Source organism: Hydrocarboniphaga sp., from assembly GCF_028291725.1.
In the GTDB taxonomy this organism is placed as follows: Bacteria; Pseudomonadota; Gammaproteobacteria; order Nevskiales; family Nevskiaceae; genus Hydrocarboniphaga.
The window spans coordinates 57672-115342 of sequence record NZ_JAQGNT010000043.1 but is presented as its reverse complement, the minus strand read 5'-3'; the positions used below and the strand labels follow the sequence as shown (position 1 = coordinate 115342).

The following is a 57671-nucleotide window of genomic DNA, read 5'->3' as shown; positions in this document are numbered from 1 at the left end:
CGCGCTGCGCACGCCGCGCGGCAAGGGCAAGAAGGACGGCGCCCTGCACGAGGTCAAGCCCGTGCATCTCGCCGCCGGTCTGCTGACCGAGTTGCAGCGTCGCCACGGCTTCGACACCGCGCGTGTCGACGATCTGATTCTCGGCTGCGTCTCGCCGGTGGGCGAGCAGGGCGGCGATATCGCCAAGACGGTGGTGCAGTACGCCGGCTGGGACGAGTCCGTGGCCGGCGTGCAGCTCGACCGCTTCTGTGCATCGGGTCTGGAAGCGGTGAACACCGCGGCCAGTCGCATCGCCTCGGGCTGGGAAGACCTGCTGGTCGCGGGCGGCGTGGAGTCGATGTCGCGCGTGCAGATGGGCGCCGCGGGCGGTGCCTGGCTGCAGGACCCCGAAATCGCGTTCAAGGTCCGGGCCGTGCCGCAAGGCGTGGGCGCCGACCTGATCGCCACGCTCGACGGCTACACGCGCGAAGACGTCGATGCCTTCGCGCTCGAGTCGCAGCGCCGCGCCACGCGTGCGCGCGACAGCGGCTGGTTCGACCGCTCGGTGGTACCGGTGCGCGATCTCAATGGCCTGGTGATTCTCGAAAAGGATGAGTTCATCAAGCCCGGCACCACGATGGACGGGCTGGCCAAGCTCAAGCCCTCGTTCGACGGCCTGGGCAAGATCGGCTTTGACGACATCGCACTGCGCAAGTATCCGCAGGTGGAGCGCATCCATCACGTGCACACGCCCGGCAACTCCTCGGGCATCGTCGACGGTGCCAGCGCGGTTTTGATCGGCAGTGAAAAGATCGGCAAGGAACTGGGCCTGCGTCCGCGCGCGCGCATCGTCGCCACGGCGGTACTGGCGACCGATCCGGTGATCATGCTCACCGGGCCGGGGCCAGCCGCGAAGAAATGCCTGGCCAGGGCCGGCATGACGACGAAGGACATCGACCTCTTCGAGATCAACGAGGCCTTCGCATCGGTGGTGCTGCGCTTCATGCGCGATCTCGATATTTCGCCGGAGATCACCAACGTCAACGGCGGCGCCATCGCCATGGGCCATCCGCTGGGCGCCACCGGCGGAATGCTCGTCGGCACGATGCTCGACGAATTGGAGCGCCGCAACCTCAGGCGCGCACTGCTCGCGCTGTGCGTGGGCGGCGGCATGGGCATTGCCACCATCATCGAGCGGGTGTGAGAACGAGCATGAGTGCTGACATGAGTGTGTTCAAGTACGAGAAGGACGCGGACGGCATCGTCACCGTGACCATGGACATGACGGGTCCGGTCAACGCGATGAACGGGGAATATCGCCAGGCCATGGGCACCACGGTCGAACGCTTGGAGAACGAGAAGGGTCTCGCCGGCGTGGTGTTCGCATCCGCCAAGCCGACGTTCTTCGCGGGCGGCGATCTCAGGGAGCTGCTGGCCGCCAAGCCGGGCACCGAAGCGGAGTTCATGGTCAACCTGCTCGAAACCAAGACTCAGCTGCGGCGGCTCGAAAAGCTGCCCGTGCCGGTCGTGGCGGCGATCAACGGCGCGGCACTGGGCGGCGGTTTCGAAATCGCGCTGGCCTGCAATCGCCGGGTGGTGCTCGATTCGCCGGGCGCCATCGTGGGCCTGCCGGAGGTGACGCTGGGCCTGTTGCCCGGCGGCGGCGGTATCGTGCGCACCGTCAGCCTGCTGGGCTTGGAGAAGGCGCTGCCGTACCTGCTGGAAGGAACACGGGTCAAACCCGCCGCCGCGCTGAAGGCAGGCCTGGTCGATGAACTGGTCTCGGAGACGGCGCAGCTGGTGCCTTCCGCAAAAGCCTGGATCAAGGCCAACCCGAACAGCTGGCTGCAGCCCTGGGATCACGCCAGTTTCCGGATTCCCGGCGGCACGATGCATCAGCCGCATCTGATCCAGCTGGTCACTACGGCGACTGCGATGCTGGCGAAAAAGACGCGTGGCCTGCTGCCGGCGCCGGAACGCATCCTGGCCGTTGCCGCAGAAGCGACGCTGGTCGATTTCGATACGGCGCTGCGCATCGAAAGCCGCGGCCTCACGTTCCTGGCGATGACGCCGCAGGCCAAGAACATCATCAGCACGATGTTCTTCCAGATGAACGAGGTCAACGGCGGCGCGGGCCGGCCCAAGGGCATCGCCAAATCCAAGGTCAAAAAGCTCGGCATCCTCGGCGCCGGCATGATGGGGCAGGGCATCGCCTACGCGTCGGCCATGGTCGGGATCGAAGTGGTGCTGCGCGACGTCACGCTCGAAGCCGCACAGAAGGGCAAGGCCTATTCCGAGAAGCTGCTGTCGGCCGCGGTGGGCAAGGGCCGCATGAGCGAACAGAAGGCTGCGGGTGTGCTCGCCCTGATCACGCCCACCGCCGATGCCGCCGACCTCCAGGGCTGCGAGCTGATCGTGGAAGCCGTCTTCGAAAATCTCGAACTCAAGGCCAAGGTCACGCAGGAGACCGAGGGCTACCTGGCGGACGGCGGCGTGTTCTCCACCAACACGTCGACGTTGCCGATCTCGAGGTTGGCGAAGGCGGCCAAGCGTCCGGTCGACTTCATCGGCATCCACTTCTTCTCGCCGGTCGACAAGATGCCGCTGGTCGAGATCATCTGTAGTGAACAGACCAGCGATGCGGCGCTGGCCAAGGCCTTCGACTACGCGCGCCAGATCGGCAAGACGCCGATCGTGGTCAACGATTCGCTGGGCTTCTTCACCTCGCGCACTTTCGGCACCTACCTGGACGAGGGCGCGCGGCTGCTGGACGACGGCGTGGCGCCGGCTTCAATCGAAAACCTCGGGCGCCAGATCGGTATGCCGGTGGGCCCGCTCGCGGTGCAGGACGAGGTCAGCCAGGAGCTGACGCGCAAGGCGGTCGAAACGCATCGGGCCATGGACGTGCTCTACAGCAAGGCCGATACGCAGGTGAGCAGCGAAATCTGCGAGCGGCTGATCAAGGAGCAGGGCCGCGGCGGCCGCTACCACGGCGGCGGCTACTACGACTATTCCGCTAGTGGCGAAAAGACCTTGTGGCCGGGCCTGCAGGCTTTCGTCGGCAAGCCCGCGGTGCTGCTGCCCGAGCAGGACATCAAGGACAGACTGCTGTTCCGCCAAGTCATCGAATCGATCAAGTGCCTGCAGGAAGGCGTGCTGCGCTCGGTGGCCGACGGCAACGTAGGCTCGATTCTCGGCATCGGCGCGCCGGTATGGACGGGCGGCTTCCTGCAGTTCGTGAATACCTACGGCTTGCAGCGGTTCATCGATCGCGCGTCGGAACTCGCAAGCCGCTACGGCGACCGCTTCCAGCCGCCGGAACTGTTGCTGCAGAAAGCACAATCCAAGCTAGCGTTCTGAGGGCCGGCCATGCAGCGCGATTGCTTTACCCAAGAGCAGGAATTGTTCCGCGACTCCTATCGCCAGTTCCTGCAGAAAGAGGTGTTGCCGCATCGCGACGAATGGCGCAAGGCCGGCATCGTGCCGCGCGAGATGTTTCGCAAGATGGGCGATCAGGGCTATTTGATGATCTGGGCCGACGAGCAGTACGGCGGCCTGGGCATCGACGACTTCCGCTATCAGCAGGTGATGATGGAAGAGGATTCGCAGTACGGCGATATCGGCTTCTATCACACGCTGCACAGCCGCCTGGTCGGCCCTTACCTGAAGCATTTCGGCAGTGATGAGCAGCGCGCGCGCTTTCTGCCGCGCTGCATCTCCGGCGACTGCATTCTCGCGGTGGCGATGACCGAGCCGGATGCGGGCTCCGATCTCGCGGGCATCAAGAGCCGCGCGGTCGATCATGGCGATCACTGGATTCTCAACGGCGCCAAGACCTACATCTCCAACGGCATCAATGCCGATCTTGTGGTGGTCGCGGCCAAGACCAGCCCCGACAATCCGCGGCAGATCGGCCTGTTCCTGGTTGAACGCGGCATGGAAGGTTTCGAGCGCGGGCGCAATCTCGCCAAGATGGGCATGAAATCGCAGGACACCGCGGAGCTGTTCTTCCGCGACGTCAAGATTCCCAAAGAGAACGTGCTCGGCGATGCATCCAAGGGCTTTCATTACCTGATGCGCGGCCTGGCCGAAGAGCGCCTGATCGGCGCGGCCGGCTACCTCGGCAACGCCTGGCGTAGCTATGAAGTCACGCGCGACTTCGTCATGCAGCGCAAGGTGTTCGGCAAGCCGCTGTCCGATCAGCAGAACACGCGCTTCAAGATGGCCAGCCTGCGCGTCGAGCTGGAAGTCGCGCAGACCTATGTCGACCACTGCGTGACCCAGCAGAACGCCGGCAAGCTCACACCGGAGTCGGCGGCGATCGCCAAGCTCTACGTCAGCGAAGTCGAAGGACGCGTGGTGGACGAATGCGTGCAGCTGCACGGCGGCGCCGGTTACATGGAAGAGTACGAGGTGTGCTGGCGCTATACCGATGCGCGCATTTCGCGCATCTATGCGGGCAGCTCGGAAATCATGCGCGAGATCATCGCGCGTTCGATTTTCGGCCGCTGAAGGACGGCCCGCATGTTCACGGGCTCCAGCAATTTCAGAGAACTGGGCGGATTGCCTGCGGCCGATGGCCGGCGCGTGCGTCATGGGCTCATCTATCGCGCCGGCCATCTCGCCCACCTGAGCAGTGACGATCTCGCAGGGCTGCACGCGCTGCAGGTGAAACTGGTCTGCGACCTGCGCAGCCACAAGGAGCGCGAGCGCCTGCCGAGCCGGCTGCCCGACGGGCAAACGCCGGAGATCCTGACGCTGTCCGTCAACGAGGACGCCGCGGCGCTGAGCCGCAGCTTCGTGGACCGATTGAGAGCCGATCCGACGTCCGCCGGCGTTCGGGCCGCGATCCTGGCGGTGTATCGAGGCCAGCCGCGCGCGTTCCACGGCAAGCTGAGCGTGCTGGTCGATCGGATACTCGCGGGCCCGGGCGTGCCGCTGATCATCCATTGCCACGCCGGCAAGGACCGCACAGGCTTCGTCTGCGCCATGCTGCTGCATGCCCTGGGCGCGCCGCGGCAGTCGATTTTCGAGAACTACCTGGCCAGCCTGTTCGACGTGCAACAGGGCGCCATCGACATGGCGAAGCTGCTCAAGCTGGATACCGGCGTCGACATCGACCCCGATGCGCTGCGCCCACTTTGTGGCGTCGACGAGGCCTATCTGGCCGCGGCTTTCGACGCGGCGGTCGAGCAATACGGCTCGCTGGATGGATACCTGCAACAGGCCGCGGCGATGACACCGGAGCGCACCGCACAGTTGCGCGAGCTGCTGCTGGAGTGAGCGCGCGGCGGTGTGATCTGCCGTCAACCGATGCGTCGCTTTCGATCATTGTTCGCCGCACGGGTGGACTCGACACTGTCGCCACGGACCCTGCGGGGTCCGATCCGTTCATCAGCCAGAGCAGTCTCATGAAACTTGAAAATTCGGTCGCCATCATCACCGGTGGCGCCTCGGGTCTTGGCCGCGCCACCGTCGAGAAGTTCGTCTCCCTGAGCGGCAAGGTCGCGATCTTCGATATGAACGCAGAGGCCGGCGACGCACTGGCCGCGAGCCTCGGCGAAGCCGTGCTGTTCTGCAAGGTCAACGTGGCCGACGAGGCCTCGGTGCAGGCCGGCATCGCGCGCACCATCGAGCACTTCGGCGCTTTGCACATCTGCATCAACTACGCCGGCATCGGCAATGCCCACAAGACCTTCGGCAAGAACGGGCCGTTCCCGCTCGCGGAGTTCAACAAGATTTTGCAGGTGAACCTCGTCGGCACGTTCAACGTGCTGCGCCTGGCGGCCGAGCAGATGGTGAAGAACCTGCCGGTGGACGGCGAGCGCGGCGTGATCATCAACACCGCCTCGGTCGCGGCCTACGAAGGGCAGATAGGCCAGGCGGCGTATTCGGCGTCCAAGGGCGGCGTCACCAGCATGACCTTGCCGATCGCGCGCGATCTCGCGTCGTACGGCATCCGCGTCAACACCATCGTCCCCGGCCTGATTCACACGCCGCTGTTCAATGCGGCGCCGCAGAACGTGGTCGATGCGCTGTCGGCGCAGGTACTCAATCCGCAGCGTCTCGGCCGCCCCGAGGAGATCGCGCATCTGGCGACCTGTCTGGTCGAGAACGGCTACATCAACGGCGAGTGCATCCGCATCGATGGCGGCATCCGCATGCAGGCCAAGTAAGAAGGTAGCGGACCACCATGGGACCTTTGCAGGGCTACACCGTCATCGAGATGGCCGGGCTGGGCCCGGCGCCCATGGCGGGCATGCTGCTGGCCGACATGGGCGCGCGCGTGATCCGCGTGGAGCGCAGCACGCGTCTGCCCGAGGATCAGCTCAAGGATGTGAGCTTCCGCGGCAAGCAGTCGATCGCGCTCGACCTCAAGAAACCGGCCGGCGTCGAGGCGCTGCTCAAGTTGCTGGAGAGCGCCGACGCGCTGATCGAAGGCTATCGTCCCGGTGTCGCCGAGCGGTTGGGCATCGGTCCCGATGTCGTGCTCAAGCGTAATCCCAAGCTGGTGTATGGCCGCATGACCGGCTGGGGACAGGACGGTCCACTGTCGCAGACCGCCGGCCACGACATCAACTACATCGCGATCTCCGGCGTGCTGCACGCCATCGGCCGGCGCGGCGAACGGCCGGTGGCGCCGATCAATCTGGTCGGCGACATGGGCGGTGGCGGCATGCTGCTGGGATTCGGCGTGGTTTGCGCTTTGCTCGAGGCTCAGCGATCCGGCAAGGGCCAGGTGGTGGATGCCGCGATGGTCGACGGTGCCGCGCAGCTGATGTGGATGATGCACGGCTTCTATGCCGGCGGCTTCTGGAACGCCAAGGAACGCGGCGCCAACCTGCTCGACGGCGGCGCGCATTTCTACGATACCTACGAGACCGCCGACGGCCGCTATGTTGCCGTAGGCGCCATCGAGCCGCAGTTCTACGCGCGCCTGCTCGAACTGACAGGTGCCGATCCGGCCGAGTTCGCCGACCAGCGCAACGAGTCCGCGTGGCCGCGCATGAAAGACAGCCTGGCCGCGATCTTCAAGACGCGAACTCGCGACGAGTGGGCGCGCATCACCGAGGGCAGCGATGCCTGCGTGGCGCCGGTGCTCGACATGCTCGAAGCGCCGTCCCACCCCCACAACGCCGCGCGCAAGACCTTCATCGACATCGATGGCGTGATGCAGGCGGCGCCGGCGCCGCGCTATTCGCGCACGGTGCCCGAGGTGCGTCATGGCAACCGTCCGGCCGGTGCCGATGGAGCCGCGGTGTTCGCGGCCGCGGGCTTCACTGCCGACCAGATTGCGCAGCTTCGCCGCGACGCGGTCCTGCTGCAAAACGACCAGGAATCTCAATGAAGAACCGCGTAACCGAACTGCTGGGCACCCGCTATCCGATCATGCAGGGCGGCATGATGTGGGTAGGCCGCGCCGAGCTGGCGTCGGCCGTCTCCAATGCCGGCGCCCTGGGTATCCTCACCGCCCTTACGCAGCCGACGCCAGAAGCCCTGGCTGCCGAGATCCGGCGCTGCCGCGAAATGACCGACAGGCCCTTCGGCGTGAATCTCACGATACTGCCGACGATCAAGCCGGTGCCGTATGCGGAGTTCCTGCAGGCGGCCCTGGACAGTGGCGTCAAGCTGATCGAGACCGCGGGCCGCAATCCCGAGGCCTACATTCCCGCGATCAGGGCAGCGGGTGCCAGGCTGATCCACAAGTGCACCTCGGTACGCCACGCCCTGAAGGCCGAAGCGATCGGCTGCGATGCGGTGAGCGTCGACGGCTTCGAATGCGCCGGGCACCCGGGCGAGGACGACGTCACCAACCTGGTGCTGCTGCCCATCGCCGCTTCGCGCCTGAGGATTCCGATGATCGCCTCGGGCGGCATCGGCAACGGCCGCCAGATGGCCGCCGCATTCGCGCTCGGGGCCGAAGGCATCAACATGGGCACCCGCTTCGTCGCCACGCGTGAAGCGCCGGTTCACCAGAACGTGAAGCAGGCCATGGTCGACGCCGACGAGCGCCAGACCTCGCTGCTGTTCCGCACGCTCAACAATACCGGCCGCGTGTTCCGCAACAGGCTCGCCGAAGAGGTCGTCGCCATCGAGGCACGCCCGGGCGCCACCGACTTCGCCGACATCCAGGCGCTGGTAGCCGGTGTGCGCGGTCGTGAGCGCGTGCTCGAGGCCGGCGACATCGAGGACGGCATCTGGACCGCGGGCATGGTGATCGGCCTCATCGACGACATTCCGAGCTGCGCGGAGTTGATCGAGAGAATGATGGACGAGTTCCGCACCGCCGCGTGTCAATTGTCCCAGTCGGCTGCGTGACGACCGGAGGTCCAATGCTCCAGCGAGCGCTTCGAGTACCGCAGGAAAAAGGCAGAAAAGAATGAAGAGCAAGGTCATCGTGATGGGTGGCGGCGTGGCAGGCTTGACCTCAGCGCTCGCGCTCCATGCCAAGGGCTTCGAGGTGACGGTTCTCGATCGAGACGAGGGGCTGCCGGACGATCTGAGTCCCGTCGATTCCTGGAACTGGCGACGTCGTGGCGCGCCGCAGGCGCGGCATCCGCACTTTCTGATGGGACGCCTTCGCAACCTTCTGCACAGCAACTACCCGCGTCTGATGGAAGACCTGTTTGCCGCGGGTATCTGGGAGCTTCCTTTCGCCGATACCGTGCATCCTGCCGCTCGATCCGGCTATCGGCAGCAGCCTGGCGATGCCGACATGACGCCGTTGTGCGCAAGGCGCACGACCTTCGAGATGGTCGTGCGTCGCCACGTTGAGGCCCACGGCATCGCGCAGATCCGTTCGGGCGTTCGTATCGAGGGCCTGATCCTCGAACGACACGATGGCGTGACAACGGTGAAGGGCTGCCGCGTAGGCACAGCCGACGGCGCCCAGGAGATGTTCGCGGATTTTGTTGTCGATGCCTCAGGACGCGCTTCGAGTTTCGTGCGTGAGTTGCTGGACGCGGGCGTTGTGATCGGCGAGGAGCATCACCTGTCGGAGATCGCCTACTACACACGTCACTACCGGCTTCGGCCCGGCGAAGATTATCCGCCGCTGACCGGTCTTCCAGCAGTGGACTTCGCCGACTTCACGCTCGGCGCGCTGCCGGCGGACAACGGGACTTTCACCGTTACGCTGGTGGTATGGAAGGACGATCCGCTGCTGTTCGAGGCCGGCAAGGATGTCAAGGTGTTCGAGCGTATCTGCGAGAGCGTGCCCAAGCTGCGGCCATGGGTGGACCCGCAGCGGGTCGAAGCCCTGGGCGGAACCATCGGTTTCGCAAACATGGATTACCTCTGGCGCAAGACTGTGCGCGATGGCAAGGCCGGCGTGCTCAATTATTTTCTGGTCGGCGACTGCGGTATTCGCACCAATCCCAAGTTCGGGCGCGGTTGCACCTGGGGCGGCATCTCGGCGCATCGGCTGGCAGAAGTGGTCGCGACGGTCGCCGACCCCGCCGAACGGGCGCAGAGCTACGAAGCGGCTTTGTGGAGCGAATTCCGTGGGGACTGGGAAACGCTGTGGACCATCGAGCAGAAATCGCGGGCCAAGTTCGAGGCCTTGATCGGCAAGCGCAAGAAGACGCTGTCGCTTTATCTCACCACCAAGCTCGAAAACCACATCATGAACGCCGCCATGGCGGCGGACTCCAACGTGCAGCGCGCCATCATGCGCGGCTACCACGGGCTCGACGGCATGGGCGACTGGCTGCGCAATCCACGGGTTTGGCTCGGTATCGTTTCTTCGGCGATCCCGTCCAGGAGAATCCGCGAAGCGCGGAGAGTGAGCGCCGGTCGGCCCAGCCGCAGCGAGATCGCCAAGTTTGTGGCGTCGGGCGCGCCTTGAGTTCAGCGTCGCTGGGTAAGCGTTGTCATGGATGATCAATCGCGTTCATGAGTGGAGTCATTGTCGGCCCCGCAATCGACGCCGTATCCTGAAACGAATCGCTGGGTTGGAACCGATGACACTTCCTCGGTCATCACCGTCCTGGCTTCCGACGGATCTAACCATGGCCCGCGCCGAGCCGACAACCGGTGGCGGCAACACGGTCCTTTGAGCCAATCGACATGCATCCCTCCGAACTCGCGCTGACCCAACCCGACAAGCCCGCGGTCATTCTCGGTGGCAGCGGCAAGGTCATTACCTATGCCGACCTCGATCGCATTTCCAATCAGGGTGCTCACCTGTTTCGTTCATTGGGTCTGAAAGCCGGTGACCACATCGCGATGCAGTTGGAGAACGGCGAACACTTCGTGCCCCTGCTCTGGGCTGCGCGTCGATCGGGACTGATCTATACCGCGATGAGCACGCATCTCAAGCGGGACGAGGTGACCTACATCGTGCGCAACTGCGAGGCCAAGGTGGTGATCATCTCGGCATCGCTAGGCGAGGTCGGACAGGCCGCGCGCGAGATCGTCAGCGAAGTTGCGCACTGGTACATGGTGGATGAGGTTGCGCCGGGTTTCGAATCCTGGGAGTCGGCTCTGGCCAGGCAACCGGGCACACCGATCGCGGACGAACAGAGCGGCATTCCGATGCTGTATTCGTCAGGCACGACCGGCCAGCCGAAAGGCATCATGCCGCCCTGGCAGCCGGGGCAGCCGGTGGGGCCGGTGCCGCAAGACATCGCGGGCCTGGCGCGTCTTTTCGGCTTCGACGGCAACACGGTGTACCTGTCGCCGGCACCGCTGTATCACGCGGCGCCGCTGATGTACGTCACGATGGTGACCTTGCTCGGGGGCACCTGCGTGATCATGGAAAAGTTCGATGCAGAGCGTTGCCTGGCTCTGGTCGAGCAGCACAAGATCACGCATGCGCAGTTCGTGCCTATCATGTTCGTGCGCATGCTGCAGCTGTCGGATGCGACGCGGCTGCGCTATGACGTCTCGTCGTTCAAGTACGCGATTCATGCGGCGGCGCCGTGCCCGCAGGACATCAAGCAACGCATGATCGACTGGTGGGGGCCGGTGGTCTACGAGTACTACAGCTCCACCGAGGGCGGCGGCTTCGTCTCGCTCAACAGCCAGGAATGGCTGCAGCACCGCGGCTCCGTGGGCCGGGCCATCGTCGGCGTTCTGCACATCGTCGGCGAAGACGGCCAGGAGCTGCCGGCGGGCGAGATCGGTACCGTGTACTTCTCCGACATCCGCACGCGCTTCGAGTACTACAAGGAACCCGGGAAAACATCCAAGGCCTACAACGAGCAGGGCTGGATGACCGTGGGCGACGTGGGCTACCTCGATGCCGACGGCTATCTGTACCTGTCGGACCGCAAGGATTTCATGATCATCAGCGGCGGCGTCAACGTGTATCCGCAGGAGATCGAGAACCTGCTGCAGATCCACGACGCGGTCGCCGACGTCGCGGTGTTCGGCGTGCCGGATGCGGAGTTCGGCGAAACCGTGAAGGCCGTCGTGCAGCCCCGCGACTGGTTGCGTGCCGGCCCGGAGCTGGAGAAGCAACTCATCGCCTATTGCCGCGAACGCCTCTCGCACGTGAAGTGCCCGCGCTCGATCGATTTCGACGCGCATCTGCCGCGTCTCGACAACGGCAAGCTGTACAAGAAGCAGATTCGCGCGCGTTACCTGAAGAGCTAGGCGGCATGCGGGCCATCGTCTGCTCGCAATACGGATCGCCGCAGGACTTGCGGCTGGTCGAGCTGCCGGACCCGGTGCCGGGACCCGGGCAGGTATTGGTCTCGGTGGCGGCCGTGGGACTGGGCTTCGTCGATGCGCTCCACGTCGCCGGACGCTACCAGCTGAAATGGCCGTTGCCGTTCACGCCGGGCTCCGAGCTTTCCGGCATCGTCGCGGGCATCGGCAGTGATATGCGGGGTCTCAGCATCGGGCAGCGCGTGCTGGGTTTCTGCGAGCGCGGCGCGCTGGCCGAGCAGGTGGTGCTCGCGGCATCCGTGTGCATTGCAGTGCCGGATCGGCTCGACGACGTGCAGGCCGCAAGCTTTCCCACCAGCTATGCCACCGCCCTGTTCGGCCTGCGCGAATGCGGCCGTCTGCAGGCGAATGAAACCGTCCTGGTGTTGGGTGCTGCGGGCGGTGTGAGCATGGCGGCCATCGACGTGGCCAAGGCCATGGGTGCGCGCGTGATCGCGGCTGCCAGCTCGCAGGCGAAGCGCGCGCTGGCTCTCGCACGCGGCGCCGACGAGGCCATCGACTACACGCAGGCCGACTGGCGCAACGATCTCAAGCAGCGTGATGGACTGGCTCGCGGCGTGGACCTGGTATTCGATCCCGTGGGCGGAAGCTATTCGGAGGCAGCGTTCCGTTCGCTGGCGCCGGGCGGGCGCCATCTCGTCGTCGGCTTTGCCGCGGGCGATATTCCGCGCCTGCCGCTGAACCTGCCGCTGCTCAAGCGAGCCTCGCTGGTCGGTGTCGACTGGGGCGGCGCCATGCGTTCCGATCCGGCCGCGGCAAAGCCGGTGTTCGATACCTTGTTCGAATGGATCGGCGAAGGGCGCATCAGCCCGCGCGCTGGCCAGGTGTACCGCTTCGAGCAGGCCGGCGATGCCTTGTCGGCCATGCTCGGCCGACAGGCCCAGGGCAAAGTCGTGATCGCGATCCGCTGACGCGGACGATCAGCCCTTGGTGGGCACCCAAAATGGGCCACTTCTGGCCGGGTCAAAATGCTCCACCGGCGGCTTTGTGCCAGAAGCTGCCGGTTCAGACTGACGCTTTTGGGGAATCATTCGCGTGCCTCGCGACTGAAAAAGTGGAAATCGCTCAGGGCTGGCGGGAGGTAATCAGGTATTGGAGCCAAACCACCGCCCAAGCGCCTGCTCCACCTCCTTATGATCGGGGTTTGCCTCGCTTGCCCAGGCAACGACACCATCAGGACGCACGAGCAACGCGCTGAGTCCCAGGCGATCCTTGGCATCCGTGGCGATGTAAGTGACGCGGTCGGTCCAGCGGCCGGCTAGTGATTGCAGCAAGGCGCACCCGTTGAAATCCAGCAACAGCCCGGTTCCCTTTGAGAGCAACTCGCCGAGCCGTGTACCGCCAATCAGATCGAAGTCGGGAGCGCTCCGGCCTATCAGTGCGTGATTGCCACTGAGGTCGTAGCGTAGGTTTACGCCCCACACCCGCCCGGCGAAATAGGTAGCGCCGTCGCGGGTTTCGATAAGGTCACGAATGATGGCTTCCAGCGCGCGCGTGCTGCGTGTAGGGCGCATGAGAGCGACCTGCGCGCGCGACCAGTCGAGGACTTTTTCGGCGATTGGATGTCGCTCGCTCCTGTAGGTGTCGAGCAAATCGGTGGGCGCGTGGCCGTGAACGGTGGCGGCAAGTTTCCAGCCGAGGTTCATGGCGTCGCCGAGGCCGAGATTGAGACCCTGGCCGCCGAGCGGCGAGTGCGTGTGAGCGGCATCGCCGGCGAGGAGGACCCGGCCCTTGCGGTAGTCGGTGGCAAGGTGGGCGCGGTCGGTCCAGGTGGTGGCGAGCTGGAGGGCGGTGACGGTCAGGTTCGTACCCGATATGCGACGCAGCACCGCTTGCACATGCTCGCGAGTGATGGGCTGCGTGCGGTGATAGGCGCCACCGTCGAAGTCGACCATGGCGATGGTGCCCGGCTGCTGGAAGGTATACATCCCGGTGCGCGTGTAATGGCGGCCGGGTTTGAGCGCGTCTGTATCGGCGAGTTCGACGAGGACGGAATAGCCGGTGAATTCCGGATCAGTGCCGCCGAACTCGATTCCTGCCGCCTTGCGTACGGGGCTGCGCCCGCCGTCACAGCCGACGAGCCAGCTTGCAAGGAAGGTTTCGCCACCGGCATATACGGTGACATTTCCATCTGATTGCTCGAAGCCGACGACGCCAACGCCGTGGCGGATTTCCACGCCCAATGCGCGGGCGCGGGCGGTAAGTACGGCTTCTATCTGCTGCATATCCACCGGCAGGCTGGTGCTGGCGGGGCTAGGCAGGCGGTGCAGCCATCGGGAGGTATCGACATTGTCGAGAAAGAACTGGATGCCGGCGAAGTGGCCGCCCGCGCGGCGCGCTTGCTGCATCCAGTGCGCGCCGCTGGGCGCGCTCGCGCCGGAGCCTTCCTTCGGGGCTTGCAGTGGTGCGAGCTGGTCGAGCAGCCCGCGGTGGTAGAAGGCTTCGATAGTGGGCGCGGAGAGACCGCGCAGGCCGAATGGAAGTTGCTTGAGCGGCGAGATCGAGTCTGGTGCCTGCTCCAGTACGAGGACGGAAAGCTTGGCCAGCCGAAGTTCGCAGGCGAGAAACAGGCCGACGGGGCCGGCACCGGCAATGATGGCATCGTAGATCATGAAACTGCTCCGAATAGAGGTTCACCGGAGCACCGTCGAACGACGACTTCACCCAGACGAACCCGAGGCGCAAATGCACCGGGGACGTCGTGGGATCTCATTGCGGGGCACGCAAAGGATAGAGCTTCCATCGCTGGAAGGGCTTGGGCCGACCACACCAAACCTGCCTTTTTCGACGGGACCAATTTACCACGATCCAGCTTCGGGCTTGAAGAAATGCATAGCCAAGGCGGCGCATTCAGTCTTGCACTTTGCGGCTCCAGGTTTTGCGCAGCCTGATGGTCCGCTATGGCTGAAAGCCGTCATCGCCAGAGCATTTTGACCCGGCTACGAGTGCAGCATCTTCAGGTGGCCGCCAGGGTCAGCCGGCTGCAGCCTTGAGCAGCGCGCGCCCCATGATGTTCTTCTGGATCTCGGTCGCTCCTCCGTAGATGGTCTGCGCGCGTTCGAAGAAATAATCCGTGGTTGCCACCGGTGCAAATGCGGGCAGGTCGGGAATGGCGTCGATCCAGTCAGCAGAGTTGCGATCCAACCACGGCAAGGCATTGGGGCCAGCAAGCTCGAGCTGCAGCTCGGTGACCTTCTGCGCAAGTTCGGTGGCCAGGATCTTGATGGCGGGCGCGAGCGTGATCGGCGCACTGGCTCCGGCGCAGAGCGCGCGCAGCACGGTCACTTCGAACACCGCCACCTGCGTTTCGCAGTCCGCGATCTTGTACATGAAGACCGGGTTGTCGGCGACGCTGCCGTCGCGCCACGGCGTCTGCGCGGCCAGCACGCGCAACTGGGCGAGATGCTGTTTCTTGCGCGAGACGTGGGCATACGACAGGCGCTCGTTGGTCAGCAGAAATTGCGCGTAGTGCCAGCCGCGGCCTTCGTCGCCGATGCGGTTGGCGACCGGTACGCGCACGTTGTCGAAATCGATCTTGTTGAGATGGTGGGAGCCGTCGATCGACCGGATCGGCGTCAGCGTCACGCCAGGCGTATCCATGCGAAAGCACAGGAACGAAATGCCGTCCTGGCGACGTTCTTCCTGGCTGGTCCGTACCAGGCAGAAAATCCAGTCGGCCCACTGTGCGAGCGTGGTCCAGATCTTGGTGCCGTTGACGACGTAATGATCGCCATCGCGCTCGGCCCGTGTGCGCAGACCCGCCAGATCGGACCCGGCCTCGGGCTCGGAGTAACCCTGCGCCCAGAAGCTGCGCGACTCCAGGATGTCGGGAAGCCAGTCGCGCTTCTGCCAGTCGTTGCCGAAGGTGTAGATCACCGGCCCCACGTAGATCACGCCCATCGGAATCACGTTGAGAGCGCCGGCGCGATCGAGTTCCTCCTCGAACAGATAGCGTTGCGTGGGCGACCATCCCGGACCGCCGAACTCCGCCGGCCAGTTCGCCGCGAACCAGCCGCGTGACTGCAATGCCTTCTGCGAGTCCGCATGGTCTTCGCGCGTCAGCGTCTGCCCGCTGCGCGCCTTGTGCAGCAGCGCCTGCGGATAGTCGTTCTCGAAGAAATGCCGTACCTCGGCACGGAAGTTCCGATCTTCGGCAGTCAGTGTCAGGTCCATGCGCGCAGTTGCAGTCCTATGGATTATGCGTACAACATATTACTTCATAAAACGCATAGTGAAGGTAGAAAACGCCCATGGATTTCGATGCGAGCCACGAGCAGCGCAGCCTGGCGGAGAACCTCGAACGCTTCCTGCGTGATCGATATTCCTTCCAGCTGCGGCAAGCTGCCGCTGCCTCGGCCGCGGGCTGGCGTCGCGATCTCTGGCAGTCGTTTGCGCAGGAACTGGATCTGCTGGGCGCCGGCTTTGCAGAATCGGTCGGCGGCCATGGTGGCGGCGCGATCGAAAACATGATCGTGATGGAAGCCTTCGGCCGCGCGCTGGTGATCGAGCCTTACTGGTCGACCGTCGTCGTCGCTGGCGGCCTGCTCAAGCACGCGGGCGGCGCCGTGGCGCGGCAGCGCATCGCCGACATCGTTGCGGGCCGGCATGTTTATGCGTTCGCTTACGCAGAACCGCAGGGACGTTTCGACGCATTCGACCTGGCCACGCGTGCGGAGCGCCGCGAGGGCGGCTGGGTCGTTCGAGGGCGCAAGAGCCTGGTGATCGACGCGCCGTATGCGACGCATCTGATGCTGGTAGCCCGCACGGCCGGCGCTGCGCGGGACCGCAGCGGCGTGTCCCTGTTCGAAGTGCCGATCGCCACGGACGGCTTGCGTCGCAGCGACTACGCGACGGCGGACGGCCGGCGTGCGTCGGAGCTGTGGCTGGACGACTGTGTGCTACCGGAAGACGCGCTCGTGGGGCCGCAGCACGAAGCGCTTCCGCTGATCGAACGCGTGCTCGATGAAGCCATAGCAGCCTTGTGCGCAGAGGCCGTCGGCTGCATGCGGGCGATGATCGATCAGACCATCCAGTACGGCCTGCAGCGCAGACAGTTCGGTCAGCCCATCGCGCAGTTCCAGGCCGTGCAGCATCGCTATGCCGATATGCACGTCGCCTTGGAGCAATCCGTCTCCGCGATGTATCTCGCGACGCTGAACCTGGAATCGCTCGAGGGAAAGCGGGCTGCGGCGGTCTCGGCGGCGAAAGCCATCGTCGGCAAGGCGGCACGTTTCATCGGTCAGAATGCGATCCAGCTGCATGGCGGCATGGGCATGACCGACGAGTTGGCGGTGGGCCATTATTTCCGTCGCGTCACGATGATCGACAGCCAGCTCGGCTCGGTCGATCAACACCTCGAGCGTTGGAATTCGAACGTGGCAGCGGCTGGCCGATAGCGATTCTTCGCGTCTCGAAAAATGCGGGTCGCCCGGTGGTTCATTCGGTCAATCCGGCTGTCGCCAAGAGCCATTGCGAGGGGTGGCGGGTATCGCGGACTCTGGCCTCTTCGCCCTGGAGGAGTCCGGCATGACTGACTACACGCGGTTTTATATCGATGGCGCCTGGGTAATACCCTTCGGCGACCAGCAGCTCGGCGTCGTCAACCCGGCGACGGAAGAGACGATCGCACAAATTTCGCTTGGCAACGTCGCCGACGTGGATCGCGCCGTCGCCGCAGCGCGCGCCGCGTTTCCCGCATGGTCGGAGACGAGCATCGACGAGCGGCGTCAGCTGCTCGAGAAGATCACAGCGCTGTTCGGCAGCCGCATGCAGGAGCTGGCCTTGCTGGTTTCCGACGAGATGGGAGCGCCGATCACGCTGGCCTCGTCGCACCATGCGCCGGGCGCCTGGGCACATTTCAAATATGCCGCAGAAGCCATGAAGACTTTTGTGTTCGAAGAGCAGCACGGCGCGACGCTGGTGCGCAAGGAGGCGGTCGGCGTCTGCGCGATGATCACGCCCTGGAACTGGCCGGCGACGCAGATCACCTGCAAGATCGCCGCGGCCCTCGCCGCGGGCTGCACCATGGTGCTCAAGCCCAGCGAGATCGCGCCGCTTTCGGCGCATTGGATCGCCGACATCCTGCACGAGGCCGGTGTGCCTGCGGGCGTGTTCAACCTGGTGGATGGCCTGGGTCCCGAGGTAGGCGAGGCGCTGGCGCGCCACGCCGATGTCGACATGATTTCGATCACCGGTTCCACGCGCGCGGGTGCCGCGGTGGCCAAGGCGGCGGCCGACACGATCAAGCGCGTTACCCAGGAACTCGGCGGCAAATCCGCGAGCATCGTGCTGCCCGAAGCCGACTTTGAGACAGCAGTGACGCAGACCGCGCGCAACTGTTTCGCCAACAGCGGCCAGACCTGCCTGGCGCCGACCCGGCTGCTGGTGCCGCACGACCGCCATGAGGAAGCCGTGGCCTTCGCCAAGGCGCTCGCGGAAAGCATCACCGTGGGCGACACCAAGGACCCCGGAACCTTCATGGGCCCGCTGGCCAGCGAGATGCATTTCGACAAGGTGCAGGGTCTAATCACCAAGGCGCTTGGCGAGGGCACTCGCCTGGTCACCGGCGGCGCCGGTAAACCGGCCGGCCTGGGGCAGGGGTATTACGTCAAGCCCACGGTGTTCGCAGGCGTCTCTAACGACATGACGATTGCGCGCGAGGAGGTCTTCGGGCCCGTGCTGTCGATCATCCCGTATTCCGACGAGGAAGACGCCATCCGCATCGCCAACGACTCGCCGTACGGCCTGGCGGGTTACGTCAGCGGCGAGCCGGCGCATGCGCGGCGCGTGGCGGCCCGGCTGCGCACGGGATACATCGTGGTGAACTTCAACGCCTTCGACATGGCCGCGCCGTTCGGCGGCTACAAGCAGTCGGGCAATGGTCGTGAATGGGGGGCGCACGGCTTCAACGAATATCTCGAGATCAAGTCCGTGATCGGCTGACATGCCGCGCACGGCTCCTGCCATCGTCAGAGGACCCTTCTCCAGGACCAGCACGGCAGAGGAAGCCGTCGCGGGTATCGACCTGAGCGGCAAGCTGGCGGTGGTCACCGGCGGCTCCGGCGGCATCGGCAGGGAGACTGCGCGCGTGCTCTCACAGGCCGGGGCGCACGTGGTGATCGGCGGGCGCGACGAGCAGGCGCTGCTCACGGCCAAGCGGGACATCGCGGCCATCTCCATGCATGCCCACGTCAGCGAGCATCCACTGGATCTGGTGTCGGTTCCGAGCATTCGCGCGTTCGCCAGCGCAGTGGCCTCGCTGGGACGAGCGGTGGATATCCTGGTCTGCAACGCGGGCGTCATGGCGGTGCCGCTGGAGCATGCGCCCTGCGGCATCGAATCGCAGCTGATGATCAACTGCGTCGGGCATGCGCTGCTGACCAGCCTGCTCAGTCCGATGCTGCGCCGCACCGCACACGCGCGGCTGGTGTATCTGACCTCGTCGGGACACCAGCTGTCGCCCTTGGTGCTCGACGATCTCAATTTCCGCAATCGTCCCTACGACAAGTGGAAAGCCTACGGGCAGTCGAAGACCGCCTGTTCGCTGTTGGCCGTCTACGTTGCCGGGCAGATGATGCGGAAGGGTGTCACGGCGATGGCGGTGCATCCCGGCGTCATCATGACCGCGCTGGGCCGCTCCCTTAGCGACGGCGAGCGCGAGGAACTGGCGAAGCGCCTGCATGGCGACGAGAAGACCATACAGGCCGGTGCCGCGACCAGCGTATGGGCCGCGACCGCGCCGGAGCTGGAAGGCCAACCGCCGGCTTACCTCGAAGACTGCGCCGTGGCCGAGGTGATCGATACGCCGAACTATCACTCCGGCGTGATGCCGTATGCACTCGACGCCGATCAGGCGACGCGCCTGTGGCGCGAGATGGAGCGGATGCTGGGCGAGCCGCTGCCGCTATGAGCACCGCGGCACCGGTTTTCGACAGCCTGCAATTGCATATCGATCGGGGCGTGGTGTTCGTCACCATCGCACATCCGCCGATCAACCTAGTGGATGCGGCGCTGCTGCGTCAGCTGCGCCACTTCGCCCGCTGGCTGGAGGGCGAAGCGTCGCTGCGCGTAGTGGTTTTCCAAAGCGCCGACCCCGAGTTCTTTCTCGCTCATGCCGACCTGGTGATGATTCGCGAATACGGCGAGTCGCCGATGGCATCGGCACCGCGCACCGGACTGGCGCCGTTCAACGAACTGGGCGAACGATTCCGCTGCATGGACAAGCTCAGCATCGCGCAGATCGAGGGACGCACGCGCGGCGGTGGCAGCGAGTTTGTTCTGGGCCTTGATATGCGCTTCGCCGCGCTGGGCAAGACTGTGCTGTCGCAACCCGAAGCTGCGCTGGGGTTGATGCCGGGCGGTGGCGCCACGCAGCGGCTGCCGCCGCTGATCGGCCGCGCGAGGGCGCTGGAAGTCATGCTCGGCTGCGACGATCTCAGCGCCGAGGACGCCGAGCGCTGGGGTTACATCAATCGCGCGCTGCCAGCGGACCAGCTGCAGGATTTCGTGCGCACGCTCGCCTATCGCGTCGCCTCGTATCCGGCCGGCGTGATCGCTGCCATCAAGCAGGCCGTCGATCTCGACAATCGTGTCGCGGATGGTCTTCTTGCAGAAGAGCGGCTGTTCGCATCGCTGGTGCGCGCGCCGCAGACACTTTCCAACCTGACCCGGGCGCTGGGCCGCGGCGTGCAGCAGCGCGAAGCCGAACTCGGCGACTTTCTCAAACTCTGTGAGCCGCAACCATGAATGCTGCAACGGTCAATCACCAGTGGCGAATCGCCGCGTTTCCGCAGGGCGAGGTGCGCGACGGCGATCTTCGCTGGTCCGAAAGCCCGGTGCCCGAGATTTCGGAAAACCAGATCCTGGTGCGCAACATCTACCTGTCTCTCGATCCCACCAATCGCCTATGGGCCAGCGGCGAGGAAACCTACCTGCCGCCGCTCAAGCTGGGCGACGTGATGCGCGGCAGCACGCTGGGCGTCGTCGAGAAGACACGCCATCCGCGGTTCCGTGAAGGCGACGTGGTGATGGGCGCTCAGGGCTGGCAGGTCTATGCGGTCAGCGACGGTTCGGACGTGTCGCGCCTGCCCCGGGACAATCGTCTGCCGCTGAAAGCCTACATGGGCGTCATCGGCAGCATCGGCCTGACCGCCTATTTCGGGCTGCTCGACGTCGGCCGGCCGAAGGCTGGCGAAACCGTGCTGATCTCGGCCGCCGCCGGCGCCGTGGGTTCGCTGGTGGGGCAGATCGCGAAGATCCAGGGTTGCCGCGTCGTCGGCATCGCGGGGTCCGAAGAGAAATGCCGCTGGATCGTCGACACGCTGGGCTTCGATGCCGCGATCAATTATCGAAGCGGCGATCTTGCGCAGGCCATCAGTCGAAGCTGCCCATCCGGCGTCGATGTGTATTTCGACAACGTCGGCGGCGACATCCTGGATGCCGCGATGGGCGCGCTCAACCTGTACGGCCGTATCGTGGTTTGTGGACTGATTTCGCAATACAACGCCGCTTCGCCGCAGCACACGTTCTCGAACCTGACTCACTTCCTGATCAAGCGCGTGCGAATGGAGGCATTCATCGTGCTGGATTACCTGGCGCGTGCGCACGAAGCCTACGCCCCACTGACGCAGTGGCTGCAAGAGGGGCGCATCCAGTATCGCGTGGACATCATGAAGGGACTGGAGAACGCGCCGGCGGCGCTGGCGAAGCTGTTCGATGGATCCAACCAGGGCAAGCAACTGCTGTTGATTTCTGATGAACCCTGAAGTCGCAGCAGCCGCACCGGCGTCGCCAGCCGTCGCCGGTCGCCTCTGAAACCCGATATTTCTGAAGGAGACGGACTGACATGAGCACGCAAGAAGACAGCTTGCAGGGAACCTTTGGCGAGGCCATCAAAAACGCGAAGGCGGCGATGGCCAGGGTCGACGAGGCTCGCCTGCGGCGCTTCATCCAAAGCCAGCCGGACGTGCGCGAACTGGGCTCCATGAGCCCGCTGTCGTATCCCACAGGCGGCGCCGGTGCGAGTAACGGCATTGCGTTCTTCACGGCCGAGATCGATTGCGGCAATGGCCTGCAGGCTATGGATCTGGTGCTGCGTTATTCGCCCGGTGTGACTCTGCTCAAGCAGAAGAGCTTCGCGGACGAGTTTCTGACCGTGCGCGCCGTGCATGCGCTCGGCCACTTGCCGGTTCCGAACGTGCTGTGGCTGGACGCGGACGGTTCGCGGGTCGGCTTCGCCAGCTACGTGATGGAGCGGGTCGTCGGCGATGCGCCTTCGGGTCCTATGTATTCGGCCGGCCCGCTGGCCGACGTGACGCCGGAGAAGCGCAAGGAAATGATGCTGGAAGCGGCCGGTTTCCACGGCCGGCTGCGCAAGGCCGCGATCGGCCCGGTGCAGGTACCGCACCTGGCCCGCCGCGGCACGGGCGCCAATGCGATCGAGCAGGAACTTTCGTGGTGGGCGAAGGAACTGCAGCTGGTCATTCCAGCGGACGATCCCAAGGCGGTTCAGGTTGCCGGCTTGTATCGCTGGCTGATCGAACATCAGCCCGAAGCTTATTCACCCAACCTCGTCCATGGCGACGCGCAAATCGCCAACATGATGTTTCACGACGGCCACATTGCCGCCGTTCTGGATTGGGAGCTGTCCTATCTGGGGCACAATGAAAGCGATCTTGCGCTGGTGGTCTTTCTGACCGAGACACACAAGGTCATCGACAAGCATGTCGACGGCACGCCGACCGAAGAGGAATACATCGAGCGCTACGAACTGGAAAGCGGGACAAAGGTGCAGCACTGGGAATATTTCAAGCTGCTGAACATGTACCGCATCCTGTCCGTCGTGCTGCTGTCGCGGCCCTTCATGCCGAACTTCGAGCCGTACTGGGCCTACAACGTGGGCTATCTGGACCAGGCCTGGAGTCAGGCTCGCCTGATCGCCTGATCGCCTGATCGCGAGCCATCCTCTTGCTGCGGGGCGATCGCGCAAGACGGAGCTGGCTGGGCTTGAGACTCGCTTTTGCAGCCCTGACAAGGGACAAGACGCCCGCAATACGGCTTGGTTTCCGCCGGCTTGACCGGTCGACCGATGGACATCGGCCGACCGGAGCCTTCCATCGATTACGCGGCGAATCGCGCCGGCACGTAGAGTCTGGAGTCCATGTCCGCACCGGCGTTGCCGACGATGCGGCCAGGGAGCGCGCCCGTGGCCACGTTGTTGTGGAAGATGGGATGCCCGTTCACCAGAATCCACTCGATGCCCGTAGGCTTGCAGACGCGGCGCCAGTCGCCGTCGGGAAGATCGTTGGCGATTTCGTACTTGCCGTGCCGGTAGCTCAACTTGTCGAAGTCGTAGATGACAAGATCGGCCGCGTAGCCTTCCATCAGCGCGCCGCGGCGATGCAGGCCGAGAACGCGCGCCGGCAGATAGCTGAGCTTGTAGTGAATCTCTTCCAGGGTCATCTGCTTGGATTCACGCACCATCCACATGATCAGGTCGGTCGCGTATTGGCCTCCCGCCCAGAACTTGACGTGCGCGCCGCCGTCGGAGGTTCCCGGCAAGGTGCGACGATGCTTGAGTACACGTGCGCTCTTGGTGGTGTCGGTGCTGATGGCGTCCGGCAGAACGAAGTCGGCTTCCATCTTCGTCGCGACCAGAATGTCCATGAACAGATTGGTGATGTCGGTGCGCCCCAGTGCCTTGGCGACATCGCCGATGGTCTTGCCCTGATGCTGTGCAAAGGGTTCGGCACCGTAAACGTCGTTGAGGATATAGGTTTCCAGCGGGCCGCCGGCTGCAGCAAGTTCGACCGGATCGTATTTTGCCGCCAGCTTGGCGCGATACTCGGGATCGGCTGCCATCTGCAGCTTCTTCTCGCGGCTGCCACAGGTGCTGAATTCGCGCCACACTGCCGAGATGTCCCACATGTTCCAGTCGGGCGCCTTGAACTCGTTCCAGCCGCGCATCGTCAGCGTCTGCGAGAACACGGAAAGCCCTTCGGACTCGGCCTTGTCCATCAGCGACAGAACTTCCTCGTGATACGTCGGCAGGTAGTCGTTGACGATGGTGACGTTGTGAATCACCGGCCGCTTCGATACGCGGGCGACTTCCAGTGCAACCTCGCCGAAGCGGGCGCCGGGCGTGTCGACCAGCGCCTGTACCGAGCCTTCGCTGCGGTCGCGCAGCACTTCGGCGAGTGAGTAGGCTTCTTCGGCCTTCATGATGTCCGTCGGCATCGGTGTGCCGTCGTAGTCCACGTGCGTGTTGTGCATGCCTTGATAGGAGAACGCGAAGCCCAGCGCGCCGGCATCCATCGCCCGGTTGAGGATGTCCTTCATCTGTTGCCGTTCCGCGGTCGTGGCCGGGCGCGATTTTGCGGCCTCGATGCCCATGACATAGATCATCAGCGGATTGAGCGGCAGATAAGTTCCGATGTTGACGCCGATGGGAACCCGCTTGAGATGATCCATCCACTGCGGGAAGGTCTCCCAATCCCAGCCCATGGCCTTGCGCATGGCGTTGATCGGAACCTGCTCGGTGTTTTCCATCATCAGCATCGTGCGATCACGATCCGCGATCTTGACCGGCGCGAAGCCAAACCCGCAGTTGCCGATGACGTTGGTGGTAACGCCGTGCCAGCCCGAGTTGGTGCAGTAGGGGTCCCAATGAATCTGCGCGTCGTAATGCGTGTGCGTGTCGATCACGCCGGGAGAGACGATGCGGCCTGCGGCGTCGATCACCTTGCCTGCGCCGACGGTGCTCACGTTGCTGCCGATCTGCTCGATGACACCGTTTCGGATGCCGATGTCGCCGACGAATCGTGGCATCTGAGTGCCATCGACGATCGTGCCATTCTTGATGACTACGTCAAAACCTTTCATGACTGCCTCCAGTGTGTGATATGACGTCCGTTCTTGGAGCGAACATCATTTTGCGTAAACTATTTAATCATAAAAGACGCAATATAGAAAGTTGGTCTGTCAGTTCCTATGTGTGGCGTAGCACGCGGCATTCGCAGCGCTTGCTGCTCGCAGTCGGCTGCCGTTACCCCAGTGATGGTTCGATGAGTTGTTATCCAGTGCAGCGGGCAGGCTCCGCGAGACTCGAACGGGCCTTGGCGCCAACGGGAGAGCGTAGTGCTCGCGCTCTTCACATACCTTCGTTTATCGCGCCGAACGGCGGCAGGTCGATCAGTCCGCGCGAGGGATGATCGCCCGCTCCTCGCACACGAACAGGGGCGATCGGGAAAGGTCGATGAAGCGCTTTTCGTCTTCCAGCAGCGCGATGCCGGCGGCGTGGGCGGACCGGTCCTTGATCGTTAGCAGCAGGGCTTCGGCGGACCGGTAGTAAAGCTCGGCAACACCGTCGTAAGCCGCCGGGCCCTTTCGTCCACGATTGAGCAATTCGTCCACGGGATGCGCCAGCCCATGACTTTGGACGTACTTGATCAGGCCCGTCGTTTCCGCGTGCTGACGCACCAGCGGGGCGTGCTTCCCATACCAGTAGTCGAGGAAGTCCTGGTGACTCAGGGCTTCAAGACGGTGAAGACAAAAGACGATCTTGAACATTTCAGTCTGGGAGCGGATCGAGACCGGCGAATCGACCGACGCAGCGTTCAAGCGACGTGGCGGTCACCCTAGTGACCTGTAACAGAGGAATCGATAGCGCCTGGCCGCGTCTCGTGCGCCGATGCCGCGTTGCTCGTCGTCGCCATAGCTACGGCTATGGCTCCTTCTCGCGCCTTGCCTCGTCGCACGATCCATCGGCCATGCTCACTACCTTTTCCTCTGTTACAGGCCACTGGTGGCCTGTAACAGAGGCTTCGGAAGCGCCTGTGCGCGTCTCGTGCGCCGATGCGGCGTTGTTCGTCGTCGCCATAGCTACGGCTATGACTCCTCCTCCCGCCTTGCCTCGACGCACGAGCCATCGCCCATGCTCACTACCGAACTCTCTGTTACAGGCCACTAGATGTGTCTCGGCGCCAGCGCGGCGCGTGCCACCGACTGCCGCTGCGATTCGGCATAAGTGTGCGGCGTCACACCGTTCCAGCGCTTGAAGGCCCGTATGAACGCGCTGGCCTCGGAGAAGCCCGAGCGAAAGGCGATTTCCTCTACGGAAAGGGCATGCTCTCTCAGGTAGTACTCGGCTGCCTCGCGCCGCACCTGGTCCTTGATGTCCTTGTAGGTGATGCCCTCGACGGCAAGCCGCCGGCGCAAGGTCTGCGGATGCATCTTGAGCTGTGCTGCCAGACGCTCGAACTCCGGAAGTTCCGGCAGGTAATGGCTCACCAGATCGCGCAGCCGTCCGGCCCAGCTGGCGGCGCTGCGCTCCGCGTCGAGAAGATCCAGCGATCCGTTGTCGAGGAACTTCTCCAGCGTGCGCTCGTTCTGCTGGATGGGCTTTTCCAGCAGCTGGCGTTCGAAGCGAAAACCGGCACGGGGTCGGTCGAAGAAGATCGGGCTGCGCTGGAAAAGCCAGCCGTACTCGGTCTCGTATTCGGGCCGCGGGTGCCGGAAGGTGACCGACTTGAGCGGAACCGCTTCGTTGATGAGCCATCCGGTGAAGCGATGGATCGTCGACAGGCAGAGTTCGTAGGCGAAAAGCTCGTATTCGGAGTCGGCTGCCCTCGGGCAGGCCTCCACGACGGCATCCTCGCCTTCGATCACCAGCCGGGTCTTGAGCCCCCAATCGAACAGCGAGTAAATCTTGCAAAGCCTGCCCAACGCGTGACCCATGGGGCCGGGGTGCACGGCGGCCCCGCAGGCCGCAGACCACAGGCCGAGCTTGTGTGGTTGGGGCGCATATCCCAGGGATTCGTCGCGCATTTCCTGCATCGTGAGCTTCTGCAGCATCGCATAGCTCTCGACCGTTACGCGCGCATCCTGCTGGGTCAACAGAGGCTCGGCGATGTTGCTTTGGGCCAGCAGCCGCCTCCAATCGTAACCGCGCTCCTGCGCCTTCTTGATTGCGCTATGCACGAAACAGATCGAGACCAGGGGCCGATCGATACGTTCGTTGACGACTTGCCACATACAAGCTCCTCCGCGTCGCTGCAGCGCGCTGGTTTTATAATATATGACGTAGAAAAAAGTATAGACGGCTACGCATTATAAATACAACCGGTATTCCTGGCGATCGGTTGCGAAGCCCTGGCGACCCCTATTCCGGACACTGAAGGGATGCCCGCTTTCGCCGGTCGCGCCGAAAGAGCCCATCGCCGGACAGCGCGACGGCCCTTTTGGAACGTGGCGGGGCTACTTGAACCGGCAGCGGATCGGCAGCGTCTTGGGACCGCTGACAAGCGGGGACTGCCCGGTCTTGGGCGTTCCGTCCAGTTCCAGCGAGGCGATGCGTGGCAACAGCTCCTCCAGCAGGACACGCATCTCCAGCTTGGCCATGTGCTGGCCCAGGCAGGCGTGTGCTCCGAATCCGAAAGCCAGATGCCGGTTGCTGGTGCGGTCGACCCGGAACGAGTACGGGTCCGGATACACCTCTTCGTCGAAGTTGCCGCTGTAGTAGGACAGCATCAGCCAGTCGCCCGCCTTGATGCTGCTTCCGCGCAATTCGTAATCCACCACTGCGCTGCGCATGAAGTGCTTCACGGGCGTGGTCCAGCGGATCGCCTCGTCCACCAGGCCTGCAATGAGCGAGGGGTCGGCCTGCACCTTGGCGAGCTGCTCGGGGTTGTTGCACAGCTCCCAGATCGCGCCCGCGGTGGACGCCGACGTCGTGTCATGGCCAGCGGTGGCCAGGATCACGTAGTAGCTCGCCGCTTCGAACGGTTTGATAGGAGCGCCGTCGATGGTCGCGTTGGCGATGACGGTTGCCACGTCGTCACGCGGCTCGCGGCGGCGCGCCTCGGTGATGCCGTTGAAGTAGTTTCCGAAATCCGCAAGGACCTGCTGCAACACCTTCACCGCCTTGGCCGGATCTTCCATCTCGGCCGCGGATCGTCCCATGTCGGGATCACGTGCGCCGAACAGTTCCTGCGTCAGCTTGAGCATCAACGGCTCGTCTTTTTCCGGCACGCCCAGGATCTCCATGAGGACATGCAGCGGATAGTGCAGGGCCACATCCCGGACGAAATCGCAGCGCTCGCCGCCGGCCACCATGCGGTCGACGAATCCTCGGGCGATGCCGCGCAATTTCTCCTCGTAGCGACGAACGCTGTTGGGACTGAACCAGGATTGCGTGAGCATCCGGTACTTCATGTGCTCGGGCGGATCCATGTTGACGAGATTGCGCACCATATGCGGCGAGCCCCCGGTCATGCGTCGGATATTTTCATCCACGCCCTTGGCGATCAGGATGGTGGACAAGTCGCCGTTGTGAAACTTGTCGTTCTGCCTGCTGATCTCCTGGATGTCGGCATGCTTGGTGACCAGCCAGAATGGCGCGTAATCGTCCAGCACGACCTTGCCCAGCGGCTGATGCTTGCGTAGCCAGGAGAAGCTCTCGTGCAGAAGCGCATGCTGGCCATAGCTCCTGGGATCGACGATACGGCGGGCATGGGCTTCTGGCACCAGCGGCGAAGTTTCGATGACGGCGGACGATGACATTCGGAATCCTCGGTTGGGGTCGCGCCCTGTTATTCATGCGACCGGCGAAGCGGGCGCCCATCAGGACTCTGACCAGGTGGCGGTCTGCGGCGCGATCGGAAGCGCCGAAGCCATCATATGTCTTAAAACGCGTAGAAGAAAGTAAAAAAATATACGCAAGATGTAACTTCCTGCTCCGTAACGTCAGGTCTATCGGTCTGTATCGACGCGTCATTGCCGCGGCGGGCCGGTTTGCAACAATCGCAAGTCACGTGGGGCATCGCCCCGCTCAAGTGAAGGACGACAGAGCGTGGCCAGACAGTTTGAAACCTTGCTGTACGAAGTCGAGGCGGGCATTGCAACGATCACCTTGAATCGCCCCGACCGGCTCAATGCGTTCACGGCCGGCATGATGTCGGACCTCATTGCCGCCTTCGACGCCAGCGATGCCGACGACGCCGTGCGGGTCGTGATCGTCACCGGCAGCGGACGTGCGTTCTGTGCGGGTGCGGATCTTTCGGACGGGCCAGACGCGCTCAACTTCTCCGACGGAGCCGACGGTGGCCCGGGAGAAGTCCAGCGGGATGGCGGTGGCCAGCTAACTCTGCGGATTTTCAAAAGTCTGAAGCCGGTCATTGCCGCCGTGAACGGCGCTGCCGTCGGTGTCGGCGCGACGATGCAGCTGGCGATGGACATTCGGCTCGCATCGGTCAATGCGCGCTACGGATTCGTATTCGCGCGTCGCGGCGTGGTACCCGAGGCCGCCTCCAGCTGGTTCCTGCCGCGCATCGTCGGCGTGGCGACGGCGCTGGAATGGTGCTTCACCGGGCGCCTGTTTTCGGCGCAGGAGGCACTGGCCAACCGACTCGTCAGATCCCTGCACGAACCCGCCGATTTGCTGCCGGCGGCGCACGCCATTGCCCGCGAGATTGCCGACAACACCTCGGCGGTGTCGGTGGCCCTGACGCGACAGATGCTGTGGCGCATAAGTGCCGCCGAGCATCCGATGGTGGCGCATCGGGTCGACAGCCGTGGCATCCATTTCCGTGGCCAGTCGGACGATGCCCGCGAAGGCATCGCGTCGTTCCTGGAAAAGCGTGCGGCCGTATATCCAGACCGCGTGTCCGCGGGCTTGCCCGATATTTTCGAGGGGCTGACCGAACCCTCTTTCGCGTGAAAGATCTGAAGGGGCGCGAGCACTCGCTGGCAGCAAGGGAAATCGCGGCGCTCAAAGCGAATGACGGCTCTGTGTTCGCAGCGAACTATCGGAGTGATACCCCATGAAGCTGGAGCCCCTGTTTCGCATGCGGGTCGACCTGGGCAAGCGGCACGTGATCGGCCAGACGCCCAAGGGCACGCGCACCGTGTGGGCGCTGGCCGGCGGCGAGGCCAGCGGCCCTGGGCTGCAGGCGACGGTCGTCCCCGTTGGCGGCGAGTTCGAGCTGGTCGATTCCGATGGCTGCTATCACCTGGACGTGAGACTGGTGCTGCGCACGCATGACGGCGCCAACATCTTCGTGCAGTACTTCGGCGTGGCGGAGCGCAATGCCGAATCGGATCGCCTGATCGGCCTGGGCACGCCGGGAGATTTCGGTACGCAGCACTTCTTCACGCAGCCGCGTTTCGAATCGGGCGGCGACGCCTATCGCTGGCTCAACCGCGTGGTCGCCGTCGGCGAGGGACGCATGCTGGCGAGAAGCGTCGAGTACCGCGTCTACCAGTGCATCGCCTCGAAGTCGGGTACGCCGGGAAGTGTCAGTCCGTTCTGAACGCCTCACGCCGTACCGCTTCGGGCACTTGCGGCTAGATCAGGCGACTAATCAGCCATTTCTTGAATGTCGTGAATGGCGGCCTGGCGAAGCGATCGGTGCGGAAGCCTTTGCGATGAAAGATCGGTTTCATCTTCGACAGGGTTTCGAAGCCCTCGGGGCCATGGTAGTGCCCCATTCCGCTCGCACCGACGCCGCCGAAAGGCAGATCCTCTACCGCGCAATGCACGAGGGTGTCGTTGATCGACACGCTACCGCAGACCGTGCGCTTCATGACCCTGTCGATGGTGGCGGACGAGCGTGTGAACAGGTAAAGCGCCAGGGGCCGTGGCCGCGAATTGATGAAGGCGATTGCGTCGTCCAGGCTGTCGTATGGCTTGATCGACAGAATCGGGCCGAATACCTCGTTCTGCATCAGCGCCGAGTCGTCGGCCGGGTCGATCGCGAGCACCGGCGCCAGCTTGCGACTGACCGGCGAGATCTTGTCCGCAGCGAACAGGGAGACGATCTCGGTGCCGCTCGCACGAGCGGCGCTGAGGTAGGATTCAAGCCGGCCCAGGTGGCGCTGATTGATGATCGAGGTGTAGTCGCCGCTCGCCGTGCCTTCGGGGAACATCTGCTGCGCGACTTGCTGGCAAGCCCGGGCGAATTCCTTGACCAGAGCGCGCGGTACCAGCGCGTAATCGGGCGAGATGCAGATCTGTCCGGCGTTGAGCAGCTTGCCGAACACGATGTCCTTGGCGGCTTCCAGTACCACCGCGTCGGGAGCGACCAGCGCCGGTGATTTGCCGCCGAGTTCGAGCGTGACCGGCACTAGATTGTCGGCGGCTACGCGCATCACGTGGCGGCCGACGTCGGTGGAACCCGTGTACACCAGATGATCGAAAGGCAGGGCCACGAAGGTGCGCGCCACGTCGACGTCTCCCGGGCACACCACGACCTGCTCGGGCGGAAAAGCTTCCGCGACGAGCTTGCGAATGACGTCGGAGGTAAGCGGAGACAGTTCGGAAGGCTTGATCATCGCCCGGTTGCCTGCGGCCAGTGCCCCGATGAGAGGAACCAGCGACAGCTGCACGGGAAAGTTCCAGGGCGAGACGATGCCCACGATTCCCAACGGCTGCGGTAGCACGTAGGCCCGACCGCTGCCGAGTTCCAGCGGCACGTGGCGCTTGCGCGGCTTCATCCAACGACCGAGGCGCCGTCGCGTGTAGCGCAGGTTGTTGAGTGTGACGATCACTTCGGAAAGCACGGCCTCCTGCTCGCTGCGTCCGCCGAAGTCCTGCGACAGCGCGCTCACGATTTCGGCGCTGTGCGACACCAGCACCTTCTCCAGCCGATCGAGATCCGCTTTGCGGTGGGCGAGGTCCGGGAACGGCGCCAGGTTGAATGCGTGGCGCTGTGCGGCCAGCGCCGACCTGAGGCTGTCTTGCGCCGGGGCTTCGACTGATTGAGACGAAGCGGCAACTGCATATGCGACAGTTTGCATGTTCATGTCCTCCGGCGGATATAGGAGTGGAAGCGGCCAGGCCAACACGGGTCTGGCAGTGCACGCGCCAGCCAGCCTGGACGTGTTCGTCCAACCCCAGCACTTCGCGCTCGATGTTGCGCGGCAGTATCAAAACCTGCGTGGCGACCGCGCAATGGCGGGGCTGTACAGATCGATTGACCTCCGGCGACTCCAGCGAAAGCCGAGAACATCCCGCCCTCCCGCCGAAAGTCTCGCGCTGTCGATCAAGCTGTCCATTTGGGTCAAGGGCAAGCCCGGGCCGCGGTGCAATACTCGATTCGCTCCGGCGGTGCCGATGGCGCGTCTTCAACTCAACTGATAGAGGATTAACACATGCGTGAAGCTTGGATCATCGACGCCGCCCGCACGCCTCGCGGCATCGGCAAAGTCGGCAAGGGAGCGCTGGCCGGTGTTCATCCGCAGCGACTGCTGTCCGCCGTGCTTCGCGCGCTGGCCGAGCGCAATGGCCTCAACACCGAAGAAGTGGACGACGTGATCGCGGGCTGCGGCACGCAGGTCGGCAAGCAGGGTTCGTGCATCGCGCGCATGTCGGCGCTGGACGCGGGGTACAGCTACGAATCGACGGGATTCTCGCTGGACCGCTTCTGCGGGTCGGGGCTCACCGCGGTGAATCTCGCGGCGATGGGTGTGCTATCGGGCTTGCAAGATTTGGTGATCGCGGGCGGTGTGGAGTCGATGTCGTACGCCACCACGCAGCCTGGCTTCGCGCTGCTGGATTCGGGCAACCTGCACCTGCGCAAGCTGGTTCCGCAGCCGCACCAGGGCATCTGCGGCGATCTGATCGCGACGCTGGAAGGCTTCAGCCGCGACGACGTCGACCAGCTCGCACTGGAAAGCCAGCGCCGCGCCAATATCGCCATCCAGGAGGGCCGCTTCAGCCGCAGCCTGATCCCGGTCTACCACGACGACGGCAGCCTTGCGCTGAGCCACGAGGAGTTCCCGCGGCCGCAGACGACATTGGAAGGTCTGTCGCAACTCAAGCCGGCGTTCGCCGCGATGTACGAGCGCGAACTCGATGAGAGCGGTGTGAGCTATGCCAGGCTCGTCCGCGAAACGTATCCGGACGTGAAGATCAACCACGTGCACCACGCCGGCAACAGTTCGGGCGTGGTGGACGGCGCCGGTGCCCTGATCATCGCGTCTCCCGAATATGCCAGGGCTCACGGCCTGAAGCCGCGGGCGCGCATTCGCGCCGCCGCTACTGCCGGAAACAGCCCTGCGCTGATGCTCAATGCGCCGGGGCCCGCTGCGCGCAAGGCGCTCAAGCAGGCCGGCATGTCGGTGAAGGACATCGATCTGTTCGAGATCAACGAGGCTTTCGCGGTGGTGCCTCTCAAGTTCATGCGCGATCTCGATCTGGACCCGGCCATCGTCAACGTCAACGGCGGCGCCATGGCGCTGGGCCATCCGATCGGTGCGACCGGCGCCATCATCCTGGGCACACTGCTCGATGAAATGGAGCGCCGCAATCTCACCACCGGCCTCGCCACTTTATGCGCGGCGGGCGGCATGGCGCCGGCCACCATCATCGAACGTTTCTGACCGATTCGTTCCGGAGATCTGCTGCATGTCATCCGAGTCAGCATCTGCAGGGCAGGGCGCGCTGAACCGCTTCTTCAAGCCGCGATCGATCGCGCTGGTCGGCGCAACCGAAAAGTCGCTGTGGTCGAACATGGCCTACGACAACCTGCAACGCTTCGGCTTCGCCGGACCTGTGCATCTGATCAATCCGAAGGGCGGGATCATCTACAAGCGCCAGGCGGCGGCGAGCTGTACCGCAGTGGGCGAGCCTATCGACGCGGCGCTGCTGATGGTGCCCGAAGCCGCGCTGGCCGATGCCATTGCCGACCTCGGCAGGGCGGGTATCAGCGGCGCCGTGGTGCTCTCCTCGGGCTTCGCCGAACTGGGCGCCAGCGGCGCGCAGCGGCAGCAACGGATCACCGAGGCCGCTCGCGCGGCCGGCGTGCGTTTGTTGGGGCCTAACTGTCTCGGCTACGTCAATTTCACCAGCGCGTCCCCGCTGTGGACGACCCAGCTGCGTCGTCCCATGGAAGACCGCAGTGTGGCCGTGGTCTCGCAGAGCGGTGCGACCGCGGGACAGCTGGCGCAGTTCGCCTATCAGCAGCGTGTGGGCTTCACCCACATGATCTCCACGGGCAACGAGGCCGATATCGATATCGCCGATGCGATCGAGTTTCTGATCGGCGAGGACGAGGTTCGATCGATCGCGGTTTTTATGGAGACCGCGCGCCGCCCGGCCGCTTTTATCCGGGCAGTGGCGCGGGCCAAGGCCGCCGGCAAGCCGGTGGTCGTGTTGAAGGTGGGAACCAGCGAGGCCGCCGCGAAAGCGGCACAGGCGCATACCGGCTCTCTGGTCGGCGACGACAAGGTGTTTGGTGCCGTGTGCCGTCGCTGGGGAATTCCGCGTGTTCATACGATGGAGGATCTGGTCGGGGTTGCCGACCTGATCGCCCGCGTCGGTCCCCTGAAGGCGGACGGGCTCGCCCTGGTCGGCATGTCGGGCGGCATGTGCGAAATCGCCGTCGACCAGGCCGAGCGTGACGGCGTGCCGATACCGGAACTGCAGAAGGAAACGCTTGCGCGTTTGCGAGCGGCGCTGCCGGAATTCGCCACGCCCAGCAATCCGCTGGATGTCACTGGCGGCGCCATGCTCAAGCCGGAGCTGCTGGAAACCGCGCTGGGCGAGATCGCCAGAGACCCGGGCGTCGGTATCGTCGTCCATCTTTTCGATGCGCCCGCCAAGATCGAGAACGTCGGCATCGGCCGCGTGTTCCTCAAGCACATCGGCGCCGGCTTCGCTGCCGGCGGCAAGCCCGCCGTGATGCTGAGTCACAACTACATGCCGGTGTCCGGCGACGCGCGTACGCTCGCGGAGGAAGCGGGCATCATCTATTCCGGCGCCGGCCTTTCGCATGGAATCGCGGCCATCGGGCATCTGATCGCCTGGTCGCGCGTGCAGCGCGCCGCGCCGCGGGCGTATGCGCAGGCGTCCCCGAAAGTCGTACTGCGACCCGTGGGCGAAAGAGCGGTGCTCGGCCACCTGGCGACTTCTGGAGTGCCGGTGATTCCCGGGCCGATCACGCGCTCGGCCGACGAGGCGGTGGCCGAGGCGGCGAAGCATGCGGGCGCCGTGGTGCTGAAGATCGCCTCGGCTGACATCCCGCACAAGACCGAAGCGGGCGGCGTGGCGCTCAACATCCGCGGCGCCGATGCCGTTGGTGCCGCGTGGGTGCAGATGATGGATCGAGTGCGCGCAGCCAAGCCCGGCGCGCACATCGACGGCATCATCGTGTCGCCCATGCGCAGCGAAGGTGTCGAGCTGTTCGTGGGCACGATGCGCGATCCGCAATGGGGGCCGGTGATCGCGGTGGGACTGGGCGGCGTCTTCGTCGAAGCGCTCAAGGACACCAGCCTGCGCGTCCTTCCGATCGACGAATCCGATGTGCTCGAGATGTTCACCGAGCTGCGGGGTTCCGCGCTGCTCGACGGTTTCAGGGGTTCACCGGCCGTGGACCGGCAGGCGACCGCCGCGGCGGTCGTCGCCATCGGCAACGCGGCGCTGGCGCTGGGCGAAGAACTCGTGTCGCTGGAAGTGAATCCGCTGCTCGTTGCCGGATCGCGTGTCGAAGCACTCGATGGCCTGACCATCTGGGCCGATTGAACAGGAGCAGCATGCCGATGAAGTCGATCTCTCCCGATCGGGTGCCTGTGATTCTCGCCATCGGCGAGGTGATCGATCGCCCGGCCGATCCCGCGTTGGCGCGTGAGCCCGTTGCGCTGATGGCCGATGCCTTGCGCGCAGCGCAGTCGGACTCGGGTGCACCTGCGCTGTTGTCGCTGCTCGATTCGGTGGAGCTGGTAGGCCAGGTCAGCTGGCGCTACCGCGATCCGGTCGGCTCGTTGTGTGAGCGGCTGGGTATTGCACCCGGCCGTATGATCAACGCCAGCATGGGCGGCGAGACGCCGATCCGCCTGCTGCATGAGGCCGCATTGCGTATCGCCGCGGGCGAGATCCAGGCCGCGGCCGTGGTCGGCGGCGAAGCGATCAATGCGCTCGGCAAGGCGCGCCAGTCCAAGATCAAACTGGACTGGACGCCGGTGGTCTCGCGCGAGCAGGCCGCCAGGATCGACTTCGAAAGCCTGCCCATCAGCGCTGCGTCCAAGGCAGTGGGCGTGACCGATCCGGTCCATATCTATCCCCTGTACGAGAATGCGCTGCAAGCCGCGCAAGGCGAAACGCCCGAGGCGGGCCTGCGCTCGGCGGCCGTGCTGTGGGCGCGCTACGCCGCGGTGGCTGCGAGCAACCCTTACGCCTGGCTGCGCACCTCGCCGGGCGCGGACGAGATCGCCACGGTATCGGAGAGCAACCGGCTCATCAGCTATCCGTATCCCAAGCTGATGGTGGCCAATCCGAGCGTCAATCAGGCCGGCGCCTTCGTCGTCACCAGCCTGGCACTGGCACGCAAGCTCGGCGTCGCCGAGGATCGCGTCGTGCACATCTGGGGCGGTGCCGCAGCCCAGGAGCCCGGCGACTATCTGGCGCGCGGCGGCTTCGATCATTCCACCGCGCAGAACGCAGTGCTGGAAGCGGCAGTGGAACTCGTTGGCGGCCGAGCATCGGCGTTCGATGCGATGGAGCTTTACAGCTGCTTTCCGGTCGTTCCCAAGCTGGCGTTGAAAACGCTGCAGCGACTGGGAATCGGTAGCGAAGTGGCACCAACGGCGGCGGGTGGGCTCACGTTCTTCGGTGGTCCGCTCAACAACTACATGACGCATGCGGTATGCGCCACGGTGCGCAAGCTGCGCTCCGGAGAATCTCGTCTTGCCCTGGTTTATGGGCAGGGCGGTGTCGTGAGCAAGCATCATGCGGTGGTGCTTTCATCGCAGCCCGCGTCCGCGCCGCTCGCCGCCGAATATTCCGTACAGCCGTCCGCGGACGCCGCGCGCGGCGCGATACCCGAATTGCTGGAACGCTATACGGGCCCCGCAGTGATCGAGACGCACACGGTGCTCTACAGCTCGAAGGGGCACGCGCTGCACGGCGTGGTGGTACTGAAAACGCCGGCCGGTGAGCGGGTGATGGCGAAGGTGCTGAACAGCGACGCAGTTTCGTTGGCATTGCTGCTCGACGCTGCGCGCAACCCCATCGGGTGCGCGGGCCATGTGCGCATCGATACCTACGACAAACTTGTTTGGGAGAGCGGAGCGGCTCGCGACCGCAGCGATCTGCCCAAGAAGTTCTGTACGGTCGAGCGCGATGGTCATCTCACCATCGTGACCATCAACCGGCCGGAGGCGATGAACGCCTTTCACCCGATGCTGAACGAGGAGCTTGCCGAAGTCTTCGACGAGTTCCAGCAGGACCCGGAGCAGTGGGTTGCCATCCTGACCGGCGCCGGCACGAAGGCCTTCTCATCAGGCAACGACCTCAAGCACACCGCCGAGGCAATGGCACGGGGCGAATGGGTGGAGCCGCCTGCCTCGGGTTTCGCGGGCCTGACTTCACGCTGGACACCCGGCAAACCGGTCATCGCGGCCGTCAACGGCGTCGCGATGGGCGGTGGCTTTGAAGTCGCGCTCGCCTGCGATCTGATCATTGCCGCCGAGAGCGCGGTGTTCGCGTTGCCGGAGCCCAAAGTCGGCCTGGCCGCACTGGCGGGCGGGCTGCTTCGCCTGCCCAGAGAGATCGGTCTCAAGAAGGCCATGGGCCTGATCCTGACCGGCCGTCGCATCGGTGCAGCGGAAGGGTACGCGCTGGGTTTCGTCAATGAAGTGGTGCCTGCGGAAGCGCTCATGGCAACGGCGAAACGCTGGGCCGAAGAAATCATGGCCTGCAGTCCGATGTCGGTTCGTGCCTCCAAGGAGGCGGTTCTCAAGGGCCTAGACGAGCCGACGCTGGAGCAGGCCTACGGTGCGCAGGTTCGCTATCCGGCGATGCGCGCCCTGTTCCGTTCCGCCGATATCCGCGAAGGGCCGCTCGCTTTTTCGCAAAAGCGCGCTCCTCAGTGGAAAGGCCGCTGAGTCAACGAGGGATCGACATCAAATGAATTTCGAGCATAGCGACAAGGTCAAGGCGCTGGTGGGCAAGCTGGAAGCTTTCATGACGGCCCACGTCTATCCGATCGAGCATCACGTCGAGATGTGGAATGCCGACGCATCCAACCGCTGGAAGCCCTGGCCGGGTTATGACGAGCTGAAGAGCAGAGCTCGCGAACAGGGCTTGTGGAACCTGTTTCTGCCGCACGAATACGGCGACATCAGTCCCGGTCTGAGCAACCTCGAATACGCGCCGCTGGCCGAGATCATGGGTCGCGTTCCGTTTTCTCCGGAGTTCTTCAACTGTTCCGCTCCCGACACCGGCAATATGGAAGTGCTGGCGAAGTTCGGTACGCCGGCTCAGCAGCAGCGCTGGCTGAAGCCGCTGCTGGACGGCGCGATACGCTCGGCCTATCTGATGACCGAGCCTGCCGTGGCCTCGTCGGACGCCACCAATGTTTCGACCGAAATCCGCCGCGATGGTGGCGACTACGTCATCAACGGACGCAAGTGGTGGATCTCGGGAATCATGCATCCCAAGTGCGATCTCCTGCTGATCATGGGCAAGACCGATCCCGACGCGCCCAAGCACTTGCAGCAGTCGACGATCATCGTTCCGCGCGATACGCCGGGCGTGTCGATCGTGCGCAACCTGCGCGTCTTCAACAACTGGCATTCGCCGGGCGGTGAAGCCGAGGTACTGCTGGAAAACGTCCGTGTCCCTGCATCGAACCTGATACTCGGCGAAGGACGCGGATTCGAAATCGCACAGGGTCGGCTCGGCCCGGGACGCATTCATCACTGCATGCGCTCGATCGGGCAGGCCCAACGGGCGCTGGAAGTGATGTGTCGCCGCGTCGACAGCCGCGTGGCGTTCGGTAAGAAGCTCGCAGATCAGGGCAGTATTCGCCAGGACGTGGCGCGCTCCTTCATCGAAATCGAACAGGCGCGTCTTCTTACGCTCAAGGCTGCCGACGCCATGGATCGGTACGGCAACAAGGTGGCCGCCGACCTGATCGCGGCGATCAAGATCGTCGCGCCGCAGATGGCGCAGACCGTGGCCGATCGCGCAATACAGGCGCACGGCGGAGCTGGTGTTTCGGACGACACGCCCGTCGCTGAGGCATTCCTGATCAATCGCTATCTTCGCTTGGCGGATGGCCCCGACGAAGTGCACATGGCGCAGCTGGGCCGCATGAAAATCAGGCAGTACGCGGCCGGTTTATGACGCCCGGGGCAGCAGAACTGGAGAGGCCACGATGAGTGACCGCATTGCACTGGATGTGAGCGATGGTGTCGCAGTCGTCAGGATGACGCGCGCCGACAAAATGAATGCACTAGACGAAGCGATGTTCGATGAACTGCTGCGGGTCGGAGAACAGCTGAGCGTGATGTCCTCGATCCGTGCCGTCGTTCTGCATGGGCAAGGCAGGGCATTCTGCGCCGGGCTCGATCTTTCGAACTTCGAACGCATGAAGGCCGGCCCGGGGCACCTTGAGTTGGTTGCGCGAACCCATGGATTGGCCAATGTGGCGCAGCAGATTGTGTTGCAATGGAGACAACTGGCCGTGCCCGTGATCGCTGCGGTTCACGGCGTCGCTCTGGGTGGCGGCTTTCAGCTGGCGCTGGGTGCCGACATGCGCTTCGTCCATCCGGAGACGCGATTTTCGGTCATGGAAATTCGCTGGGGCCTGGTTCCGGACATGGCGGGAATCCTGCTCATGCGCGAGCTCATGCGACCCGACGTCGTTTCTGAGCTGACCTACAGCGGCCGCGTGTTCACGGCAACCGAAGCGCAGACCTATGGCCTGGTGACGCGACTGTGCGATGAGCCGCTCGAAGCGGCCCTGTCGTTCGCGAAGGAAATCGCGGCCAGGAGTCCGAGCGCCATTCGCGCGGCTAAGCGCCTGCTAAGCATTGCAGACGATTCGGAGCCGAGGCGGATCCTTCAAGCAGAGTCTTGTGAACAGGCGGCACTCATGGGCAGTGCCGAGCAGGTGGAAGCGGTGCGGGCCACGCAATCCGCAGCGCGCGGCAGCGTGCGGTGAAAGCAGCCGGCCGTTCCGGGAGTTGGAGGCTGGGCTAGACGAGCGGCGATTGCCAAGTTATTGAGCTACGCTTCGCGTACAAACGAACCACAGTAATACGCATTGTGAGGAATATATGAGTAGCGACGTCATGAATACCGATGAAATTGGCAGTGGGATCGTTGCCATTCAGAGGAAGGCGCGATTCGCGGACACCTCGACGGACGAGTGGGGCGTGCGCTTGCGCGAACTCATCACCTCGCAGCCCGGCATCAGCCAGGCGAACGTGAGTAACGTGCGCCAGGTGGGAACCGCGGCCGGCGGGTCCAATGGCACGTTGTTGTTCGATGCCGATTATGTTGTTGACGGACAGCGCACCGACAAAAAACTGGTGCTGCGTTTTCTTCCCGTCAAAGGGCTCTTCCATCGTTACGACGTGAAAGCGCAGTTCGATCTGCAAAAAGCGCTCGAGACCAGCGATGTCCCGGTTCCGAAGCAGCTCTGGCTCGACCAGGAAGGCCGGTATCTGCAACGCCCCGGCTATGTGATGGAACAGGTGAGGGGTGGCAGTACGCCCATGACCTGGATGACGTCGGGCCTGATTGCGGACGCCACGCCTGCGGACCGACGCAAGATGACCACCGCGTTCGTCCACGCGCTGGCCACGATCCACCACGTCGACTGGAAAGCGGCGGGGCTGCAGTGGTTGGAGCGACGAGCAACGGGATCGCGGCCAATCGAACGGGAAGTGAACTGGTACTGGGACGCATTGATCTGGTCGAAGTCGTCGGTCTATACCGACCGGCTCGAAAAGGTGCGCCAGTGGCTGATCGCGAACGAGCCTACCGATACCGACACGGTGCTCTGCCACGGAGACGCCAACCTCGGCAACTACCTCTTTGAAGGTACCGAGATCACGGCCGTCGTGGATTGGGAGATGGCGTTCCTCGGTTCACCCGAGTGCGATCTGGCGTTTCTGAAATGCGGCGACCAGATTCTGCAGAGTGAGACGCCGTGGCCCGAGGGTGCAATCAGCTACGACGAAATGTACGTCGAATACGAGCGCTTCAGCGGACGCAAGCTGAAGCATATGGACTACTTCGAGTTCTTCTGCAATTACCGCATGGCGGTGATCAACGTGCTGGCGATGGGGCACTTCCCGCCGGAGGTGCTCGAAAGCTTCATGCCCGTTCTTCGGCGCGGACCTGAGCTGTGTTTCAAGCGTGCCCAGGAACTCGGCATTCTCTGATCGGCTAGAAAAAACACGACGCTCGAAACTGTCGGGCGCCGCAAACGTGGCGGTCCAGTCAGACGGATGGGCCGTGCTCAGTAGTTCTGAAAAAAGATTGGAGAGCATCACAATGGCGCACTTCACTGATCTTGATTTCCCCCACACGCCCGGAGCGCATCCTGACTGGCAGGAGTCCTGGGTTCTGATTTTTCGCGACCGCGTGACCAACTGCGTAGGCTTTCTACGGACCGGCTCGTATCCCAACCAGGGCACGACCCAGACGCATTGGGGCATGGCCTTACCGGATGGCACGCGCTTTCGGCGCCACCTGCTCGATCGTCGCATGCAGCCCGGCGACCGAACCGAAAAGACCGCCAGCTCCGGCACGATGAAGGTGTCGTTCGAGAACCCGGACTACGTACACTTCCAGGGTCATGATCCGGACGCGGAGGCTGACCTGCGGATCTACGATTTCTATCCCTCACAGAACTACGAACTGATCGGCGCAAGTCGCAGCGTGGATGGCGATCACACCAGCGGTTCCAGGGAAGCGCATGGCCATCCGGAAAGTGCAGGGCGCGTCGAAGGACATGTCCGCATCGGCGACCACGTCATCGAAATCAAAGATGGCTACGGCTACCGCGAACATGGCTTCGGCCCTCGCGCACTCGGTAAGGAACCGCCGCAGTTCTTCCGCAGCGCTCGCGCTCATTTCGGCAGCCTCGGGCCGGCTCTGTCGTATTCGCTGATCACTTCCCATGCTGCAGATGGAAGCTTTCACAAGTTCGGCTTTCTGATGCTTGATGGCAGGCGTGAAAAGATAAAAGATTTCCACACCTTTAACAGCACCTTCGGCGACGGCCTGTCCGTCGTTGGCGGCTGGACACAGGTCTTGTTGGAAAACGGTCAGAAGATTCGTATCGATGTCGAGACGATCGATGGCATCGTCACGTCAACCAGTCTCAACAACGGCGGCCCCGGCTCTTCTTCAGCGGGCGTGGAGGCATTATCTATACCCCGCTGGAATGGTCATGAAGGCATTTGCGATTTCAACATGATCGACAACGCGCACCGCGGTGAACAGCCTGTGTCGAATCTGTTCCTCGCCAATTCTGAAGATGGCTTGTCCAAGCGGAAGGACGATTTGTCCTGGATTCACTCCAATCGATGACGACGAAGCCTGTTGCCGCGGGATTGGATGATGGGTCTGCCTCAATACGATACGCAGCAAGTGCAGCGCGCGCGCAGCGGCAAAGTCAGTCCATCGAGCGACTTTCGCGGTGCCGTCGATGACCCACCGCTTGTTACCCCCTGCTGTGCACCACGACCATATCCGTGGTGGCGTCGAGGTCGAGGGCTTCAAGGGAGAGCCGATGGGGAAAAGACTGAGCCAGAGCACCTGACCATACCGTCAGCCAGTGCGTCCCGGTTTTGCCGCCACGCGCTTTCATGACTTCACATCCAATCCGATCCCGGCTTGCGATGCAACAAGAGCCCCAACGCCGCAGGCGCGGGCCGGCGTTCAGCCGCCATCGGACGCATCAGCACGCACATCGAGCGACCGAGACAACCTCTATTTATACGTCACCGGCAGACCCCGGCGGCCGTCGCCGTTGCGCCCACATCCCGGCCCCGCCGTTGGGACGCAGGCCAATGGAGGGGTCGGGGGAAACAATGGTCATACCCGCGACTGTGCCCCTCAAGGCCTGAGTCGCGGGTATGACCCGCTCCTACGCTGGCGGCAATGCCCCGGGGCTTCGTCAACTGCCATGCAGACCTCGAGCAACGCAAACTCGATCGGCGCCATACCGTGACCAAGCTGCTGTCCGACTGGCTCACGTTGTGGCTCAAGTGGACGCTCATGATCGCGCTCGTCGGTGCGCGACGGTATCTATCCGACGGCGGTCACTTCGAGAACACCGCGGCCTACGAGCTGATCCGCCGGCGTCTGCCGCTGATCATCGTTGCCGACTGCGGCGCCGACCCGGGCTACCAGTTCGACGACGTCGCCAATCTCGTGCGCAAGGCGCGCATCAATTTAGGCGCCGAGATCTGCTTTCTTGATGAATCCGAGCTACGTCGCATCGACGCGCTCACTACCGGCAAACAATGCAGCTTCGGATCGCTCGGCGAACTCTCCTGCAAAACGACGGCCGCCGCCTGGGGCGACAATGATGACGCCATAGCTGTAACGGCCCGCTGAAAAACCCGTCGAAATTTCGCGGTCCACGGGTCGGAGACTCGAGCAAGCCAGCTTGTTCTTAGCATGTATTGCCGAAGTGAATCGCCTACTGAACCGCGACCCGAACGGGATCACTCCCGACCTGGCTACGACTCTGTCGCCACCTCCGGCACATGAGTGCCCACCCCCAAACATAGGCGATCCAGGAGCAACGCTCAGCGGCGCCCAGCGACCTGGTCAGGTACATCACTAGCATGGGAGCTAAGGCTAGAGTACGCCAGCCCGTCAACTCACCAACCGGTGGGCGCATGGCCACAACCGAAGTTGCTTTGCGGCCGCCGCGCAGGTTCTGCTCAATGGCGCTGGACAAGCGGTTCTGATCCATCTGCCGCCACCCGGGGACCTCCATCAGCGTCCAGCAGGCTGCTGTGCGACCCCACCCATGGTTGTTTGACGACGCAACTACGGGCACGTTCATGTCGTCGGCCCACGCAAGAAGCGTTTCGTGGTACTCCTGTGACTGCGCGAGGCCCCTTGGACTGGCATCGCAAATTTCGATTGCGGAGACGTCCTTGAATCGGGGAACGCTGCTGCTTTGCAGGTCCAGAGGCGGTAGTGGAAGCGTGTAAATCAGGCTGCCGCGGCGAGCGCCAGCGTAGCGGGCGTCGTCATCGAGCAAGTTGCCCTTGAGCGCAGGCTCGTACTGTGCCTCCGGTCCGAGTGCGACGACGTAATAGCGACCTAGCCGAACCTCCACGGCGCTCAAGAGCATGGTGCCGGCACCGGCAACCGCGGGGTTCTGTTTCTCGGCTGCGCCTATCGCTTTCCAGTTTGCGTGGTCCGACAGATACGCGACATTGAAGCCACCGGCCACGTGCCATGCACGGTTGGCCTCGGAATCGAAACCTGGACGCCCATCGTGCGAGGCGTTGGTGTGGCTGTGAAAATCAATCGTCATAAGGTTTGGCGATTGAACGGCGAGCGCAGCCATGGGCCGAGGCAACAGGATACCGGCGGCGGAGATGGCCAGGATGACCGCCGTTGCCGTCACCGCCCAGATCGCGCCTTGCCGCCATCGATGTGAAGCTGAGCGGCCGCGGCCGGTCAGGGCCCCGTAGGCGGCGCATGCGCCGATCAGCGTGCCCCATAGGGAGCCAAGTTGCCCCAGTGTTAACAGTGTCAGCGTGTCCAGCAAACGACATATCGGGTCGAGTGCCAGGTACGTTGGCGGCAGGACGAGGCGAATGTCGTCGCCGATAGCGGTCGCGGAATCCAGTCGTTCAAGTGGCACCTCGGGGACTATCGAGCCCGCGAGGAGCAGCACCGAGATCGCAGCGGGAGCAAGCAGCCAGCCGTATGCGCTGCGCCAGTCTGAGGGCCGGGGTGCGATCGTGGTGTCACTGGAGCCGCGCTTCCCTCCATGCGTGGCGCGCCGCGTCAGCGCCCAGCGCGACGCTTGAACTCCGGTCCCGCGTAGTGCCTTCGGGCGGTCGTGGTTCTTATCGGTCACGGGCGCGTCTGGCGAACTTGGCGCTCGAGACGCTGGGGGGGGGTGGGCTATTGAGGGCAATCCTTCGCCTGACGTTCCCGTGCCCGAAAGGGGAGAGCAGTCAAGTGGCCGCGCCGCAGCGGCTTCAACGGTCGACAGTGCGCCGGAATGGACTACAGGTCGTTCCATAACCGACATTATGTAAGGCGTTTGGTTAGCATTTCGTTAGGTTGAGGCCAAACGGCAATGCGACTGTGTACTGCCTGCCGGCTTCCACATTTCGGCAGATGGCATGTCATGATTCGCATGCCTTTTGACTAACTGAACCGCCCGGTCGACGTTGGACAGCGAGATACGACAACAACTATGAGCGTTTATCGCAAGTTCCGTATATCCCACACCGCATTCTGTATCGCATATCCAGCATCGCTATACATCGTCTGCAACGCGATCAACTTCGAGAAACTGGCGAAATGGTTCCCAGGAAAGGATGGCCTGGACTACCTGTCGTTGTCAGCGTATCTGCTCGCCGGACTATGTCTGTTCACCGCATTCTTCACGCTACTGGCTCACCGCTGGACGATCAAGCCGCTGGCCATCCTGTTGACGGTCGCAAGCGCCGCGGCCACCTATTTCATCTCCAAGTACAACGTGGCCGTCGACGGCTCGATGATTCAAAACGTCTTGCACACCGATCCCACCGAGGTCGGGCAGCTGATATCTCTGCAGATGATTCCGTATGCGTTGTTCCTCGCGCTTGTGCCCGTGCTGCTTCTGTTGCGCGTGGACATTGGCTTCCGGCCTTCCGGTCGATACCTGCTCGCATCGCTGGCGGTCGTTGTGATCACGATATCCGTCGCGGTCGCCTGCCTTTACCTAAACCGCAACAGCATTCAGCGAGCGGGCACTATCTCCAACAAGTACATCGTGTATTTGCTGGTGCCCGTAAACGTGGTCTCCGGGACGATCGGTACTGCAGCCCATGCCTTGGCGCCCTATCTGAGTTTCCATCGCCGGCCACCTGAGTTCTCGGCCACTGTCACGTCGCCCGGCAATCTCGTGGTCGTCCTGGCCATCGGAGAGTCATCCCGTCAGAAAAATTTCGGCATCTATGGGTACGAGCGGCAGGACACGACACCCACGCTGCGTGAGATTGAGGGGCTCCACACTCTCAACGGCATCGCCAGCGTTGCATCGACCCTGTACGCGCTGCCGAAGATCTTGCGAATGAATCGCATCACGCTGCCGGCAATCGTTGCCAAGGCAGGCGTACCGACGGCCTGCTACGTCAACTACACGCTCTACGACAACTGTGCCACGGTGGGTGAAACCCGGGTGACTCACTGTGGACATGGCGGACACTGCTACGACGAAGACGTAATACCTTTGCTGAGTGCCAATCTGCAGGCGTACCGGTCCGGCTACTCGTTCGTGGTCCTGCATCTGGGCGGCGGCAGCCACGGACCCATCTATCGCGACCGCATACCGCCGGAGTTCCAGCGATTTGAGCCCACCTGCAACGATGCCGACGTCGCAAACAAATGCACCCTGGATCAGCTATACAACTCCTACGACAACACAATCCTCTACGTCGATCATGTCGTGGGCGAGATCATTCACGTCCTTGACGGCTCCGGAGTCCCGTTCGTGTTTCTCTATCTGTCAGACCACGGCGAATCTTTGATGGAGAACGGCGTAATGTTCCACGGCATGCCCCCGGGTGTGCCGCTGCCGGAGGAGCAGGCACGGGTTCCTCTGATCGTGAAGGCGTCGGTGCCGATCTCGATCGCCGATCGCGCCGAATATCAACAGCCGGACGTTTTCGACACGGTGCTCGATCTGTTTTCGATCAGCTCGGAAAAGTTCGATCGCGCCGGCAGCTTCATCAACTTACAGAAGCGATGATGTTCTAATTCACCAAGCTTGGCCAACGGCACCAAGTTGCGTCCGTGATACGACTCGCAGTCGCGGCCTGAGGAAACTGTGAACTGTTACTGCCGGTTGAGATCAGCAACAACAGCGAATGCCTTCATGCCGGCGAATTTGCAGCGACATGATTCGGGCGACGCTGGGCCTTGAAGCGCCGCTTGGATCGAGGTGGCCACGGCGCTTTCGTTTACCGTGCGCTGGCGCCACCGAGCCGTGTTTTTTTTGCTCCAGGGCCGGAGCGTTGGCCGGATCCAGGCCAGCCTTGCGTGCGATCGCTGCGTAACGGGGATCGTTGCGGTAGGCAGCGAGCGGGCTCGATGTGAAGAGCTGGTTGACGCCAGGGTCCTTGGCGGCTAGCGCGCGATCCAGCCAGCTGAAGGCGTCGTCTGGACTCTTGCGTGCCGCATAGACTTCGCTGATCTGGAAAGGGGAGTCCGCGCCGTTATCGCGGATCAATGCCTCGAGTTCGGCGTCCGCCTGCTTGCGATCACCGTGTGCGAACAGGGCCATCGCCAGCGCCCAACGACGCCAGAACGGATCGGTTTCCTGCCGCGCGACCGCGATCGCGGCGGAGGTATCACCCTGGTGGATCTTGGTGATGGCAAGCTGCGAATGGTTCGCCGCCGCCTGGGGCTCGATCTCGATGGCCTTGCGAAGCGCAGCTTCGGCTTCGTCGAAGCGTCCGATCAGATCCAACAAGAGGCCTCGCGAGAACAGCGCGTCGCGTGACAGGGGATCGAGCGCGACCGCCCGGTCGATCGTGGCGAGCGCCCCACCAATGTTGCCGCGTTCGGACTGCATGAGGCCGAGCTGGCGGATCACGCCCGCATCGTTCGGCGCGAGCTCGGCGGCCCGCGCGAACTCCCTTTCGGCGTCCGCGAATTGAAGGTCGATCCGCCGGAGTTGGGCGAGGGCGAAATGGGCCCGGGCAAGGTCGGGCTCGAGTGCCATGGCCGTGGCTACCGCCAAACGCACTCGGGCCATGGTGACTTCGCGTTCGACGCCCGAGTCGTTGGAATAAGTCCCCGCATACCAGAGACCGGAGATGGCGAGCTGAGCGTGGGCGAGCGCGTAGCGTGGATCCAGCGCGATCGCGCGTTCGTAGAATTCCATGGCCTTGACTTCGTCGGCTGCGTCCGCGCGCCGGGAGTGGAAGTTGCCCTGCAGCAGCGCCTGGTAGGCCTCGATGTTCCCGCTCGGTGGCCGGCCGTCACCGGGTTTGGCTACCAGGGTTTGCGTCGTGGCCATTCCCAGCGAGTGTTGCAGTTGCCCGGTAACCGCGATGGCTATCTCGGTCTGCACCGCGAAGATGTCCTTCAGGTCGCGGTCGTAGGTGTCGGACCACAGGTTGGATCCGTCGTCGGCGCGCACCAGCGCCACGCCGATGCGTACGCGGTCCGAGGCCTTGCGCACGCTGCCGTCGACCAGGTAGCCGACACCGAGCTTTTGTCCGATGGTTCGCGGGTCGTCCTTGCTGTTCTTGAACTGGAACGACGAAGTGCGGCCCATAACCTTGAATGTGCCAGCGCGGCCGAGGCTGTTGATCAGCTCCTCCGACAGCCCGTCCGAGAAATACTCCTGGTCGTGTCCCGGACTCAGATCAGCGAAGGCGAGCACCGCGATGGACTTGTCGTCAGGCACGCGCGTGGAATTGGCTATCGCGACGCTTGTGGCGGTTGGCAGCGCAAGACGCCATGCCAGCACACCGCCGGCCGCCAAAAGCGCTGCGAGGATCAGCATCTCGGTCGTCGTAATCCGCTGCGCGCCACGCTCGCCGTGATACCAGGCCAGGACCAGGGTCACGAAGAAGCCGACGGCCACTGCGATGATCAGAACGCGTACGATCTCCACGGGCCAGCCGAAGCGCTGTCCGATAAGATCAAGAATCTGGATAAGGCCGAACGATGCGGCGATGTAAGCGAGCGCCCATTGCACGTGGCACAAGGAGCACATCAGTGTTGCTGCCGATTGAAAACTGACCATCAGGACGAGCAGCAACAGTCCCAGAACGGCAGAAAGATCGAAAGCGGCGGCATACTGCGGATAACCGGTGCTGGGGGACGCTCGATACCCGCGACGTAGAGCCTGGCTTCCTGCTCGGCCCTGCTACACCAGCGAACTGCAGGCCAGTGTTATAATAGAGGTATCTTAAATGCGTTCGACCCGACGTGGTCGAGAAAGCTAAGGTGTCCAGCTTCCTATGGCAATGGAACTCAATACTCCCATCCTGGTTGGGGTCGGGCAGGTCGTCGAGCGTCTTGAAGACGCGGGCTATCGTGGATTGTCGGCCGTGGAATTGGCCGCCGCCGCGGCACGCAGGGCCTGCGATGATGCCTTGTCGCTGGCTGCGCTAGCCCCCTCGATCGACCTGGTGGCGGGCATCCGCCAGTTCGAGATCTCGTTTCCGATGGCGCAGGCGCCGCTGGGCCGCTCCAATAATTTCCCCCGGTCTGTCGCCCAGCGGATCGGCGCCCGTCCGGACCACGCGATCCTTGAAGTGACCGGCGGGCAGGGGCCGCAACATCTGCTGAGTGAAGTGGCCGAATCCATCGCCGGCGGCAAAATCCGTGTCGCGCTGCTGGTGGGATCGGAGGCAATCTCCTCGGTGCGCAATTTCGCCGGCCGCGACGAAAAGCCTGACTGGACCGAGCACGTCGAGGGCCAGCTGGAGGACCGCGGATACGGCATGCAGGGCTTGAGTACCCACTACCAACGCAGCCACGGGCTGACTGCTGCGGCCCAAGGCTATGCGTTGTGCGAGAACGCGCGCCGCAGCCGGCTGGGGTTGAGCCGGGAGGCGTACGCGCGGCAAATGGGCGAACTGTTCGCACCCTTTACGACGATCGCCGCGCAGAATCCGTATGCCGCTGCGCCCGAGGCGCATTCGGCTGGGGACCTGGTGTCGGTGACGGCGCGCAACCGCATGATCTCGGAGCCCTATCCACGGCTGCTGGTTTCGCGCGATCAGGTCAATCAGGCAGCGGCGCTGCTGATGACCAGCGTCGGCGTCGCTCGCGAACTCGGCATTCCCGAGTCGCAATGGATTTACCTACATGGGTATGCGGATCTGCGCGAGCGCAGCCTGATCGAACGTGCCGATCTGGGCCGCAGTCCGGCGGCGGTCGCCGCCTGCCGCAGTGCACTGGACGCTGCCGACGTCGACATCGGCCAGGTTCGATATCTCGACTTTTACAGCTGCTTTCCGATCGCGGTGTCAAACGTCGCCGACGGCCTCGGTATCGCCCACGACGACCCTCGGGGGCTGACGGTCACCGGTGGCCTGCCGTACTTCGGCGGGGCTGGCAACAATTACTCGATGCATGCCACTGCCAGCATGGTAGAGAAGTTGCGCGCCGATCCCGGCAGCTTCGGTCTCGTCGGTGCCAACGGCGGCCTGATGTCGAAGTACTCGGCCGGCGTGTTTTCGACGCGACCGGCTGCGTGGAAGCGATGCGACTCGAGCGCGCTGCAGGCGTCCCTGGACGCCGCCGCCGCACCGCCCACGCTGTTCCAGGCGGACGGACAAGCGCGCATCGAAACCTACACACTGGTTTACGACAAGGGCGAGCCGAAGCATGCCATCGTCATCGGCCGCATGGATGGCAGCGGCGAACGGTTCTTCGCGATGAGCGCCGATCAGGACATCGAGACCATCGGCGCGATGCTCGCCGCCGATGCGCTCGGCAAGCCCATCGCCGTGCGCAGCTTCGCCTTCGGCAATCGCTTCGCCTTCAGCGAGCAGAGACTTTCAGCGCTGTTTCCGCCGCGTCCCAGGACGCTGCGTGGCGACTACGAGTTCTGCAAAGTCGAACGTCGCGGCCGTGTCCTGGAAATCACCATCAACCGGCCGGAGGTGCGCAACGCGCTGTCGCCGCCCGCCAATCTCGAAGTCGAGGAAATCTTCGACGCTTTTTTCGCTGATCCGGAACTCTGGATTGCGATCCTGACCGGCGCAGGAACCGAGGCGTTCTGCACCGGCAACGACCTGCGCTGGCAGGCCAGCGGCAAACCCAGCTTCATACCCAAGCAGGGCTTCGCCGGCCTTACCAGCCGGCTCGAACGCAACAAGCCGGTCATCGCCGCGGTCAACGGTTACGCCATGGGCGGCGGCTTTGAAACCGCGCTGGCCTGCGACCTGCTGGTGGCCGATACTCAGGCGCAGTTTGCGTTGCCCGAGGTCAAGGTCGGGCTGTTTGCCGGTGCCGGCGGCATCGTCCGCCTGCCTCGGAACGTCCCGCGCAAAATCGCGGTCGAACTGCTGTTGACCGGCCGGCGAATGGGCGTCGACGAAGCGCGCAGTCACGGGCTGGTGAACCGGGTCGCCGATGCCGGAAAGGCCTTGGACGCTGCACGCGAACTCGCTGCGGAGATACTCGAAGCCTCACCGGTTGCGGTGCAATGCACGCTGCAGGCGCTCGCCGAAGCCGACCGTCATGCCTCGCAGATCGATGGCGCCCGAGCACGCAGTGCGGTAGTCGACCGGCTCACGACCAGCGAGGACATGATGGAGGGCGTCGTCGCGTTCACGCAGAAGCGCAAGCCGCAGTGGACGGGACGATGAGCCCTTAACGTCGTTGCTGGCAAGCTGAACTGGAATCAGGAGTGAGGACGGAGGTGAACGATGGCCTGTTGCGCAATAGCGGCTTTCCTTTTTGGCCAGATTTACTTCGGTGTAATGGCGGCTCGCCGCTGGCTGTTCGGCGAACGGAGCGCGGCCGCTATCGCCGTCACGGTCGACGCGGCCGACTGGCGCGCAGGGCAGCTCTCGCCGCGGCCTGCGCCACGCCCCTGGCTGCGCTGGTTCGACTATTCGCCGCGCCGCGCGGCCCTGATCTTGGTCCTGTCGACGAGCGCGCTGGGCGTTGCCTATGCCGCCGGCCAGGCGGCTGACGATGGCGGTGTGCTTGCGTCAGTCGCGGGCAGCCGGTGCGGTGGTCTGTTCTCCAGTGCCTCCCGTTTCCCCTGATTCAGGTAACGGATTCGATGTCGGTCTGCGGGCGGAGGGTGCTCGCATGGCCCGCGATGAATCGTCGTCCCCGCTTGGATTGATCGATTGATCGGCAACCATCGGGGGCGAAAACCCCGGAATCGACTCGCCCGGAATCGACTCAATGTTGCATTTCTGCATCGACTTTCGGTTGACCCATCGGTCGCCGGCTTCTAACATTAAAAGAAATACCTGTTTAGAGAATCGGTGATATCGGCTCGGCCGTCGGACCCGATCGACGACGGGGCCTACTGCGATGAGGAACGAGAGCGATGGTCTGGGAACACCGCGACAAGGCGGCAATCGTGGGTGTCGGCGCCACGCCGTATTACCCGCGGGGCCAATCCTGGCCGCGCACCACCAACGAGATGATCGGCGACGCGATCCTCGCGGCCTGCGACGACGCTGGCATCAAGGTGCAGCAGATCGACGGCTTCGCGTATTACGCGAGTGCCATGGCCGGTTATGTCGACAAGATGGACACCGCCAGCCTGATGGAGATGCTCGGCATCCCCGAGGTGACGTTCACCGCGACGCTGACCAGCGGTGGCGGCGGATCGGCCGGGTCGATGGGCCTGGCCGCAGCCGCGCTGATCGCCGGTGACGCCACGTACGTGGTCACGGTCATGGCGCTGCAGCAGGCCAAGCAGCGGCTCGGCACGGTGTTCGGCGCCTTGGCGCCGGACCCGGAGAACTCCTTCCTGCAACCGTCGGGTCTGGTCGGGCCTGGCCATCTGATGTCGGTGCTCGCGCGCCGCCATATGCATCTTTACGGCACGCGGCGCGAAGCCTTCGCCGAGATCGTGATGTCGAGCCGGCAGAACACGCTCAACCGTCCCGGCGCGATGCGCCGTACGCCGCTGACGCTCGATGAATACTTCGCCGCGCCGATGCTTGCCGATCCGCTGTGCCGCCTGGATTTTTGCCTGGAAACCGACGGCGCCGTCGCGGTGATTACCACCACTTCCGATCGCGCTCTCGATCTCAAGCAGAAGCCGGTCTATATCCATGGCGCCGTGCACGGCGGTCGCGCGCAATGGGGCCGTGCTTTCGCATGGATGGGCATGCCGGACGAGTATTTCGCGTCGGCAGGCAACAAATCCATCGCCGATCGCCTGTGGGCCAAGACCGGGCTGAGCGCCGCCGACATGGATGTGGCGCTGCTCTACGACCACTTCAGCCCGCTGGTGCTGATGCAGCTCGAAGACTACGGTTTCTGCGCGCGAGGCGAAGGCGGCGCCTTTGTCGAAAGCGGCGCGATCCGATTCGACGGCGGCAGTATCCCGGTGAACCCGCACGGAGGGCAGTTGTCGGAGGCCTACATCATCGGCATGACGCATATCCGCGAAGCGGTCGAGCAGTTGCGCGGCGTCGCGATCAACCAGGTGCCCGACGCGGAACTCGCGCTGGTCACCGGCGGCCCGGCGTCGCTGCCGGTATCCGGCCTCGTGCTGAGGAAATGACGATGAGCGTGACGCTTTCCATCGCCGTACCCGGCGATCACATCGCCATCAGCACCAATCCGGCGACCGAGCCGTTCTGGCAGGCCGCCCGCGAGCGCCGGCTCACCGCCTGCCAGTGCGGTAGCTGCGGCGCGTTCCGCATGCCGCCGACGCCGTTCTGCCCCAAGTGCCAGAGCAAGCAGCTGCAGTGGCCGACGCTGCCGGGCACCGCGACGATCTACAGCTATGTCGTCTGCACGCGCTCGCCGTACCCGGACGTGGCGGATTTCGTCTACGTGCCGATCGTCGTCGATCTCGACGGCGCGCCGGGAACACGGCTGGTCTCGAACCTGGTCGGCGTGGACCCTGCCACTGTGGCGATCGGCCAGCGTGTGCAGGTGGAGTGGAACCCGATCCAGGACGGCTGGCTGCTGCCGGTGTTCCGGCTCGCCGACTAGGCGAGCGACCATGCGGAGGAGAATCCGATGAGTGTTGCGACGAGCGCGCCGACAGAGTGCGTTGACGAGCGTTACTACGATCCGTGGCGCGAGACGATGCCGCGTGCTGATATCGAGCAGTTCCAGCAGGCGCGCCTGCTGGAACTGTTGCCGCGGGCCTACAAGGGCGCGCCGCTGATCCGCTCCACCTGGGAGGCGGCTGGCCTCGCGCCGCAGGACATTCGCTCACTGGCGGACTTCAAGGCGCGCGCTCCCTTCATCGACAAGGATCACATCCGCGCCTGGCGCGACGCGCACGGTGATCCCATGGGCGGCATGCTGATGGCAAGCCCGGATGAGCTGGTCACGATCAGCTCCACCTCCGGCACCACCGGCGAACCCACGCCGATACCGCATGGCATGTACACCGCCGTCGATCAGGACCTGATGCGCGGTTACTGGCACATGGGCGCGCGTCCCGGCGACGCCATCGTGTTCTTGATGTTCACCTATCGCGGCGGCATGTTTCACGCGCATGGCCTGTCGCGCATCGGTCTGACGGCGATCCCGATCGCCCACGATCCGGCCGAGATTCCGCGCTTCGTCGCGGCGTCTCGCCAGTTCCGGCCGACCGTGCTGATGATGCTGTCGAGTCCGCTGATCATCGGTCTGGAGCAGTACTTCGAAAAGACCGGCATCGATCCGCTCGATGTGTTCTCGTCCTACAAGGGTGTGATGTTCGGCGGCGAACCGCTGTCGCCGCGCTTCGCGGCGCTGGTCAAAAGCTGGGGACTGGAATTGTTCGAGTTCACCACGCTGGGCGATGTCAGCGGCGCCGTGCAGTGCCGCATGCACGACGGTATGCACGCCTCGGAGGACCTCGCGCTGGTCGAAAACCTGGACGACGATGGCAAGCCCGTGCCCGACGGCCAGATCGGCGAGATGGTGGTGACCTCGCTGGCCGACGATCACGCGCCGATGATCCGCTATCGGACCGAAGACCTCGTGCGCATGGACCACAGCCCCTGTGCCTGTGGACGAACGCATGCACGCTTCTGGCCTATCGGGCGCAAAGGCGACCAGATCCTCGTCGATGGCCGCTCGATCCTGCCGCGCGACATCCAGCCGCTGGTGGAGGCCGAACACGAAACTCGCTCATGCCTGTTCCAGATCATCCGGCCTCAGCGCGACCTCGCCGCGCTGAGGCTGCGCGTCGGCTACGAGCCCGCCTTGCTTCAGGGCACTGCCGACGGTCTCGCCGCGCGCCTGTCGGAGCGTTTGCGCAGCGCCCTGAACGTGCCGGTGCAGGTCGAGCTCACGCCCTGCGATGAGCTGCTCAAACTCGGGCCGCCTCACAAGATTCCACGGGTGACCCGGCAATGAGCGCCATCAGCCACTCCGCCGCAGAGGGCGGCGCCTACCCGGCACGTCCTGCCGCCGTCGTCGGGCGTTATCTGATCACCGGTCAGTTTCATTTTCTGCCGGCGTCCGAGCGCGATATCGACCGCGCCAAGCAAGCCGTCGGCCGCATTCTCGACACCTATGCGTTCGCTCGCGGCCGCCATACGCTGGTGATCTCAACGCTGGGCGACGTCGTCCAGATGCTGCCGTTGAAGCTGGCGATGGTGGATCGCAATCTGATCGTCTGCACCGCCGATGCGAGCCCCTACGAATTCGGCCGTATCCGGTCGATGATCGGACGCTTCGATATCGCGGCGGTGTTCGGCGTCACTGCCGCCGTGCTCGACGGGCTCATCGCCAGCGGCACCGATCCGGCTGCGCTGTTCAAGGGCAAGGTCGTATGGGCGCGGCCGGACGCGTATGCGCGCCTGCAGAACGCTGCGGACATCGAGCTGCGCCGCTGGATCGAGCTGGGTCCGGCGCTGGCGCTGGAGTGCCGCTGCGGTGACGGTGCTCATATCGACAGCCTGGAATGGCAGCTGGACCGCGCCGATGACGGAGAACTGCTCGTCAGCAGCCGGCTCGACCGTGCGCTGAGCTTCGTGCGCATGGCGACCGGTATACGGGCGACGCTGACGCGCGATCTCTGCGGCTGCGGCCATCCCGGTCCGCGTGTGCGGCCCTGAGTTCGCGAAGGTGGAACTGGCAGCTGCGGGTTTTCACGCGCTGAGCCTGGACCTGCGCGGCCATGGCGACAGCAGTTGGGCCGCCGATGGGGACTACCGTATGGATCGGCAGGCCGACGATCTGCGCGCGGTACTGGCGCAGTTGCCGGGCCGTCCCGGCCTGGTCGGCGCCTCGCTGGGCGGCCTGGCGGCGCTGCTAACGGTGGGCGAGGGCGATATGCCCTGCGCGAGCGCGCTGGTACTGGTCGACATCGTGCCGAACATCGAGATGGGCGGCGCGACGGAAATCCACGATTTCATGCGCTCGGCACCGGATGGATTCGCCAGCCTCGACGAGGCTGCCGATGCCGATCACATGGTCGCCGGCGACCGCAACGACGCTTTCAACCGGCCTCTGATCGAATTCCTCAGGCGTGTCACGCGCGCCGACAAGCGAGCCGCGACATGACACGCGACATGACAAGTACACAGACCCGCTGCAGCCCGGCCTACGATACGGTGCGGCTCTATGGCCTGGGCGATCTGCTGCGCGAGCAGCGTCGCTCGCGGCCACAGCGAGTCGCGGTGGTCGACGCGCATCACCGGTTCACGTTCGCGCAGCTCGACGCGCGCGTGAACCGGCTGGTCAACGTGTTGCGCACTCACGGCGTCGGAGAGAACGATCGCCTGCTGTGGCTGGGCCAGAACTCGTTTCGCGTGATGGAAGTGCTGCTCGCCGCCGCCAAGCTCGGCGCGCTGCTGTGCCCGGCGAACTGGCGGATGACCGCGGCCGAAGTGACCGCCAGCATCGAAGACTTTCAGCCCAAGGTGGTGTTCTGGCAGGAGGCCGAGATCGGCGAGGCCTACCGCGCCACACGCGCATCGTGGATGGATCAGCATCACTGGATCCAGCACGACGCCGAGGCGGGCGAGCCCGGCGGCTACGAGACGCTGCTCGCCGCCGCCAGCGATGCCGATGCCGACCTGCAGATCGATTCCGAAAAGCCGGTCCTCGCGATCTATACCGCCGCTTTCGACGGCAGGCCCAATGCCGCGCTGTTGTCGCATACGGCGCTGCTGCTGCAGGGCATGATCAACGTGCAGGGCCAGGAGATCCACGAAAGCAGTGCCTACCTGGTGTCCGGCCCGATGTTCCATGTGGGCGTGCTGATGGGCACGCTCGCGACCTTCCTCGCCGGCGGCCGCTGCGTGTTCGTGCCGCGCGTCGATGCAAAACAACTGCTCGACCTGGTGGTCGCCGAGCGCATCACGCACGGCTTCCTGACCTTGCCGACGGTCGAGCAGATGCGCGCGCTCAACAGGGACGGGGCCTACGACGTCAGCAGCCTGTTCCCGACGCCGGACATGCGCGACTGGAAGCTGCCGATGGTGATGCCGGTGACGGCGCCGCTGATGAAGACCTTCGGCGGCTACGGCCAGACCGAGATCGGTGGCCTGTCGGTGCTGACCTGGATGGGCGGCAGTGCTGCCGGCCGCCCGGCGCCGTTCCTGCAGATCATGATCGCCGATGAGGACGGCAAGGAAGTGCCTCCGAACCAGGTCGGTGAAATCTGTGCGCGCGGCCCGCTGGTGATGTGCGGCTACCTGCATCGCGACGAGGAAAACGCGCGCCGCACACGCCACGGCTGGCATCGCACCAACGACCTGGGGCTGCGCAAGGACGACGGCTCACTGGTATTCGTCGGCCCCAGGACCACGATGATCAAGACCGGGCTGGAGAACGTGTATCCGGCCGAGGTCGAGGCCTGCCTGAAGCGGCATCCGGCGGTCGCCGACGCCTGCGTGATCGGCGTGCCGGACCCGACCTGGTCGCAGAACGTCAAGGCCATTGTGCTGAAAAGGCCGGGCCACGACGCCAGCGAACAGGAGCTGATCGATCACTGCCGCGAACGCATCGCCTCGTACAAGAAACCCAAGAGCGTGAGCTTCGCCGACAGCCTGCCGCGCAATGCGATGGGGCAGATCGATCGCGCCGCGGCCGACGCGCTCCATGGTGGCGGCAACTATCCGAAAGTCGGCTGACCCGCCCATTTTTTTGAGATTCCGATGACTCCCACCCGCAAGCCTGCCGACCTGTCGAAGCTGTTCCGCGCGCGCTCGATCGCCTTGGTCGGCGCCACCGAAAAATCCACGTGGTGCCAGATCCTGCTCGGCGGCATCCGCGCCAGCGGCTACGCCGGCGAACTGCATCTGGTGAATCCCAAGGGTGGCGAAGTTTTCGGCCGCGCCGCCTTCACGTCCTGCGTGGCGATAGGCCGGGCTGTGGACATCGCTGTGATCATGGTGCCTGCAGGCGTGGTTCTCGGCGTGCTCGAAGA

General features: G+C 64.1%; 45 protein-coding genes (2 of these 45 cut by a window edge). 36 read left to right on the top strand and 9 right to left on the bottom strand.

The annotated features are described in order from the left end of the window. The 10 genes from JWQ90_RS12295 to JWQ90_RS12250 form a co-directional block, all read left to right on the top strand. Window positions 1-1183: the 3' portion of an acetyl-CoA C-acetyltransferase gene (locus JWQ90_RS12295; RefSeq protein ID WP_299694183.1), read on the top strand. Its footprint begins 29 nt before the window's first position; the window shows 1183 of its 1212 coding nt (coding positions 30-1212); its start codon lies beyond the left edge, outside the window; it ends in the stop codon at window positions 1181-1183. An 8-nt stretch (window positions 1184-1191) separates the two neighbouring features. After that, a complete protein-coding gene (locus tag JWQ90_RS12290) occupies window positions 1192-3339 on the top strand; it encodes a 3-hydroxyacyl-CoA dehydrogenase NAD-binding domain-containing protein (RefSeq protein ID WP_299694180.1) in 2148 nt (715 codons plus the stop codon). A gap of 9 nt (window positions 3340-3348) precedes the next feature. Continuing rightward, complete coding sequence (locus JWQ90_RS12285) at window positions 3349-4491, top strand: acyl-CoA dehydrogenase family protein (protein WP_299694177.1); 1143 nt, start codon at window positions 3349-3351, stop codon at window positions 4489-4491. A gap of 12 nt (window positions 4492-4503) precedes the next feature. After that, the gene (locus JWQ90_RS12280; protein ID WP_299694174.1) at window positions 4504-5262 is read left to right on the top strand and encodes a tyrosine-protein phosphatase; all 759 of its coding nucleotides are present in this window, start codon (window positions 4504-4506) and stop codon (window positions 5260-5262) included. Between the two features lie 128 nt (window positions 5263-5390). Continuing rightward, entirely contained in the window at window positions 5391-6155 is a 765-nt protein-coding gene (locus tag JWQ90_RS12275; protein ID WP_299694171.1) for an SDR family NAD(P)-dependent oxidoreductase, read from the top strand. Between the two features lie 17 nt (window positions 6156-6172). Continuing rightward, a complete protein-coding gene (locus tag JWQ90_RS12270) occupies window positions 6173-7327 on the top strand; it encodes a CaiB/BaiF CoA-transferase family protein (RefSeq protein ID WP_299694168.1) in 1155 nt (384 codons plus the stop codon). Next, complete coding sequence (locus tag JWQ90_RS12265; protein WP_299694165.1) at window positions 7324-8298, top strand: nitronate monooxygenase family protein; 975 nt, start codon at window positions 7324-7326, stop codon at window positions 8296-8298. Before JWQ90_RS12270 ends, JWQ90_RS12265 begins: the two co-directional genes overlap by 4 nt. 61 nt (window positions 8299-8359) lie before the next feature. After that, complete coding sequence (locus tag JWQ90_RS12260) at window positions 8360-9826, top strand: FAD-dependent oxidoreductase (RefSeq protein ID WP_299694162.1); 1467 nt, start codon at window positions 8360-8362, stop codon at window positions 9824-9826. A gap of 221 nt (window positions 9827-10047) precedes the next feature. Next, window positions 10048-11577: an acyl-CoA synthetase gene (locus tag JWQ90_RS12255; RefSeq protein ID WP_299694159.1), complete on the top strand. Its 1530-nt coding sequence runs from the start codon at window positions 10048-10050 to the stop codon at window positions 11575-11577. A 5-nt stretch (window positions 11578-11582) separates the two neighbouring features. Further along, the gene (locus JWQ90_RS12250; RefSeq protein WP_299694156.1) at window positions 11583-12563 is read left to right on the top strand and encodes an NADPH:quinone oxidoreductase family protein; all 981 of its coding nucleotides are present in this window, start codon (window positions 11583-11585) and stop codon (window positions 12561-12563) included. Between the two features lie 174 nt (window positions 12564-12737). On the opposite strand, the gene JWQ90_RS12245 is transcribed toward JWQ90_RS12250, so the two are convergent. Together JWQ90_RS12245 and JWQ90_RS12240 are read right to left on the bottom strand one after the other, a co-directional pair. Next, on the bottom strand, window positions 12738-14264 hold the full coding sequence (locus JWQ90_RS12245) for an FAD-dependent monooxygenase (RefSeq protein ID WP_299694153.1): 1527 nt from the start codon (window positions 14262-14264) through the stop codon (window positions 12738-12740). Between the two features lie 361 nt (window positions 14265-14625). Then, complete coding sequence (locus tag JWQ90_RS12240; protein ID WP_299694150.1) at window positions 14626-15825, bottom strand: acyl-CoA dehydrogenase family protein; 1200 nt, start codon at window positions 15823-15825, stop codon at window positions 14626-14628. A gap of 77 nt (window positions 15826-15902) precedes the next feature. Here JWQ90_RS12240 and JWQ90_RS12235 point away from each other — a divergent pair, with 77 nt between their 5' ends. The 6 genes from JWQ90_RS12235 (at window position 15903) to JWQ90_RS12210 (ending at window position 22594) form a co-directional block, all read left to right on the top strand. Then, window positions 15903-17048 (top strand): acyl-CoA dehydrogenase family protein, encoded by a 1146-nt coding sequence (locus JWQ90_RS12235; protein ID WP_299694148.1) that lies wholly within the window; start codon window positions 15903-15905, stop codon window positions 17046-17048. Between the two features lie 130 nt (window positions 17049-17178). Next, window positions 17179-18594 carry an aldehyde dehydrogenase family protein gene (locus JWQ90_RS12230; protein WP_299694145.1) on the top strand — a complete coding sequence of 472 codons (1416 nt, stop codon included), beginning with the start codon at window positions 17179-17181 and terminating at the stop codon, window positions 18592-18594. Window position 18595: 1 nt separating this feature from the next. Next, window positions 18596-19561 carry an SDR family NAD(P)-dependent oxidoreductase gene (locus JWQ90_RS12225; RefSeq protein WP_299694142.1) on the top strand — a complete coding sequence of 322 codons (966 nt, stop codon included), beginning with the start codon at window positions 18596-18598 and terminating at the stop codon, window positions 19559-19561. Next, entirely contained in the window at window positions 19558-20397 is an 840-nt protein-coding gene (locus JWQ90_RS12220; RefSeq protein ID WP_299694139.1) for an enoyl-CoA hydratase/isomerase family protein, read from the top strand. The genes JWQ90_RS12225 and JWQ90_RS12220 overlap by 4 nt, the downstream gene beginning before the upstream one ends. Beyond that, window positions 20394-21416 (top strand): NADP-dependent oxidoreductase, encoded by a 1023-nt coding sequence (locus JWQ90_RS12215; RefSeq protein WP_299694136.1) that lies wholly within the window; start codon window positions 20394-20396, stop codon window positions 21414-21416. The genes JWQ90_RS12220 and JWQ90_RS12215 overlap by 4 nt, the downstream gene beginning before the upstream one ends. Window positions 21417-21496: 80 nt before the next feature. Beyond that, complete coding sequence (locus JWQ90_RS12210; RefSeq protein WP_299694134.1) at window positions 21497-22594, top strand: phosphotransferase family protein; 1098 nt, start codon at window positions 21497-21499, stop codon at window positions 22592-22594. Window positions 22595-22770: 176 nt separating this feature from the next. Here the strand turns inward: JWQ90_RS12210 and JWQ90_RS12205 are convergent, their stop codons facing one another. The 4 genes from JWQ90_RS12205 to JWQ90_RS12190 all read right to left on the bottom strand — a co-directional run bounded on the left by JWQ90_RS12205 (window position 22771) and on the right by JWQ90_RS12190 (window position 28209). Then, entirely contained in the window at window positions 22771-24531 is a 1761-nt protein-coding gene (locus JWQ90_RS12205) for an amidohydrolase family protein (RefSeq protein ID WP_299694131.1), read from the bottom strand. A 309-nt stretch (window positions 24532-24840) separates the two neighbouring features. Then, on the bottom strand, window positions 24841-25218 hold the full coding sequence (locus JWQ90_RS12200; protein WP_299694129.1) for an EthD domain-containing protein: 378 nt from the start codon (window positions 25216-25218) through the stop codon (window positions 24841-24843). Between the two features lie 396 nt (window positions 25219-25614). After that, a complete protein-coding gene (locus JWQ90_RS12195) occupies window positions 25615-26682 on the bottom strand; it encodes an AraC family transcriptional regulator (RefSeq protein ID WP_299694126.1) in 1068 nt (355 codons plus the stop codon). A gap of 222 nt (window positions 26683-26904) precedes the next feature. Next, window positions 26905-28209, bottom strand: a complete 1305-nt coding sequence (locus JWQ90_RS12190; protein WP_299694123.1) for a cytochrome P450 — start codon at window positions 28207-28209, stop codon at window positions 26905-26907. Between the two features lie 289 nt (window positions 28210-28498). Between JWQ90_RS12190 and JWQ90_RS12185 the strand changes: the two genes are divergently transcribed. Both JWQ90_RS12185 and JWQ90_RS12180 read left to right on the top strand, forming a co-directional pair. After that, a complete protein-coding gene (locus JWQ90_RS12185) occupies window positions 28499-29365 on the top strand; it encodes a crotonase/enoyl-CoA hydratase family protein (protein ID WP_299694120.1) in 867 nt (288 codons plus the stop codon). 103 nt (window positions 29366-29468) lie between these two features. Then, complete coding sequence (locus JWQ90_RS12180; protein WP_299694117.1) at window positions 29469-29957, top strand: DUF3237 domain-containing protein; 489 nt, start codon at window positions 29469-29471, stop codon at window positions 29955-29957. 34 nt (window positions 29958-29991) lie between these two features. Here JWQ90_RS12180 and JWQ90_RS12175 read toward each other — a convergent pair whose 3' ends face one another. After that, the gene (locus JWQ90_RS12175) at window positions 29992-31443 is read right to left on the bottom strand and encodes a coniferyl aldehyde dehydrogenase (RefSeq protein ID WP_299694114.1); all 1452 of its coding nucleotides are present in this window, start codon (window positions 31441-31443) and stop codon (window positions 29992-29994) included. Window positions 31444-31797: 354 nt separating this feature from the next. On the opposite strand from JWQ90_RS12175, the gene JWQ90_RS12170 reads away from it, so the two are divergent. The 8 genes from JWQ90_RS12170 to JWQ90_RS12135 all read left to right on the top strand — a co-directional run bounded on the left by JWQ90_RS12170 (window position 31798) and on the right by JWQ90_RS12135 (window position 43003). Beyond that, a complete protein-coding gene (locus JWQ90_RS12170; RefSeq protein WP_299694111.1) occupies window positions 31798-33027 on the top strand; it encodes an acetyl-CoA C-acetyltransferase in 1230 nt (409 codons plus the stop codon). Between the two features lie 25 nt (window positions 33028-33052). Next, window positions 33053-35167 carry an acetate--CoA ligase family protein gene (locus JWQ90_RS12165; protein WP_299694108.1) on the top strand — a complete coding sequence of 705 codons (2115 nt, stop codon included), beginning with the start codon at window positions 33053-33055 and terminating at the stop codon, window positions 35165-35167. A gap of 17 nt (window positions 35168-35184) precedes the next feature. Beyond that, entirely contained in the window at window positions 35185-37527 is a 2343-nt protein-coding gene (locus tag JWQ90_RS12160) for an enoyl-CoA hydratase-related protein (protein ID WP_299694105.1), read from the top strand. 22 nt (window positions 37528-37549) lie between these two features. Next, window positions 37550-38770: an acyl-CoA dehydrogenase family protein gene (locus tag JWQ90_RS12155; RefSeq protein ID WP_299694102.1), complete on the top strand. Its 1221-nt coding sequence runs from the start codon at window positions 37550-37552 to the stop codon at window positions 38768-38770. Between the two features lie 31 nt (window positions 38771-38801). Next, on the top strand, window positions 38802-39590 hold the full coding sequence (locus tag JWQ90_RS12150) for a crotonase/enoyl-CoA hydratase family protein (protein ID WP_299694099.1): 789 nt from the start codon (window positions 38802-38804) through the stop codon (window positions 39588-39590). Window positions 39591-39720: 130 nt separating this feature from the next. Continuing rightward, complete coding sequence (locus JWQ90_RS12145) at window positions 39721-40818, top strand: phosphotransferase family protein (RefSeq protein WP_299694096.1); 1098 nt, start codon at window positions 39721-39723, stop codon at window positions 40816-40818. A 112-nt stretch (window positions 40819-40930) separates the two neighbouring features. Then, complete coding sequence (locus JWQ90_RS12140; RefSeq protein WP_299694093.1) at window positions 40931-41971, top strand: hypothetical protein; 1041 nt, start codon at window positions 40931-40933, stop codon at window positions 41969-41971. 639 nt (window positions 41972-42610) lie between these two features. Further along, window positions 42611-43003, top strand: a complete 393-nt coding sequence (locus tag JWQ90_RS12135; RefSeq protein WP_299694090.1) for a hypothetical protein — start codon at window positions 42611-42613, stop codon at window positions 43001-43003. 85 nt (window positions 43004-43088) lie between these two features. Here the strand turns inward: JWQ90_RS12135 and JWQ90_RS12130 are convergent, their stop codons facing one another. Continuing rightward, on the bottom strand, window positions 43089-44492 hold the full coding sequence (locus JWQ90_RS12130) for a hypothetical protein (protein ID WP_299694087.1): 1404 nt from the start codon (window positions 44490-44492) through the stop codon (window positions 43089-43091). A 345-nt stretch (window positions 44493-44837) separates the two neighbouring features. Here JWQ90_RS12130 and JWQ90_RS12125 point away from each other — a divergent pair, with 345 nt between their 5' ends. After that, window positions 44838-46376: a phosphoethanolamine transferase domain-containing protein gene (locus JWQ90_RS12125; RefSeq protein WP_299694084.1), complete on the top strand. Its 1539-nt coding sequence runs from the start codon at window positions 44838-44840 to the stop codon at window positions 46374-46376. Window positions 46377-46478: 102 nt separating this feature from the next. Here JWQ90_RS12125 and JWQ90_RS12120 read toward each other — a convergent pair whose 3' ends face one another. Further along, window positions 46479-48398 (bottom strand): tetratricopeptide repeat protein, encoded by a 1920-nt coding sequence (locus JWQ90_RS12120; RefSeq protein WP_299694081.1) that lies wholly within the window; start codon window positions 48396-48398, stop codon window positions 46479-46481. A 202-nt stretch (window positions 48399-48600) separates the two neighbouring features. Between JWQ90_RS12120 and JWQ90_RS12115 the strand changes: the two genes are divergently transcribed. The 9 genes from JWQ90_RS12115 to JWQ90_RS12075 form a co-directional block, all read left to right on the top strand. Continuing rightward, window positions 48601-50961 carry an acetyl-CoA acetyltransferase gene (locus tag JWQ90_RS12115; protein WP_299694078.1) on the top strand — a complete coding sequence of 787 codons (2361 nt, stop codon included), beginning with the start codon at window positions 48601-48603 and terminating at the stop codon, window positions 50959-50961. Window positions 50962-51021: 60 nt separating this feature from the next. Continuing rightward, a complete protein-coding gene (locus JWQ90_RS12110; RefSeq protein WP_299694075.1) occupies window positions 51022-51366 on the top strand; it encodes a hypothetical protein in 345 nt (114 codons plus the stop codon). Between the two features lie 293 nt (window positions 51367-51659). Continuing rightward, window positions 51660-52850, top strand: a complete 1191-nt coding sequence (locus JWQ90_RS12105; RefSeq protein WP_299694072.1) for a hypothetical protein — start codon at window positions 51660-51662, stop codon at window positions 52848-52850. Between the two features lie 2 nt (window positions 52851-52852). Further along, window positions 52853-53287 carry an OB-fold domain-containing protein gene (locus JWQ90_RS12100; RefSeq protein ID WP_299694069.1) on the top strand — a complete coding sequence of 145 codons (435 nt, stop codon included), beginning with the start codon at window positions 52853-52855 and terminating at the stop codon, window positions 53285-53287. A 27-nt stretch (window positions 53288-53314) separates the two neighbouring features. After that, window positions 53315-54649: an AMP-binding protein gene (locus JWQ90_RS12095; protein ID WP_299694067.1), complete on the top strand. Its 1335-nt coding sequence runs from the start codon at window positions 53315-53317 to the stop codon at window positions 54647-54649. Next, window positions 54646-55353, top strand: a complete 708-nt coding sequence (locus JWQ90_RS12090) for a hypothetical protein (RefSeq protein WP_299694065.1) — start codon at window positions 54646-54648, stop codon at window positions 55351-55353. Before JWQ90_RS12095 ends, JWQ90_RS12090 begins: the two co-directional genes overlap by 4 nt. 10 nt (window positions 55354-55363) lie before the next feature. Further along, window positions 55364-55801 (top strand): alpha/beta fold hydrolase, encoded by a 438-nt coding sequence (locus JWQ90_RS12085; RefSeq protein ID WP_299694063.1) that lies wholly within the window; start codon window positions 55364-55366, stop codon window positions 55799-55801. Then, window positions 55798-57375: an AMP-binding protein gene (locus JWQ90_RS12080; RefSeq protein WP_299694061.1), complete on the top strand. Its 1578-nt coding sequence runs from the start codon at window positions 55798-55800 to the stop codon at window positions 57373-57375. The genes JWQ90_RS12085 and JWQ90_RS12080 overlap by 4 nt, the downstream gene beginning before the upstream one ends. A 24-nt stretch (window positions 57376-57399) precedes the next feature. After that, window positions 57400-57671, top strand: the 5' end (the start) of a protein-coding gene (locus tag JWQ90_RS12075; RefSeq protein ID WP_299694058.1) for an acetate--CoA ligase family protein. 1858 nt of this gene lie beyond the right edge of the window; only the first 272 of its 2130 coding nucleotides appear in the window; its start codon is at window positions 57400-57402; its stop codon lies beyond the right edge, outside the window.

Bases quoted from the DNA above. Each gene is read 5' to 3' on its own strand.
- JWQ90_RS12290 (WP_299694180.1), top strand. From the start codon at position 1,192: ATGAGTGCTGACATGAGTGTGTTCAAGTACGAGAAGGACGCGGACGGC.
- JWQ90_RS12285 (WP_299694177.1), top strand. From the start codon at position 3,349: ATGCAGCGCGATTGCTTTACCCAAGAGCAGGAATTGTTCCGCGACTCC.
- JWQ90_RS12280 (WP_299694174.1), top strand. From the start codon at position 4,504: ATGTTCACGGGCTCCAGCAATTTCAGAGAACTGGGCGGATTGCCTGCG.
- JWQ90_RS12275 (WP_299694171.1), top strand. From the start codon at position 5,391: ATGAAACTTGAAAATTCGGTCGCCATCATCACCGGTGGCGCCTCGGGT.
- JWQ90_RS12270 (WP_299694168.1), top strand. From the start codon at position 6,173: ATGGGACCTTTGCAGGGCTACACCGTCATCGAGATGGCCGGGCTGGGC.
- JWQ90_RS12265 (WP_299694165.1), top strand. From the start codon at position 7,324: ATGAAGAACCGCGTAACCGAACTGCTGGGCACCCGCTATCCGATCATG.
- JWQ90_RS12260 (WP_299694162.1), top strand. From the start codon at position 8,360: ATGAAGAGCAAGGTCATCGTGATGGGTGGCGGCGTGGCAGGCTTGACC.
- JWQ90_RS12255 (WP_299694159.1), top strand. From the start codon at position 10,048: ATGCATCCCTCCGAACTCGCGCTGACCCAACCCGACAAGCCCGCGGTC.
- JWQ90_RS12250 (WP_299694156.1), top strand. From the start codon at position 11,583: ATGCGGGCCATCGTCTGCTCGCAATACGGATCGCCGCAGGACTTGCGG.
- JWQ90_RS12245 (WP_299694153.1), bottom strand. From the start codon at position 14,264: ATGATCTACGATGCCATCATTGCCGGTGCCGGCCCCGTCGGCCTGTTT.
- JWQ90_RS12240 (WP_299694150.1), bottom strand. From the start codon at position 15,825: ATGGACCTGACACTGACTGCCGAAGATCGGAACTTCCGTGCCGAGGTA.
- JWQ90_RS12235 (WP_299694148.1), top strand. From the start codon at position 15,903: ATGGATTTCGATGCGAGCCACGAGCAGCGCAGCCTGGCGGAGAACCTC.
- JWQ90_RS12230 (WP_299694145.1), top strand. From the start codon at position 17,179: ATGACTGACTACACGCGGTTTTATATCGATGGCGCCTGGGTAATACCC.
- JWQ90_RS12225 (WP_299694142.1), top strand. From the start codon at position 18,596: ATGCCGCGCACGGCTCCTGCCATCGTCAGAGGACCCTTCTCCAGGACC.
- JWQ90_RS12220 (WP_299694139.1), top strand. From the start codon at position 19,558: ATGAGCACCGCGGCACCGGTTTTCGACAGCCTGCAATTGCATATCGAT.
- JWQ90_RS12215 (WP_299694136.1), top strand. From the start codon at position 20,394: ATGAATGCTGCAACGGTCAATCACCAGTGGCGAATCGCCGCGTTTCCG.
- JWQ90_RS12210 (WP_299694134.1), top strand. From the start codon at position 21,497: ATGAGCACGCAAGAAGACAGCTTGCAGGGAACCTTTGGCGAGGCCATC.
- JWQ90_RS12205 (WP_299694131.1), bottom strand. From the start codon at position 24,531: ATGAAAGGTTTTGACGTAGTCATCAAGAATGGCACGATCGTCGATGGC.
- JWQ90_RS12200 (WP_299694129.1), bottom strand. From the start codon at position 25,218: ATGTTCAAGATCGTCTTTTGTCTTCACCGTCTTGAAGCCCTGAGTCAC.
- JWQ90_RS12195 (WP_299694126.1), bottom strand. From the start codon at position 26,682: ATGTGGCAAGTCGTCAACGAACGTATCGATCGGCCCCTGGTCTCGATC.
- JWQ90_RS12190 (WP_299694123.1), bottom strand. From the start codon at position 28,209: ATGTCATCGTCCGCCGTCATCGAAACTTCGCCGCTGGTGCCAGAAGCC.
- JWQ90_RS12180 (WP_299694117.1), top strand. From the start codon at position 29,469: ATGAAGCTGGAGCCCCTGTTTCGCATGCGGGTCGACCTGGGCAAGCGG.
- JWQ90_RS12175 (WP_299694114.1), bottom strand. From the start codon at position 31,443: ATGCAAACTGTCGCATATGCAGTTGCCGCTTCGTCTCAATCAGTCGAA.
- JWQ90_RS12170 (WP_299694111.1), top strand. From the start codon at position 31,798: ATGCGTGAAGCTTGGATCATCGACGCCGCCCGCACGCCTCGCGGCATC.
- JWQ90_RS12165 (WP_299694108.1), top strand. From the start codon at position 33,053: ATGTCATCCGAGTCAGCATCTGCAGGGCAGGGCGCGCTGAACCGCTTC.
- JWQ90_RS12160 (WP_299694105.1), top strand. From the start codon at position 35,185: ATGAAGTCGATCTCTCCCGATCGGGTGCCTGTGATTCTCGCCATCGGC.
- JWQ90_RS12155 (WP_299694102.1), top strand. From the start codon at position 37,550: ATGAATTTCGAGCATAGCGACAAGGTCAAGGCGCTGGTGGGCAAGCTG.
- JWQ90_RS12150 (WP_299694099.1), top strand. From the start codon at position 38,802: ATGAGTGACCGCATTGCACTGGATGTGAGCGATGGTGTCGCAGTCGTC.
- JWQ90_RS12145 (WP_299694096.1), top strand. From the start codon at position 39,721: ATGAATACCGATGAAATTGGCAGTGGGATCGTTGCCATTCAGAGGAAG.
- JWQ90_RS12140 (WP_299694093.1), top strand. From the start codon at position 40,931: ATGGCGCACTTCACTGATCTTGATTTCCCCCACACGCCCGGAGCGCAT.
- JWQ90_RS12125 (WP_299694084.1), top strand. From the start codon at position 44,838: ATGAGCGTTTATCGCAAGTTCCGTATATCCCACACCGCATTCTGTATC.
- JWQ90_RS12115 (WP_299694078.1), top strand. From the start codon at position 48,601: ATGGCAATGGAACTCAATACTCCCATCCTGGTTGGGGTCGGGCAGGTC.
- JWQ90_RS12110 (WP_299694075.1), top strand. From the start codon at position 51,022: ATGGCCTGTTGCGCAATAGCGGCTTTCCTTTTTGGCCAGATTTACTTC.
- JWQ90_RS12105 (WP_299694072.1), top strand. From the start codon at position 51,660: ATGGTCTGGGAACACCGCGACAAGGCGGCAATCGTGGGTGTCGGCGCC.
- JWQ90_RS12100 (WP_299694069.1), top strand. From the start codon at position 52,853: ATGAGCGTGACGCTTTCCATCGCCGTACCCGGCGATCACATCGCCATC.
- JWQ90_RS12095 (WP_299694067.1), top strand. From the start codon at position 53,315: ATGAGTGTTGCGACGAGCGCGCCGACAGAGTGCGTTGACGAGCGTTAC.
- JWQ90_RS12090 (WP_299694065.1), top strand. From the start codon at position 54,646: ATGAGCGCCATCAGCCACTCCGCCGCAGAGGGCGGCGCCTACCCGGCA.
- JWQ90_RS12080 (WP_299694061.1), top strand. From the start codon at position 55,798: ATGACACGCGACATGACAAGTACACAGACCCGCTGCAGCCCGGCCTAC.